This is a genomic window from Pseudomonas sp. BP01 (assembly GCF_022760795.1).
Lineage (GTDB): Bacteria > Pseudomonadota > Gammaproteobacteria > Pseudomonadales > Pseudomonadaceae > Aquipseudomonas > Aquipseudomonas putida_Q.
Window position 1 is genome coordinate 56891 of sequence record NZ_JAFBKA010000013.1, and the last position, 57387, is coordinate 114277.

General features: G+C 61.9%; 53 protein-coding genes (2 of these 53 only partly in view). 16 read left to right on the plus strand and 37 right to left on the minus strand.

The genetic code is table 11. The features are described from left to right. Positions 1 to 115, plus strand: partial view of a sodium:alanine symporter family protein gene (locus tag JOY50_RS13690; RefSeq protein ID WP_132845639.1) — the end only. 1340 nt of this gene lie to the left of the window's left edge; 115 of the gene's 1455 nt are visible here — the last part of the coding sequence; its start codon lies off the left edge, out of view; its stop codon occupies positions 113 to 115. A gap of 45 nt (positions 116 to 160) precedes the next feature. On the opposite strand, the gene JOY50_RS13695 is transcribed toward JOY50_RS13690, so the two are convergent. Further along, positions 161 to 1531, minus strand: coding sequence for an MFS family transporter (locus JOY50_RS13695; RefSeq protein WP_243055409.1), 1371 nt, complete (start codon positions 1529 to 1531; stop codon positions 161 to 163). A 276-nt stretch (positions 1532 to 1807) separates the two neighbouring features. Next, the gene (locus JOY50_RS13700; protein ID WP_138736408.1) at positions 1808 to 2731 is read right to left on the minus strand and encodes a LysR family transcriptional regulator; all 924 of its coding nucleotides are present in this window, start codon (positions 2729 to 2731) and stop codon (positions 1808 to 1810) included. A gap of 288 nt (positions 2732 to 3019) precedes the next feature. Between JOY50_RS13700 and JOY50_RS13705 the strand changes: the two genes are divergently transcribed. The 10 genes from JOY50_RS13705 (at position 3020) to JOY50_RS13750 (ending at position 11984) form a co-directional block, all read left to right on the plus strand. Then, positions 3020 to 3550, plus strand: coding sequence for a thiamine pyrophosphate-binding protein (locus tag JOY50_RS13705; RefSeq protein WP_019470870.1), 531 nt, complete (start codon positions 3020 to 3022; stop codon positions 3548 to 3550). After that, the gene (locus JOY50_RS13710) at positions 3538 to 4134 is read left to right on the plus strand and encodes a thiamine pyrophosphate-dependent enzyme (RefSeq protein WP_016499729.1); all 597 of its coding nucleotides are present in this window, start codon (positions 3538 to 3540) and stop codon (positions 4132 to 4134) included. Before JOY50_RS13705 ends, JOY50_RS13710 begins: the two co-directional genes overlap by 13 nt. Positions 4135 to 4209: 75 nt before the next feature. Continuing rightward, positions 4210 to 5370, plus strand: a complete 1161-nt coding sequence (locus tag JOY50_RS13715; RefSeq protein WP_169725183.1) for an acyl-CoA dehydrogenase family protein — start codon at positions 4210 to 4212, stop codon at positions 5368 to 5370. A gap of 56 nt (positions 5371 to 5426) precedes the next feature. Further along, entirely contained in the window at positions 5427 to 6623 is a 1197-nt protein-coding gene (locus JOY50_RS13720; protein WP_192902507.1) for a CaiB/BaiF CoA-transferase family protein, read from the plus strand. A gap of 52 nt (positions 6624 to 6675) precedes the next feature. Then, positions 6676 to 7425 carry an electron transfer flavoprotein subunit beta/FixA family protein gene (locus JOY50_RS13725; protein ID WP_132845647.1) on the plus strand — a complete coding sequence of 250 codons (750 nt, stop codon included), beginning with the start codon at positions 6676 to 6678 and terminating at the stop codon, positions 7423 to 7425. Next, positions 7425 to 8354, plus strand: coding sequence for an electron transfer flavoprotein subunit alpha/FixB family protein (locus JOY50_RS13730; RefSeq protein ID WP_243055410.1), 930 nt, complete (start codon positions 7425 to 7427; stop codon positions 8352 to 8354). The genes JOY50_RS13725 and JOY50_RS13730 overlap by 1 nt, the downstream gene beginning before the upstream one ends. Positions 8355 to 8367: 13 nt before the next feature. Then, the gene (locus tag JOY50_RS13735) at positions 8368 to 9210 is read left to right on the plus strand and encodes a MaoC family dehydratase N-terminal domain-containing protein (RefSeq protein ID WP_132845651.1); all 843 of its coding nucleotides are present in this window, start codon (positions 8368 to 8370) and stop codon (positions 9208 to 9210) included. After that, positions 9207 to 10025 carry a CoA ester lyase gene (locus JOY50_RS13740; RefSeq protein WP_138736410.1) on the plus strand — a complete coding sequence of 273 codons (819 nt, stop codon included), beginning with the start codon at positions 9207 to 9209 and terminating at the stop codon, positions 10023 to 10025. Before JOY50_RS13735 ends, JOY50_RS13740 begins: the two co-directional genes overlap by 4 nt. A 187-nt stretch (positions 10026 to 10212) precedes the next feature. Beyond that, on the plus strand, positions 10213 to 10818 hold the full coding sequence (locus tag JOY50_RS13745; RefSeq protein WP_243055411.1) for a TetR/AcrR family transcriptional regulator: 606 nt from the start codon (positions 10213 to 10215) through the stop codon (positions 10816 to 10818). A gap of 50 nt (positions 10819 to 10868) precedes the next feature. Beyond that, positions 10869 to 11984: an FUSC family protein gene (locus JOY50_RS13750; protein WP_243055412.1), complete on the plus strand. Its 1116-nt coding sequence runs from the start codon at positions 10869 to 10871 to the stop codon at positions 11982 to 11984. A gap of 2 nt (positions 11985 to 11986) precedes the next feature. Here JOY50_RS13750 and JOY50_RS13755 read toward each other — a convergent pair whose 3' ends face one another. From JOY50_RS13755 to JOY50_RS13765, 3 genes are all read right to left on the minus strand, one after another. Continuing rightward, a complete protein-coding gene (locus JOY50_RS13755) occupies positions 11987 to 13030 on the minus strand; it encodes a hydroxyacid dehydrogenase (protein WP_132845659.1) in 1044 nt (347 codons plus the stop codon). A gap of 12 nt (positions 13031 to 13042) precedes the next feature. Then, on the minus strand, positions 13043 to 14398 hold the full coding sequence (locus JOY50_RS13760; RefSeq protein ID WP_132845825.1) for an MFS family transporter: 1356 nt from the start codon (positions 14396 to 14398) through the stop codon (positions 13043 to 13045). A 235-nt stretch (positions 14399 to 14633) separates the two neighbouring features. Next, positions 14634 to 15053 (minus strand): hypothetical protein, encoded by a 420-nt coding sequence (locus JOY50_RS13765; RefSeq protein ID WP_132845661.1) that lies wholly within the window; start codon positions 15051 to 15053, stop codon positions 14634 to 14636. A 179-nt stretch (positions 15054 to 15232) separates the two neighbouring features. On the opposite strand from JOY50_RS13765, the gene JOY50_RS13770 reads away from it, so the two are divergent. Together JOY50_RS13770 and JOY50_RS13775 are read left to right on the plus strand one after the other, a co-directional pair. Then, positions 15233 to 15403: a hypothetical protein gene (locus tag JOY50_RS13770; RefSeq protein WP_019470887.1), complete on the plus strand. Its 171-nt coding sequence runs from the start codon at positions 15233 to 15235 to the stop codon at positions 15401 to 15403. A 90-nt stretch (positions 15404 to 15493) separates the two neighbouring features. Beyond that, positions 15494 to 17065, plus strand: coding sequence for a sensor domain-containing diguanylate cyclase (locus tag JOY50_RS13775; RefSeq protein ID WP_243055413.1), 1572 nt, complete (start codon positions 15494 to 15496; stop codon positions 17063 to 17065). 39 nt (positions 17066 to 17104) lie between these two features. Here JOY50_RS13775 and JOY50_RS13780 read toward each other — a convergent pair whose 3' ends face one another. From JOY50_RS13780 to JOY50_RS13930, 31 genes are all read right to left on the minus strand, one after another. Next, entirely contained in the window at positions 17105 to 19174 is a 2070-nt protein-coding gene (locus JOY50_RS13780; protein WP_132845665.1) for a PAS domain-containing sensor histidine kinase, read from the minus strand. Positions 19175 to 19299: 125 nt separating this feature from the next. Further along, entirely contained in the window at positions 19300 to 20121 is an 822-nt protein-coding gene (gene nfsA, locus JOY50_RS13785; RefSeq protein WP_243055414.1) for an oxygen-insensitive NADPH nitroreductase, read from the minus strand. 130 nt (positions 20122 to 20251) lie between these two features. After that, entirely contained in the window at positions 20252 to 21439 is a 1188-nt protein-coding gene (locus JOY50_RS13790) for an MFS transporter (protein WP_132845669.1), read from the minus strand. A 24-nt stretch (positions 21440 to 21463) separates the two neighbouring features. After that, entirely contained in the window at positions 21464 to 22501 is a 1038-nt protein-coding gene (locus tag JOY50_RS13795) for a Rieske 2Fe-2S domain-containing protein (protein ID WP_132845671.1), read from the minus strand. Between the two features lie 118 nt (positions 22502 to 22619). Further along, on the minus strand, positions 22620 to 23453 hold the full coding sequence (locus tag JOY50_RS13800) for an SDR family NAD(P)-dependent oxidoreductase (protein WP_132845673.1): 834 nt from the start codon (positions 23451 to 23453) through the stop codon (positions 22620 to 22622). A 23-nt stretch (positions 23454 to 23476) separates the two neighbouring features. Beyond that, a complete protein-coding gene (locus JOY50_RS13805; RefSeq protein ID WP_132845676.1) occupies positions 23477 to 24241 on the minus strand; it encodes an SDR family oxidoreductase in 765 nt (254 codons plus the stop codon). Positions 24242 to 24373: 132 nt separating this feature from the next. Continuing rightward, complete coding sequence (locus tag JOY50_RS13810) at positions 24374 to 25624, minus strand: helix-turn-helix transcriptional regulator (RefSeq protein WP_059394831.1); 1251 nt, start codon at positions 25622 to 25624, stop codon at positions 24374 to 24376. A 48-nt stretch (positions 25625 to 25672) separates the two neighbouring features. Beyond that, positions 25673 to 28063, minus strand: a complete 2391-nt coding sequence (locus tag JOY50_RS13815; RefSeq protein ID WP_132845678.1) for an RND family transporter — start codon at positions 28061 to 28063, stop codon at positions 25673 to 25675. Further along, positions 28050 to 29093, minus strand: a complete 1044-nt coding sequence (locus tag JOY50_RS13820; RefSeq protein ID WP_243055415.1) for a YCF48-related protein — start codon at positions 29091 to 29093, stop codon at positions 28050 to 28052. The genes JOY50_RS13815 and JOY50_RS13820 overlap by 14 nt, the downstream gene beginning before the upstream one ends. A gap of 142 nt (positions 29094 to 29235) precedes the next feature. Beyond that, a complete protein-coding gene (locus tag JOY50_RS13825; RefSeq protein ID WP_138736414.1) occupies positions 29236 to 30444 on the minus strand; it encodes an acetyl-CoA C-acyltransferase in 1209 nt (402 codons plus the stop codon). Between the two features lie 8 nt (positions 30445 to 30452). Next, positions 30453 to 30923, minus strand: a complete 471-nt coding sequence (locus JOY50_RS13830; RefSeq protein WP_028612889.1) for a MaoC family dehydratase — start codon at positions 30921 to 30923, stop codon at positions 30453 to 30455. Between the two features lie 9 nt (positions 30924 to 30932). After that, positions 30933 to 31718: an SDR family oxidoreductase gene (locus JOY50_RS13835; protein ID WP_132845685.1), complete on the minus strand. Its 786-nt coding sequence runs from the start codon at positions 31716 to 31718 to the stop codon at positions 30933 to 30935. Positions 31719 to 31864: 146 nt separating this feature from the next. Beyond that, positions 31865 to 32743, minus strand: a complete 879-nt coding sequence (locus tag JOY50_RS13840) for an SDR family oxidoreductase (RefSeq protein WP_132845687.1) — start codon at positions 32741 to 32743, stop codon at positions 31865 to 31867. A gap of 33 nt (positions 32744 to 32776) precedes the next feature. Then, positions 32777 to 33928, minus strand: a complete 1152-nt coding sequence (locus JOY50_RS13845; protein WP_243055416.1) for an acetyl-CoA C-acetyltransferase — start codon at positions 33926 to 33928, stop codon at positions 32777 to 32779. Positions 33929 to 33931: 3 nt separating this feature from the next. Next, positions 33932 to 34990 carry an acyl-CoA dehydrogenase family protein gene (locus JOY50_RS13850; RefSeq protein WP_243055417.1) on the minus strand — a complete coding sequence of 353 codons (1059 nt, stop codon included), beginning with the start codon at positions 34988 to 34990 and terminating at the stop codon, positions 33932 to 33934. 9 nt (positions 34991 to 34999) lie between these two features. Continuing rightward, positions 35000 to 36160 (minus strand): acyl-CoA dehydrogenase family protein, encoded by a 1161-nt coding sequence (locus JOY50_RS13855; protein ID WP_016486852.1) that lies wholly within the window; start codon positions 36158 to 36160, stop codon positions 35000 to 35002. A gap of 9 nt (positions 36161 to 36169) precedes the next feature. Beyond that, complete coding sequence (locus JOY50_RS13860) at positions 36170 to 36922, minus strand: enoyl-CoA hydratase family protein (protein ID WP_016499760.1); 753 nt, start codon at positions 36920 to 36922, stop codon at positions 36170 to 36172. Then, complete coding sequence (locus JOY50_RS13865; protein WP_243055418.1) at positions 36919 to 38025, minus strand: nitronate monooxygenase family protein; 1107 nt, start codon at positions 38023 to 38025, stop codon at positions 36919 to 36921. Before JOY50_RS13865 ends, JOY50_RS13860 begins: the two co-directional genes overlap by 4 nt. Next, positions 38022 to 38933, minus strand: a complete 912-nt coding sequence (locus tag JOY50_RS13870; RefSeq protein ID WP_132845697.1) for an enoyl-CoA hydratase — start codon at positions 38931 to 38933, stop codon at positions 38022 to 38024. Before JOY50_RS13870 ends, JOY50_RS13865 begins: the two co-directional genes overlap by 4 nt. A 16-nt stretch (positions 38934 to 38949) precedes the next feature. After that, on the minus strand, positions 38950 to 39747 hold the full coding sequence (locus JOY50_RS13875) for a CoA-transferase subunit beta (RefSeq protein WP_132845699.1): 798 nt from the start codon (positions 39745 to 39747) through the stop codon (positions 38950 to 38952). An 11-nt stretch (positions 39748 to 39758) separates the two neighbouring features. Continuing rightward, positions 39759 to 40634, minus strand: a complete 876-nt coding sequence (locus JOY50_RS13880; protein WP_132845701.1) for a CoA transferase subunit A — start codon at positions 40632 to 40634, stop codon at positions 39759 to 39761. Then, complete coding sequence (locus JOY50_RS13885) at positions 40631 to 41536, minus strand: VOC family protein (RefSeq protein WP_028612898.1); 906 nt, start codon at positions 41534 to 41536, stop codon at positions 40631 to 40633. The genes JOY50_RS13880 and JOY50_RS13885 overlap by 4 nt, the downstream gene beginning before the upstream one ends. A gap of 194 nt (positions 41537 to 41730) precedes the next feature. Beyond that, positions 41731 to 42678, minus strand: coding sequence for an OB-fold domain-containing protein (locus JOY50_RS13890; protein WP_243055419.1), 948 nt, complete (start codon positions 42676 to 42678; stop codon positions 41731 to 41733). 5 nt (positions 42679 to 42683) lie between these two features. After that, on the minus strand, positions 42684 to 43895 hold the full coding sequence (locus JOY50_RS13895; protein WP_132845706.1) for a thiolase family protein: 1212 nt from the start codon (positions 43893 to 43895) through the stop codon (positions 42684 to 42686). Between the two features lie 139 nt (positions 43896 to 44034). Further along, positions 44035 to 45711: a DUF1302 domain-containing protein gene (locus JOY50_RS13900; RefSeq protein WP_132845708.1), complete on the minus strand. Its 1677-nt coding sequence runs from the start codon at positions 45709 to 45711 to the stop codon at positions 44035 to 44037. A 71-nt stretch (positions 45712 to 45782) separates the two neighbouring features. Then, positions 45783 to 46871 (minus strand): MBL fold metallo-hydrolase, encoded by a 1089-nt coding sequence (locus JOY50_RS13905; RefSeq protein ID WP_243055420.1) that lies wholly within the window; start codon positions 46869 to 46871, stop codon positions 45783 to 45785. Then, a complete protein-coding gene (locus tag JOY50_RS13910; protein ID WP_132845712.1) occupies positions 46864 to 48729 on the minus strand; it encodes a long-chain-acyl-CoA synthetase in 1866 nt (621 codons plus the stop codon). The genes JOY50_RS13905 and JOY50_RS13910 overlap by 8 nt, the downstream gene beginning before the upstream one ends. Before the next feature lie 25 nt (positions 48730 to 48754). Beyond that, positions 48755 to 49828: an alkene reductase gene (locus JOY50_RS13915; RefSeq protein ID WP_243055421.1), complete on the minus strand. Its 1074-nt coding sequence runs from the start codon at positions 49826 to 49828 to the stop codon at positions 48755 to 48757. A 9-nt stretch (positions 49829 to 49837) separates the two neighbouring features. Continuing rightward, positions 49838 to 50467, minus strand: a complete 630-nt coding sequence (locus tag JOY50_RS13920; RefSeq protein WP_028612905.1) for a nuclear transport factor 2 family protein — start codon at positions 50465 to 50467, stop codon at positions 49838 to 49840. 5 nt (positions 50468 to 50472) lie between these two features. Next, positions 50473 to 51246: an SDR family NAD(P)-dependent oxidoreductase gene (locus tag JOY50_RS13925; protein WP_138736418.1), complete on the minus strand. Its 774-nt coding sequence runs from the start codon at positions 51244 to 51246 to the stop codon at positions 50473 to 50475. 14 nt (positions 51247 to 51260) lie between these two features. Further along, positions 51261 to 51995: an SDR family NAD(P)-dependent oxidoreductase gene (locus JOY50_RS13930; RefSeq protein WP_028612907.1), complete on the minus strand. Its 735-nt coding sequence runs from the start codon at positions 51993 to 51995 to the stop codon at positions 51261 to 51263. A gap of 227 nt (positions 51996 to 52222) precedes the next feature. Between JOY50_RS13930 and JOY50_RS13935 the strand changes: the two genes are divergently transcribed. The 3 genes from JOY50_RS13935 to JOY50_RS13945 all read left to right on the plus strand — a co-directional run bounded on the left by JOY50_RS13935 (position 52223) and on the right by JOY50_RS13945 (position 56617). Then, a complete protein-coding gene (locus tag JOY50_RS13935; protein WP_132845721.1) occupies positions 52223 to 53557 on the plus strand; it encodes an MFS transporter in 1335 nt (444 codons plus the stop codon). A gap of 17 nt (positions 53558 to 53574) precedes the next feature. Then, a complete protein-coding gene (locus tag JOY50_RS13940) occupies positions 53575 to 54405 on the plus strand; it encodes an alpha/beta fold hydrolase (RefSeq protein ID WP_016486835.1) in 831 nt (276 codons plus the stop codon). 82 nt (positions 54406 to 54487) lie between these two features. After that, positions 54488 to 56617, plus strand: a complete 2130-nt coding sequence (locus tag JOY50_RS13945) for an FAD-dependent oxidoreductase (protein ID WP_243055422.1) — start codon at positions 54488 to 54490, stop codon at positions 56615 to 56617. A 48-nt stretch (positions 56618 to 56665) separates the two neighbouring features. On the opposite strand, the gene JOY50_RS13950 is transcribed toward JOY50_RS13945, so the two are convergent. Continuing rightward, positions 56666 to 57387, minus strand: partial view of a DUF1329 domain-containing protein gene (locus JOY50_RS13950; protein ID WP_243055423.1) — the 3' portion only. It continues 661 nt past the right edge of the window; only the last 722 of its 1383 coding nucleotides appear in the window; its start codon lies beyond the right edge, outside the window — the gene reads right to left on this strand; it ends in the stop codon at positions 56666 to 56668.

Here is a 57387-nt window from a genome sequence, read left to right on the forward strand (position 1 = left end):
CAGTGCCTTCCACGACCTCAACATAGACAGGACCATCTGGAGCAATGCTCCAGAGCAGGTCGAAAAAGATAAGGACCTGGGTGTACTCGAACCTGAGCCACCAAAAATATCTTGATGAGCAGGATTCCCAGGCAACCGTAGTGGTTGCCTGGGCTTGGTTTCAGCTTCGTGCATTCGAATAATGAGCCCCAGGACGCAAGCCGGTGTTTTCTTCCACAGCCCCCGTGCCGTCGAGGTAACCGTGCTTGCGTAGATCGGGCATGAGCACTGCGGCAATCAGGGTGATGACGCTCATCGCCGCCACGTAGTAGTAGAAGTACGACTCCACGCCCGCGCCACGCAAGGACAGCGCCACGTACTCGGCAGTACCGCCACACAGCGCGTTGCCCAAGGCATAGGGCAGCCCTACGCCCAGCGCACGGACCGTGGCGGGGTACAGGTCTGCCTTCAGCACGCCGGTGACCGGCGTATAGAACGCTGCAATCAGGAGGCCCAGCATGACCAGCGCGAAGGCTTCGTACGGGTTGTTGACGCTCTTGAGCCCCGTGAGCAACGGTACGATCAACAGGCTCGACAGCAGGCCGAAGGCAATCATGCTGTTTCGCGAACCAATCCTGTCAGCCATCATCCCGAACACTGGCTGAAGGCACATGAACACCACCAGCGCGGCTGTCATGATGAAGCTCACGGTCGACGGATCGAAGCCCGCCGAAACCACCAGGTATTTCTGCATGTAGGTGGAGAATGTATAGAAGTGCAGCGAGCAACCCGCAGTGATGGCAATCGTCAGCAGCAGGGCTTTCTTGTGCTTCATCAGCGCTTTTATCGAGCCCGCTTCCTTGTGTTTGGCACCTTGGTGGCTTGCCGTTTCAAGCATCGAGCGGCGAAGGTAGACCACTACCAGCGCACTCACTGCACCAATGAAGAATGGAATTCTCCAGCCCCAGGCTTTGAGTTCTTCGATGGGCAGCACGTTCTGCAGCACAACCACAGTCAGCAATGCCAGCAGTTGCCCGGCAATGATCGTGAAGTACTGGAACGAGCCAAAGAAGCAGCGCTTGCCCGTACTGGAAATCTCGCTGATGTAGGTAGCACCGGTACCGTATTCAGCCCCTACCGAAAGGCCCTGCATCAAGCGGGCAATCAGCAAAAGAACCGGCGCCGCCATGCCAATGGTTTCGTAGGTGGGCAATAGCGCGATCATCAGCGAGCCCCCACACATCAGAAAGACGGAGATGATCATGGAAAACTTGCGGCCACGCGTGTCAGCGAGGTAACCGAAAATCCACCCGCCCAGGGGGCGCATGAAGAAGCCGACAGCAAAAATGCCGGCCGTTGCCAAAAGTTGTGTGGTCTGGTCGCCCTGAGGGAAAAAAAGCGCGGCGAAGTAGATTGAGGTGTAGGCGTAGATGAAGAAGTCGTACCACTCCACCAGGTTTCCGGAACAGGCGCCGAGAATGGCGCGGATCCGTTGGCGATTGGTCAGGTTACGGATATCAGGCGCAGCAGGATTGTGATTGTTGGCGTGCATGGGGAACTCCAGATCTGAGGCAAACGCGGGGCAAGAACAACAGCGTTGGTCTGCGTCGATCTACTGGCTTGGAGTCATCACAGGAAAAGCAGGCGGCAGTACGCGGGGCGATGGAACGCACATCATTGGGGGCACCTTCTGGGATCTATTATTTTACAAGCCAGCGAAAGCGCACTGACTTTTATCCCGGGCAAAGCTACGCCCTCACCTGAGTAGCGGCCAGACCCGCTGCCCTCTAGCAGCTATGCCGCGATTGAATAGCTTGGCGCAGCCGTTTCAGAGCATGTGCCCCGCCCAGATGCCTTGGGCCACCAGCTCGCTGGCAATGTCCACAAAGGTCTGGCCGACGTAGCGCGTTGCAGGGCTTACTTGCCGATCGGCGGGCAGCACGAGCACCAGCTTGCGCATTGGCGTCGGGTCAACCAGCGGCGCGGCGCATAGCGTGCCGTCATTCAGGCGGGAGTAGATGGAGGCCAGTGGCAATGCCGTATAGCCAAAACCATTGCGCACCAGGTCGATCATCGCGCCAAAGGAGTCCGCCTCGACACTGGTGGTGATCTTGAAGCCTCGCTCAAGGGCGCACTGGTCCATGATCTTGCGCAGCCCATGGCGGGGGCTGGGCAGCACCATCTGTTCATTGGCCAATTCTGCGAACGACACGGCCGTGTCCAGGTTCAACCTGGCCTCGGGAGGGCCAACCAGGACCAGGTTCTCCATCATTACCGGTTCGATTCGCAACGTGTGCAGTGGCTGCGGATCGTATGAGATGGCCAGCTCCAGCTCGCCCCGCTGCAACCAGTCCAGCAAATAGCCGCTGAACGCCGATGAAAAGCGGATCGAGAGGTCCGGGTGAGTGTCGCGGATGCGCTGCACCAACGGCACAGTGACAATCTCGGCGATGGTCGGCGTGGTACCGATGGCGACCATGCCGCGAAATGCGGCACGCCCGCCGGCTACCGAGGTACGGATGGACTCGAGTTCGTCCATGATCCGGGTGGCCCGTTCAAGAACCTCGAGGCCGGCAGCGGTGATTTCCATACCGCGGCCATGCCGCTCGAACAGGTAGACGCCCAGTTCCTTTTCCAACTGCCGAATCTGCCGGCTCAATGCAGGTTGCGCCACATGGAGCCGGTCCGAAGCCTTGCTCAGGCTGCCAAGCTCGGCCACATGGATCAGGGTTTTCAGTTGCACTACGTCCATCGGTCAACCACTGGCAGGGGGAATGGGCGCCTCTGAACGGCGTTTGGACAGTCTAAAGACAGCCTCGGGCAGCAGCTATAGCATTTGGGCATAGCAGCTAGAACCAAAAGCATACGCCACAGCACGATTGGGCTATGGGCGTCTTCCTGATGATCGGGTTGCCTACCGCGTGCTATGGGCTCACCTATGCCGCCCCGGCATATCTCAAAGAAAAAAACGGTAGTCGTCCTGCGCTGCATCTCGTCGCATGATGAGGAAAAACAAAAGCAGCACTGCCGGGAGATACCCATGTCATCGCAAGAAGCTGAACAGAACTGGCAAGAGGACGTGTTCCGTGTTCTCAAGGCCCACGACGTCAAGCATGTCGTGTTCGTACCGGACGCTGGCCACTCGGCGTCCATTCGCATGTCCTATGCAGACCCCGACATCAAGGCCGTTGTGCTCACCACGGAAGAAGAAGGCATTGGCTACCTGGCCGGCGCCTGGCTGGGTGGTGAACGTGGCGCCCTACTGATGCAGTCGAGCGGTGTCGGCAACTGCATCAACACCCTCGCCTTGCAGAACTGCGCTGGTTTCCCCCTTCTGATGGTAGTGACCATGCGGGGGGACTGGGCTGAATTCAACGCCTGGCAAAACCCGATGGGTCAGGCCACTGAAGCCTCCCTGAACCTGATGAAAGTGATGACCTGGCGCGCTGACAAGCCTGAGGATGTGGCCCCCCTGCTACATGGCGCCGCCACCATGGCCTTCAACGGCGATGCCGCCACCGCCCTGCTGCTTGGTCAGCGCCTGATCGGAGAAAAGAAATGGGTCAAGTAAGCGCCAACCACGTGCTTTGCCGCCGGGAGGTCGTCCGTACCTTGCTCGCCGATCGCAATGATGTGCTCGTCGTCACCGGCCTGGGCTCTGCCTCCTATGATGTGATGGCCGCGGGTGACCACGACAACAACTACTACCTTTGGGCGGCCATGGGCAGTGCCATTACCGTGGGCTTGGGCCTCGCCAATGCGCAGCCGGACAAAAGCGTGGTGGTTGTCACCGGGGATGGTGAGCTGCTGATGGGGTTCGGCGCACTGGCCACTGTTGCACTGCAGCAGCCGAAAAACCTGACCATCGTGGTGCTGGATAACGGCCACTTCGGTGAAACCGGTATGCAAGTCAGCCACGCCGGCTTCGGCATCCAGTTGGACCGGGTCGCTGAAACCTGTGGCTTTGCCTGGACCCAGGAAATCCGTGAAATGGACGGGGTCCATGCCCTGCGTGAGCGTTTCGCCAATCGGGACGGGGTCAAGCTGGCCACGGTGAAGATCAAAGCCGAAAACCCGCCACGTGTACTGCCGCCGCGTGATGGCCAATACATCAAGAACCGTTTCCGCGCCGCCCTTGGCTTCCAGCCTATCTGACCGTGTTATAGGGTCGGGCCGGCGGCCGAACCACGATGACGCTGCCGGCCTGCCCCACCCTGGAGAATGATGATGATCGACAACAATCAAGAAGAACTCAACGCCATTCGTGAGGGTGTACGTGCCCTGTGTGGCGATTTCCCGGCCGAATACTGGCGCAAGGTCGACGAAGAAAAAGGCTTCCCTGAAGCCTTCGTCAAAGCCATGACTGAGGCCGGCTGGCTGTCGGCGATGATACCCGAGGAGTTTGGCGGCTCCGGCCTGGGTCTGGCCGAGGCCTCGGTTATTCTTGAAGAAGTCAACGCCTGCGGCGGCAACTCGGGCACCATCCATGGCCAGATGTACAACATGTTCACCTTGCTGCGTAACGGCAGCGAAGAACAAAAGCGCTACTACCTGCCCAAACTGGCCAGTGGCGAGCTGCGCCTGCAGTCGATGGGCGTAACAGAGCCGACCACCGGCACCGATACCACCAAGATCAAGACCACGGCGGTTCGCAAAGGCGACAAGTACGTGATTAATGGCCAGAAAGTGTGGATCTCTCGCGTCCAGCATTCTGACTTGATGATCCTCCTGGCGCGTACCACCCCGCTCGCCGAGGTCACCAAGAAGGTAGATGGCATGTCGATTTTCCTGGTCGACCTGCGTGAAGCCATCGGTAACGGCCTGACCGTACAGCCCATTGCCAACCTGGTGAACCACGAAACCAACGAGCTGTTCTTCGACAACCTGGAAATCCCTGCCAGCAGCCTGATTGGCGAAGAAGGCAAGGGTTTTCGCTACATCCTCGACGGGCTCAATGCCGAGCGTACCTTGATCGCCGCCGAATGCATCGGCGATGGCCGCTGGTTTATCGAGAAATCCAGCCAGTACGCCCGTGATCGCGTGGTATTCGGCCGCCCGATCGGCCAGAACCAGGGCGTGCAGTTCCCCATCGCTGAAGCCTACATCGAAATCGAAGCCGCGGACCTGATGCGCTGGCGTGCTTGCGCTGAGTACGACAGCGGTCGCAACGCTGGCGCCGCCGCGAACATGGCCAAGTACCTGGCGGCCAAAGCCAGTTGGGAGGCCGCCAACGCATGCTTGCAGACCCACGGCGGCTTCGGCTTTGCCAATGAATATGACGTCGAGCGCAAGTTCCGCGAAACCCGCCTTTATCAGGTCGCGCCCATTTCAACCAACCTGATCTTGTCCTACGTGGCCGAACATCTGCTGGAACTGCCACGTTCGTTCTGACCCGGGTCCCCCTCGCCAACCGTGAGGGGCCTGCCATAACAAGAGAGACATCAATCATGAGTCAGCCCATTCGCCCACTTGACGGCATTACCGTCATCAGCCTCGAACATGCGATCGCCGCGCCCTTCTGTACCCGTCAGCTGGCTGACCTGGGCGCCCGGGTGATCAAGGTCGAACGCCCGGGCAGTGGCGACTTCGCCCGTGGTTACGATCAGCGGGTCAACGGCCTGGCCTCGCATTTCGTCTGGACCAACCGCTCGAAAGAAAGCCTGGCCCTTGACCTCAAGCAGGATATCGCCGGGGACATCCTTGACCAGCTACTGGAGCAAGCCGATGTGCTGGTGCAGAACCTGGCGCCAGGCGCGGCCGCCCGCCTTGGGTTGAGCTTCGAGCAATTGCACGAGCGCTTCCCGCGGCTCATCGTCTGCGACATCTCCGGCTATGGCGCTGGGGGCCCCTACGAGCAGAAAAAAGCCTATGACCTGCTGATCCAGAGCGAAGGCGGTTTTCTTTCGGTCACCGGTGGGCCCGGCGAAGACGGGATGGCCAAGGCGGGCAACTCGATAGCTGATATCGCTGCCGGTATGTATGCCTATACGGGCGTCCTCTCGGCCGTACTGTTGCGGGAAAAAACCGGCATCGGCAGCCACGTTGAAGTTTCGATGTTGGAGAGCCTGGTGGAGTGGATGAATTACCCGCTCTATTACGCCTACGAGGGTGCCCCGCCACCGCCTCGCGCTGGTGCAGCGCACGCCACGATCTATCCATACGGCCCATTCCCTATTGGCGATGGCAGCACCGTGATGCTCGGCCTGCAGAACGAACGGGAGTGGCAGCTGTTCTGCGAGCATGTGCTGATCCGGCCAGAGCTTGCGGATGATGATCGGTTTTCTGCCAACTTCAAACGCGTGGCCAACCGTGACGCCCTGCGAGCGTTGATCATCGAGGCTTTCGCCCCATTGAGCTTCGATACCGTTATTCAGCGGCTGGACCAGGCCAGCATTGCCAACGCCAAGGTTAACGATATGCAGGGTGTCTGGGAGCACCCACAACTAAAAGCCCGAGACCGCTGGCGGCGCATCGACACGGCCGCAGGCAGCGTTCCCAGCCTGCTCCCGCCCGCCACCAGCAATGCCTTTGCACCCCGCATGGGCCCGGTCCCCGCGCTTGGCGAGCACAGCGAAAACATCCTTGCCGAACTTGGCCTGACTCATGAACGAATTCAACAGCTGCGCGCTTCAGGGGTCATCTGACCCCTCTTTTTACCGCCTGTTGTGAGAGCTCAAGAACAGAGTATTACTGCTTATGAAAGTGCTGGTCGCTATCAAACGTGTGGTCGATTACAACGTCAAAGTCCGCGTCAAGGCGGACAACGCCGGCGTCGACCTTGCAAACGTCAAGATGTCCATGAACCCCTTCTGCGAAATCGCCGTGGAAGAAGCCGTACGCCTGAAGGAAAAAGGCGTGGCGACCGAGATCGTCGTCGTTTCCGTCGGCCCGACCACTGCCCAGGAGCAACTGCGTACCGCCCTGGCCCTGGGTGCCGACCGTGCCATCCTGGTAGAGGCCGCTGACGAGCTGAACTCCCTGGCGGTGGCCAAGGCGCTGAAAGCCGTTGTCGACAAAGAGCAGCCGCAGCTGGTCATCCTTGGCAAGCAGGCCATCGACAGCGACAACAACCAGACCGGCCAGATGCTGGCTGCGCTGACCGGCTACGCCCAGGGCACCTTCGCCTCCAAGGTCATCGTTGCTGGCGACAAGCTGAACGTCACTCGTGAAATCGATGGCGGCTTGCAGACCGTGTCGCTGAACCTGCCAGCCATCGTCACCACCGACCTGCGCCTGAACGAGCCACGCTATGCGTCGCTGCCGAACATCATGAAGGCCAAGAAGAAGCCGCTGGAGACCGTCAAGCCTGACGATCTGGGCGTTTCCCTCGCCTCCACCAACACGACCCTGAAAGTCGAAGCGCCAGCTGCGCGCAGCGCGGGCATCAAGGTCAAATCGGTGGCCGAACTGGTCGAGAAGCTGAAGAACGAAGCGAAGGTAATCTGATGTCTATCCTGGTAGTAGCTGAACACGACAATCACACACTCGCCGCGCCGACCTTGAATACTCTGGCTGCAGCCCGCCAGATCGGAGGGGAAGTGGTGGTCCTGGTCGCGGGGCTGGACGTTTCCGGTGTCGCTTTCGCGGCGGCGCAGATCGCTGGAGTGAGTAAGGTGCTAATGGCAGACGACGCTGCCTACGCGCGCCAGCTCCCGGAAAATGTTGCGCCATTGGTGGCCAACCTGGGTCGCGACTTCAGCCATGTACTCGCCCCTGCCACCAGCAACGGCAAAAACATCCTGCCACGGGTGGCAGCGTTGCTGGATGTCGATCAGATCTCCGAAATCATTTCGGTCGAGTCTGCCGATACCTTCAAGCGCCCGATCTATGCGGGCAACGCCATCGCCACCGTGCAGTCGAACGCCGCAGTCAAAGTCATCACCGTTCGATCCACCGGCTTTGAGGCCCTGCCGGCAGTAGGCGGTAGTGCTCCGATCGTGGCATTGGCTGGCGCCTGCGATACAGGCATATCGGCGTTCGTCGGCGAAGAACTGGCCACGTCCGATCGCCCCGAGCTGACCGCGGCAGACATTGTTGTTTCCGGTGGCCGCGGCATGGGCACCGGTGACAACTTCAGCCACCTGTACCGCCTGGCCGACAAGCTCGGCGCGGCAGTTGGGGCATCACGCGCGGCAGTAGACGCAGGCTTTGTTCCCAACGACATGCAGGTCGGCCAGACCGGCAAGATCGTGGCCCCGCAGCTGTACATCGCGGTCGGTATCTCCGGCGCGATCCAGCATTTGGCCGGCATGAAGGAATCCAAGGTGATTGTCGCGATCAACAAGGATGAAGAAGCGCCGATCTTCCAGGTGGCCGATTACGGACTGGTCGGCGACTTGTTCGATATCGTGCCAGCACTCACCTCCACGCTGTAACAGGACAAAAACAATGACCCCATCAGCACCTGAAACCTGGATCGGTCGCAGTCAGACCGTGCACGATTGCATCAGCCATAACCTGGTAAAACGTATTGCCGCAACCCTGAGTGAGCCAGCGCCAGCTCCGGGTGCCCCCCTGCCCGAACTCTGGCACTGGGCATTCTTCCAGGACGCCGTCGAGCACTCCGGGCTAGGCGGGGACGGCCATCCCGCGCGAGGCGGCTTCTTGCCCCCGGCGGATAACCGCAACCGCATGTGGGCGGGTGGTCGCCTGGAGTTCATCCACCCGCTGCGCGTGGATGCCCAGGTATCTCGCCGTTCGACCATCCTCAACGTTCAGGAAAAGCATGGGCGTACGGGGTCCTTGCTGTTTGTCACGGTACAACATGAGTACGTGCAAGACGGCCAGCGGGCGCTCATCGAGGAACAGGACATCGTTTATCGTGAGCCATCGCCACCCAAACTGGGCGGAACCGAGCCGATGCCGCAGGGAGACTGGCATCTTCACGTTCAGCCAAGCCCGACGTTGCTGTTCCGCTATTCGGCGGTGACGTTCAACGGCCACCGCATTCATTATGATTGGCCGTATGTGACCGAAACCGAGGGTTACCCTGGCCTGGTGGTGCACGGCCCCCTGATCGCAACGCTGAACGTGCAAGCATTCGTACGGGCGAACCCGCAATTGACAGTGCGTCGATTCAGCTTCCGTGGTGTTCGTCCCTTGATCTGCCCTGACGCATTCGAGGTCGGTGGCCGATTGATCGGTGAGGGTAAAGCCCAGGTCTGGGCTGGCAATCAGGCAGGTCAGGCCCAGGTCGGCGAGATCGAATTCGTCCAGGAGGCACGCCAATGACACAACAACCCGTAGTCCGTAGCGCGCTTTTCGTTCCCGCGACTCGCCCAGAACGCATTCCGAAAGCATTGGCCAGTGGTGCGGACCGGGTCATTGTCGACCTTGAGGACGCTGTGGAAGAGACGCTGAAGGAGCAGGCGCGCAACAATCTCGACCAGTTCCTCGACGATCATCCGCAGGCCAAGGTGCTGGTACGGGTGAATGCGCCTGGTCATTGGGCCCACGAGGCTGACCTGTCGCTTTGCCGGCGTCATGCCGGGGTCATCGGCATTCTGCTGCCGAAGGCTGAAAGCGTTGACCAGATCGATCGCGCCCATGCCACTGGCAAAGCGGTGTGGCCAATCATCGAAAGTGCCAAGGGCCTGGCTGCCCTAGCATCCCTGGCGGCAGCGGCTGGCGTAGACAGGTTGTCATTTGGCAGCCTGGACCTGGGCCTGGACCTTGGCCTCAGCACGGGTAGCGCAGCAGCCGAGCACGTGCTGGGGCATGCCCGTTACGCAGTGCTGCTACATAGCCGTGTCGCGGAATTGGCCGCGCCCTTGGACGGCGTGTTCCCCGCCATCCAGGATATCGACGGCTTGCAGCGTCAAGTCCGGTTTGCACGGGACATGGGCTTTGGCGGCGCCTTGTGCATCCACCCAAGCCAGGTCAAGGTGATCCACGATGCCCTGAAACCCTCGCATGACGAACTGGATTGGGCTCGACGGGTGGTCGAGCAGGCCGAAGCTGGCGCCGGCGTATTCACCCTTGATGGCCAGATGGTCGACGCTCCGGTGATCCTGCGTGCCCGGGCAATCTTGCTGCAGGCGGGTTGAAGGGTTCAGTGCATGCTCCCGTTACAGCACGCGACCACTGTTCTGACGCGCAGGGGTAATCTGTATCGGGGGCACCCGTCGAAGAGGTGCCGTATGTGGTTGATGAATGGCACAGCCCTGCCACCGCGCAAGTGCTGCAAGCGCTTGATCTGCCGGCTGCTGCGTGCCCTATCCAGGTTGCCGGCGTATGGTTGACGCCGCCCGTACATGCCCTCCACCTGTCATGCAGGCCGCGTCAGAGCTGATGGTTGAAATAGGCTATACCGCCATGACCATGCGAAAACTGGCGCAACGTGTCGGAATACTCCCAGGCAGCCTTTACCATCACGTCGACTGCAAACAGGATCTCCTGCTCAATGTGGTCCTGGACATCGTCGAAAAACGTCTTCAGGCGTGGCATGCGAGCGTATGCCCACGCGACCTGAAGGGATATGTGTGTTTCTCACTCGAGCGGCAAGTCACCGTCCCACAGGAAGATTTGATCCTGCGACACGAGGTCAGGCACCTTGAAGCCAGCCACCGGCGCTGGCTGGATCGGGCGAGTGCACGGCTGGCCCAGCCTGTGGAATGCATCATTCAGAAAGGTTGTGCGACAGGCCAGTACCGCGTGGATGACCCCTCCAAAGCCTCGGTGGCGATCGTTGCGATTATCGAAAGCGCCAACAGCCTGCGGCTCAGCAAGGCGCCTTTCGATGAAACCTGGATCCAGGAGCACATCCTGCAGGCGTGCACTGCATTGCTGCGACCTCATCAACGCGCGCTCTGGTGCTCAGGCCACCGCAATCATCCTTGACCTATCCTGTCTGCAAGCACGCCCGGACGGAACGGATCAGGACCTAGATCATGTCATTCAGATTCACGCTGTGGTCGAGCCTCGCGCAGTTCACCCAGGGGATCCGTAAAGAGTTCTCCAACCCGGACCGCCTCCCCCAACGCTTGCTGGACGAAGCCGAGACGCTGCTGTCCATGTTGTTGGCTATCGGCATGGCGCATTATCTGGCGGTAGATAATGTTGGCTGGGCTGCTTTCAGTGGCTACATGGTGATGCGTTCAAGTCTGCACGACTGCGTTTACCGTGGCGGGCTCCGGATCATCGGCACTGCCGCAGGCGGCTTGGCCGCAGCAGCGCTACTGACTCAAATGCAAATAAGCGTGCATTGGCTTGGTCCCGTCATAGGGCTGGTCGGCGCATGCACGCTGTGGTGCGCCATCCGCCATGAGCATGGTTACGCCTGGCTGTTTGCCGGACTGACATTCGCCATGGTGGCTATCTCCGGATTTGACGCGACGGGTGGCCCATCCGTGATCGAGATAGCCAGAACCCGCCTGGAGGAAGTGGCATGCGGCACCCTTGCCTGCTGGTTCGTAGCCATGCTCTCCGGGCGGACTGTACGCAAGATGTTTCCAGATGGTGCGTTATCTTCCCGATCTGGCGCGCGTGTGAACGAACCGGACCTTGACCGTTGCCTGCTACGTCATGTGCTGCAGGCAGGGCTGGCGTTGGCGTTGATCCCTTCCTTGGGTATCTGGCTGGAAGTGGGGGGATTGAGCCAGGCAGCTATCACCGTCATGGCCGTGATGATGGTGCCACCTGGGGCGCTTTTGCCAGGTAGCCGCGCAGTCACGCTGCGCAATGTTCATCGCCTGGCAGGCTGCTGCGCGGGCGCTGCCTGTGCGGGGCTGGCTTTATGGCTGGTAGGCTCGAACTGGATCGCCATGACCCTGGCAATGTGCATCGGCGTGATGGTCGGGCGGCACATCGAGAACAGTAACCGCTCATACACTTACGCCGGCACCCAATTTTCCCTCGTGTATCTGGTAGTGATGGTGCCTGATACTTACGTCAACGTCAGCCCTGCGCCCGGGTTCATCCGCCTGGAGGGGGTGCTGGCAGGTTTCGTCCTGATCGGCGTAATACGCCTGGCGAATCAGCTGATCCGCCAGAGCGCCTCCCAATGAAACTAGGCTGACGAATGATTGCTGGCCTGGAGCCGTTGTCGATAGGCTGCAAACACTTGCGGGTTGACCATACGTGGCCCCTCCTCCCCGCGCAGCACCTGCAGAATTTGCTCCGCTGCCCATAGCCCCATGCGCAGACGGGCCTCGCGGGTTACACCTGCGGTGTGATAAAGGCCTACCACGTTATCAAGCCCAAGCAATGGATGATCGAGGGCTGGCGGCTCTTCGTCCCAGACGTCGATACCCGCCCCCCCAAGGTGGTCACAGGCCAGCGCCGCATAAAGTGCGGCCTCGTCATGCAGGCCGCCACGCGCCGTATTGATGAAAATGGCGCCCTTGCGCATCGACGCAAACGTTGTTGCGTTCATCATGTTCAGCGTCGAAGCCAGGCGGGGGCAATGTAACGACACGACATCACTCTGCTGCAACAGCGTCTTGAGGTCGCAGCCGGTTGCGCCCCGTTGATCGATCTGCTCGCTTGTCAGTAACGGATCATGGGCGATGACCCGCATGCCCAGGGCGTGGGCGATACGTGCTACCCGTGTACCTATCTCACCGATACCGACCAGACCCAGCGTTTTTCCTGAAAGCTCGAAGCCCATCAAATCTTCGCGAGAGAAACCTCGATCCCTGCGCAACCGCCGATCCGATTCGCTGATGCGCCGCGCACTGTCGAGCATCAGCCCGATGGTTGCCTCTGCTACCGATTGAGCATTGGCACCGGACTGGTTCACTACCAGAACGCCGGCACGGGTGCAGGCATCGACGTCGACGGTGTCATAACCGGCCCCATTGGTTGAGACACACAGCAGGTTTGGCAGTTGGTTGAGTAAACGTTCCGTCACACGCCATTCAGGTGGCAGCTCATCGCGTGCGGATGGCACCTGGTACACCTGGCAACTGCGCAGCGCTTGCATGATCAGCGCGGGCGCCTGGTCACGAGGTACGGTTTGCAACACCACATTGGCTGAAGCTTCGAGCGTCTGGGCCATCATCGGGTGGTACCAGACGTCGAAGCGTACGATTTTCTTCACTTCGCTATTCATGCTCGCCTCACCTCAATGGCTGATGTGGGATGGCGTTGATTTGCGTCCCATGAACTTGCGCACCCCAATGTTCTCCTCGACCTTGCCATCGCCATCCAGGTAGCCATGTCTGGAGAGGTCTGGCATCAACAGGGAGGAAACAAGGGTGATGGCAGCGATAGCCGCGACATACAGATAGAAGTACTCCTCCATGCCCAGCGAGCGGAAGCTCAGTGCTACGTATTCAGCGGAACCCCCGAACATTGCAGCACCTACCGCATAAGGCAGCCCTACACCAAGGGCCCGAACGGTTGGCGGGTAGAAGTCTGCTTTCAGCACGCCAGTAACCGGCGTATAGAAGGCTGCAATGAGCAACCCGGCGACCACCAGCGCGAATGCGCTCAGCGGGTCCTGAACAGACTTGATCGCTGACAACAGGGGTATGACCAGGAACGTGGACAGCAGACCGAAAATTATCATGTTGCGGCGTACGCCGATCTTGTCCGCAAGCATGCCGAAAACCGGCTGGGCAAACATGAAGATCACCAGCGCCGAAGCCATGATGATGCTCACTGTCGGTGCCGGAATACCGACGCTGACCACCAGGAATTTCTGCATGTAGGCCGTGAAAGTATAGAAGTACAGAGAACAGCCGATGGTAATGGTGAAAGTCAGCAGTACAGCGCGCTTGTGTTGCATGAGGCCCCTGAGCGAACCCGCCTCCTTGCTCTTCATCCCTTGCGCAGTGGCTGTTTCGCGCATGGTCCGGCGCAGGTACACCACCACGATCGAGGCCAGCGCGCCGATCAGGAACGGCACTCGCCAACCCCAGGCTTTCAGGTCCTGTTCAGACAGCACCAGTTGCAGCACTGCCACCGTCAACAGCGCCAGCAGTTGCCCTGCGATAATGGTCATGTACTGGAACGAGCCATAGAACGAGCGGCGCCCAGCGCGTGAGACCTCACTGATGTAGGTCGCGCCGGTGCCGTACTCTGCACCGACCGATAGCCCTTGCATCAAGCGGGCGACTACCAACAGGACCGGCGCCGCGACACCGACAGTGGCGTAAGTTGGCATGACAGCGATCATCAATGACCCACCGCACATCATGAACACGGAGATGATCATCGATATCTTGCGACCACGCGTATCGGCGATGTAACCGAATATCCAGCCACCCAGCGGGCGCATGAAGAAACCGACCGCAAAAATACCAGCGGTGGCTAATAGCTGGCTGGTCTGATCGCCCGCCGGAAAGAACAGTGAGGCGAAATAGATTGATGTGTAGGCATAGATGAAGAAGTCGTACCACTCCACCAGGTTGCCGGAACAGACACCTACAATTGCAGTTGTACGCTCTTTGCGAGTCAACGGACGTGCCGTGCCCATATCTGCATTCATGATCGCTACCCTTGTTGTTATTGTTTTGCCAACTCGGGTACAGCTTTGCACAGCGATGGTGGGACGGAAGACCTGCCTAAGATCTAACAGCTATGCCTTGCGGGCATGGCCGTTTACTTCAAACAAACTAAGCCGGGCTGATATCAGGGCAAGCTTGTGCTTGCCACTAAGCACACAGCCGAACGCCTGCTCGCTCTACCACGTGTGCAGGAAGCCCTGCCCCTTACAGGCAATAGAACTCGCTGACCTCTGCAACCACCTCCCCCTTGGCATTGTACAACCGCGCCTCAGGCGTCAGCGCCATCGACCGCCCCTCCAGCACATAGCGTTGGCCTGCCTGGAAGTTGGCGTAAGGGACCGTCAGGTAGCATTCGCGCACAGTAGTGCCGCCCATCAGGCTCAGCCCCCCGCCACCGCCCACTTCATAATCGAACCTGACGATCAGCTCATGGCTGCCCGGGCTCACTTGAAAGAAGCGCCCGTCGCTCAACCGTTGCTTATCCAGCCGTTCGGCCATCAGTAACCTGTCATTGGGAAATGGCACCGAGAAATCGACCCAGGCCATCTGCGGATTGGCGCTTGGCAGCGGCGATTGGCAACCTGTAACTGCCGTGATTGCCAATAAAAGCATCATTGTGCGCATGATCGGTGCACCTGGGGCTGGGGCTTTCAGGATACCGCCAACCAGCATTCCATACCGTACGAAATAGGTCCGTTCTGCCATTTCACAGGTAAACACGGCCGCAGGCGCGCAAGTGGGCTGCACAATTTCGGCTGCGCCGGTATGGTCAGGGTTCTTATCGAACTGCATCGGAGGCAGTCATGACAACCCTCTTTCGCATCAGTGTGCTGGTGTTGGTCGCAGGCATGTTGCTGGGCGATATCCTGCTTGCCAGTGTCGGCCTGGCATGCGTGTGCGGGGTTGCCGTGTACAGCAACATCCAGCAGGACAAGCAGCCGGCTTGCCCTGCTGATTCGGAGTTTCTGGCCTGACCGGTCACTCCTTGCGCAGGTGCACCTTTGCTGCCATAGCCGTCTAAGCTTGTGCCGAACTTTCCAGCTATCGAGGGACGAGGCGTACTCATGAGCAAGGTGCTGTCATCGCGTATCGGCCTGCGTGGCCTGGTTCTTGGCTTTGTCCTGCTCGCCGTGCTGAGTACCCTCTGCAACAGCCTGATCACGGCCTACAGTGTGCAACGCGATGCGCTGGTGCATTCGGCACTGGAGGCCAACCGTGCCTATGCCTTCAAGGTCGCCTCGAGCATCGATCAGTTTCTGTACTCGGTCAATGAACGCCTGAAGTACAGCAGCCAACGCCTGGGCAGCGACTTTGCCAATCGAGCGTTGCTCGAGGAAGAAGCACGCCGCCTGCAGGCCCAGGACTCGGAGTTGAACACCGTGCTGATCACCGACCCTGCGGGCAAGGTATTGCAGGCTTACCCGCCTGCGGTGCCGATCGGTTCGACGGTCAGCTCCGACGAACTGCACCAAGCGCTCAAGGTGCGTCGGCCCATGGTCAGCCAGGCTTTTACCTCAACCAGCGACAAGCTGATCGTCTTCGTCTCCCAGCCTGTCTTCAGCCCCACAGGCGAGTATCTCGGGCTGGTCGGCGGCTCCGTGTTCTTGCAACAGCGTGGCGTGATGCATTCGTTGATTGGTGAACACCACCTCGATGGTGCCTTCGCCTTCGTCGCCGATGGCAACCGCCGATTGCTCTACCACCCCGATCAGCAGCGAATCGGTGAAGTGCTCGGCTGGAGCGAGACGGTGGACAAGGCCCTGCTCGGTGACAGCGGCACGCTGGAGACGGTCAACTACCATAAGGTGCCGATGCTCGCCGGGTTCGCACACGTGCAGGGCTCCAACTGGGCCGTGGTCGTCCAACAACCCCGGGAACAAGCACTGGCGCCACTGGGCAAGCTGATGCGCGACATGCTGGTCAGGATCATCCCGGCTGGGGTAATCGGTCTGGCCATGATACTGCTGGGCGTCATGCTGATCACTCGCCCCCTGCGCGCGCTGGCCGGCCATGCCATCGACCTTTCGACGCCGAATGCCACCGCTGAACTGTCCGCGATCAACGCCTGGTACGCCGAGGCAGCGGCGATCCGCCAGGCGCTGGTAGTGCAGTCGCAGCAACTGCAACAGAAGATCGGCAGCTTGAACGCCGCGGCCGACACCGACCCGTTGACCGGCCTGGCCAACCGGCGTGCGATGAACGCGGCACTCCTGGCACTCGACGCAACTCAACAGACGTATTCGGCACTGGCGTTGGACGTCGACCACTTCAAGCGGGTGAACGACAACTTTGGTCACGATGTGGGTGACCTGGCGTTGCAAAGGGTCGCGCAAGTGATCCGCGACTGCACGCGGGCCGGGGACCTGCCGTGCCGGGCCGGTGGCGAAGAGTTCTGCCTGCTGCTGCCGAACACCGCGCTGAGCACGGCCTGCGAGGTCGCCGAGCGGATCCGCGCCACGCTCTGCGCTACAGCCGTGGCGCAGATCGGCACCTTGACCATCTCCATCGGTGTGGCCTGTCGGGACGCAGACACCCCCAGTGCCCCGGCCATACTCAAGCGCGCCGACGAGCGCTTGTACCTGGCCAAACAGAATGGACGTAACCGTATAGTGGCCGGAGATCGGGTAACGCTCTGATGCCCTTGGGGACACGGTGCTTGCGTGTCTTATGCATCATCAATGCTTAAGTAACGCATTTACGTTCAACGTCAACGCTTCGAGTGTGAAGGGTTTCGTCAGCACAGCCGTGTTGGGCTGCAGCTGGGCGTTGTCCAATACATTGGGTTGCGCATACCCGGTCATGAACAAGACCGGAAGACCAGGCCTGATGCTGCGGCCAGTATCGGCCATCTGCCTGCCGTCGGTTCCCCCTGGCAGACCGATATCTGTGACAAGCAGATCGATGCGGGTATCCGAGCGGAGTAACTGCAGGCCGGCAAGGCTATCGGTCGCCTCAATCACGATGTATCCGCAGCTGCCCAGCGACTCACTCACAAACATGCGGACGGAGGGTTCATCATCGACGACCAACACCGTTTCGCCTGAGGAGGTCGGTTCTGACTCAGGCAATGGCTCGGTACGACCTGCAGCATCGACCTCAACCTTATGGCTGGGCAGCTGCAGATATACGCGGGCGCCTTGGCCCACTTCTGACTCGATCCGAACCTGCCCGCCAGACTGCTTGGCGAAACCATAGATCATGGACAGGCCGAGCCCGGTACCCGCCCCCACAGGCTTGGTGGTGAAGAAAGGCTCGAATGCACGCGCTAACGTCTCAGCGCTCATGCCTACCCCGTCATCGGCAACACAGATCGTGAAGTACGTGCCGGGTGCCAGTTCTGGGTCGAGATTTGCCCCTGGTACCAGCTGCTCGTTGTACGTCCTGATGGAGATCGATCCTCCACCTTCCAATGCATCGCGAGCGTTGATACACAGGTTTAGCAGTGAGTTCTCTACTTGAGCCGGATCCACCAGGCAAGTACTTGAGGCTGCATGGAGCTCGACCTTGAGTTGGACTGCTGGCCCTACCGTCCGACGTATCAGCTCCTCCATGTCGCTGATCAGGGTGTTCACATCGGTATGAACAGGCATCAGCGTCTGGCGACGAGAGAACGCCAGGAGTCGGTGGGTCAGCGATGCCGCCCTTTGTGCTGCACCCTGTGCCACCGTCAGGTAACGTTCTACGTCAGTGGTGCGCCCCTGCTTCAAGCGAAGCTTGATCAGCTCAAGGCTTCCGGTGATGCCCGCGAGCAGGTTGTTGAAATCGTGAGCGATACCTCCGGTCAGCTGACCGACCGCCTCCATTTTTTGCGATTGGCGTAGCGCTGCCTGCGCCGCTTCCCGCTCGGCCACGGCTTGTTCAATCTTCGCTTCCAGGGTGCGGTTAAGCTCAAGCAACTCCGCCTCGGCATTTCTTCGCGCGGTGACATCGATGGACGAGCCGATCAGCCCGATGACCTCGCCGGCTTCGTCGCACAGGGGTGCCTTGACAGAAAGCCAGTAGGTAGCCGTGCCATCCGGCATGTCGACACGCTCTTCGATCTGCAGCGCGCCTTTCCCGCCATGCATGATATGACGATCGGTTTCCATGATCTGGCGTGCCTGGGCCTTGTCTTCCAGAAACTCCAGGTCGGTTTTGCCCAGATACAGCTCTGGTGGTTTACCAACCAGTCGGGTGACACCGTCATTTGCAACAATCAGCCGCCCCTCGAGATCCTTTGCGTAGACAACCCCCGGAACGGCAGCCGTGAAGGTACGCAGCAACGCTGACATCCTGTCGCGTTCAGCCTCTGCTGAACGGCGTGACTCAATGTCCATGAGAATGCCAGGGAACCGGACAGCCTCGCCTTGCTCGTCTAGCTCAGCTCTGCCATTGGCCTCAATCCAGCGGTAGCTGCCATCATCTTGCCTCACGCGGTATTCACACCGGTAGGCGCCGCCACGGCTCATTGCCTCCTGGATATCGGCAGAGACACGATCACGGTCGTCAGGGTGAATCGACGCAAAAGCTTCCTCGATCGGAATACCCGCCAGGCATTTATCTGCAGCAAGCCCGAATGATCGCGAGAACCGCTCATCCGCGGTCACCTGGTTGTGCCGAATATCCCACACCCACGTTCCAATGATCGCGCCAGCATCGAGCGCCAACTGCAGACGCTCCAAAGCGCTCGTCGGAAACGCGGACTCCTGACTGGGTAATGCGGGAGCATCCAGCTCTCCTGAAAAGCCGGCGCCTTCGCGATCCATATATTGCCTCTTTCCTTACGCACATGAACGACAAGCCATGGATGAGATTCTAGAGCGTGATGCCAAGTTATGGCGAGCACAGCACTTCAACTGATCTGATGCACCCTGTGCGTTCGTCTGTCGCTTTAGCGCAGGCCAAAGCCCATCCGGCTCAATTCTCCCAGCAGCTCCTCGCGCCCATGCAGGCTAGAAACGTTCCGCAGCCTGCTAACCACTTGCTCCGACCAGCCTGAAGGCTTCATGCCCTCGCGTTGATAGAAAGCACCCAGGCGCTTGTCGTATTCTGCTAGAACGCCCTGCTCGTCGGCAGCCGAGTACGTTTCGTGATGAAGCACTGCTGCCTGTGGAAGCCTCGGCTTCACCTTGGCTGGCCGATCCGGCGACGGATAGCCAACGCATAGGCCGAACACCGGATAGACCTGAGGCGGCAGTTGCAGTTCCTTGGCAACGGCTTCGATGTCGTTACGGATACCGCCGATGTACACGCTTCCGAGCCCAAGCGACTCCAACGCAACGACCGCATTCTGGGCCGCAAGCGCCGCGTCGATGGTGCCGAGCAACAGGCTTTCCAGGTAGGGCAAGGCCTCCAGCGCTACCCCATGCTGGTCTGCGATGCGCGAGACGCGGGACAAATCGGCAAGCCAGACCAGGAACAGTGGCGCTTGATGGATGTAGGGTTGGTTGCCGGCCAGCGCCGAGAGGCGGCCTTTTCGCTCCCCCTCTTGCACCGCCACCACACTCCAGACCTGGAGGTTGGATGATGTGGACGCGGACTGCGCGGCAGCAATCAAAGTCTCGAGCGTACCCTCGGGCAGAGGTTGATCAGTGAACGCCCTGACGCTGCGGTGTTCAAGCAGTTGGTCGATGGTGTCATTCCATTGTTGCAGCGCAGAAATGTTCGGTGCGCCATAGCGTGCAGCGAGTTTTGCCTGAGCGTTGGGTGTCATGAGAAGCCTCCAAAATGATAGGAGGCTATCAAAATTCGGCGTTTACCACACAGCTACCCCGAAATTTTTCATTATCCGCCCCTGCCGCCTGCGTCTCGACCAGCCTCACCACTTCGCTGCGTGTCAGCCATCACGCCTGCACACCCACTGCACAGCCAGTGCCCGCGCCCTGTAAACGTTGCGCCAGCAGCCAGGTAAACGCCAGCACCGGGATCAGCGCACAGCCAGCCGCCAGCCACAGCAGCATGCCGAAGCCCTCACCGACCAGTTGCCCGGCCAAGGCCGGACCTGCCATGGAGCTCAGGGCAAAGGCCCCTGGAATCAGCATGATCGAGCGGCCGCTGCGGTCCAGCCGCGCAATCGCTGCGGTCTGGTAGACGCAGCCCCAGGTAAAGCCGACTTCCCAGATCCAGGCGCCGGCGGCATACATCAAAAAGCCTTCGGCGTTGCCCAGTAACAACAGCCCGGTACCCAGCACCGCGAGCACGATAAGATGGGGCACGCGTACGCCCAGACGGTCACCCACCACCGCCAAGGCCAGCGCCGCTGCGCCGCCGAGCAGTTTCAGCACGGCGAAGACGACACCCAGTTCCGCTGGCTGCAACGCCAGGCCATGGCCCAAGCGCTCAAGGAACGCCCAAAGGCCAATCTGCCCGGCGCCGAATAGAAAGAAGAATGCCAACGCTGCATAAGCCGCCGGCGGGAACCTGAAGCGTGCTAGCAACGAGTCGGTTGGCGCCTGCTGCGCTTCGTGAAGGAAGTCCTGACGCCTGGGCAATGCCAGCGCGCTGAGGCTCAACAGCAGAATGATCGCAGCCAGCATCAAGGCCGCGCCGGTGTAATGGAAATAGGCAATCACCAGCGACGGCAGGGCGAACAGCACCGCGGCCACCACCCCCAGTTCAATGCCCAGCCGCATGCCCAGGGCGCGTTCCTTGTTGGCCATTTCACCCATGATGCGCATGCCCAGGCAGGTCATGAGCGCAGCAAAAAAACCGATCACCGCCCACAGCGGCAGCTGGGCCGTGGCCGGCAGCCAGGACGACATCCCATACGCCGCCGCAGCGCCAAGCGCACAACCCAGGGTCAACCAGCGCCAGTTCATGCGGTCGATCAGCACCACTGCCAGCAGCGTGCCGAGCAGGTAGCCGGCAAAACACACCGAGCCCAGCAGGCCGATCTGTTCGACAGTAAAGCCTAGGCTGTCGACCATCGACCCGAGCAGGATAGGCAAGGTATTGAACGGCAAGCCGCCAATCGTCGAAGCGAAGCTGGCGGCCAGCATGATCGCCAGGGTATTACGGCCACTCATGTTCATTGCTCTCTCCTGCTCGGGTGGCTTTCAGCGCTGGCCGACGGTAATGACTTCGCGGCGCTCAGCCATGGCGTCCGGCACGCTGGCTTCGTCCATGAAAAACTGCTCGTACCACTCGCGCAGTTGATAGACCGGGCCATCGCCTTCGGCCAGGACCGGGTTGTTCACCCGAATCTTGTGCGCCCAGATATCCACGTCCTGGTAAAAGGATTCGCGGTTGCGCATCACATAGTCCTTGGCCATCTCCCGGTTCTGTTCTTCGCTCCATCCCGGCACCTTCTTCACCATGCAGCCAAAACGCAGCTCAAAACTGTTGGCGGTGATCGGCACATGGCAGTTGAGCAGGATCGAGTGGATTTCCATGCCCTCGAACACCGCGCGCATGCGGGTAAAGTGCGTGGCTGGCCCGTAGTACGCCGACTCGGCCACCAGATCACCGCCCAGGCGCTCGGAGTCGCCATGGAAAATCTGCTGGGCAATGTGCCCTTCGAAGACGTTGGCGAAATACTTGGTTGGCGTGCCATGAACCGGCCCGAAGTGCTGGGCATCTGCCAGGTTATCGACCAGTTCGCGTGGGTTGGTTTCGATAATCAGCTTGTCCATGTGCCAGTCGTGCAGCCATTCGTCACTGTCCTGTTCCGGCAGATGAGGAATCACCACGCCGTCTGCCGGCGCCTTGCCTTCCGGGTTGTTCCAGACAAACAGCAGGTTGTTTTCTTCACAGGTCAGCCAGCTACGGGTCTTGGCCTTCGGAGGGATACGCTTGCAGTACGGGATCTCCACGCACTTGCCGCTGGCGTCGTACTGCCAGTGATGAAAGGGGCATACCACCCGGTCATTTTCCAGGGTGCCGCGCGAGAGGTCGGCGCCCATGTGCGGGCAATGCGCATCAATGACGCTGATCTGGCCGCTGGAAGTCGCAAATGCCAGCAAGCGCGTGCCGAAGATATTCAGGGTGTGCAGCTGGCCATCACGGTAGTCGGCCGCTTCACCCAGGCAGTGCCAGCCTCGGCCGAAGCGCGGGGCCAGAGCAGTTTCGACATTGATTGCTGCGAGCTTGGTCATTGTTATTGTTCCTCGTGTGGAAATCCCCGGTAACTTGCCCGGTCAATCTTCACCGAGCAGCCGCCGGTGCTCATCCTCCGCATGGACTAGATGAGCACCACGAGTACTTCTTCAGTGGTCATCGCCAGTTGGCGACGATGCCGTGCTCCAGCGCAAACGCCTGCGCGGCGATGGTGCGCCGTTGAAAGCGAGCGGCCTGATCGTGGGTGGCCAGCCACACCATCACCTCTGCCGGCACCTGGGGAGGCGCAGTGCCGATGCGCAGGGCCAGCAGGCCGTTTTCGCCGATGGTAGCCTTCAGCGCGTCGGTGGTGACCACCCCCGGGTTAAGCGTAAAGGCGCGAATCCCCTGCTCGCCCAGCTCAGCTGCAAGCACCCCCGAAACCCTGGAGACTGCAGCCTTGCCCGCACCGTAGGCGTAGCCCCAGCCACCGTCGACGGCAGCCACCGGGGGGTCGCCTTCACCGGCACCGGAGGTGACGTTGATCACCACCCCGTCGCCCCGTTCGAGCATGCCGGGCAACACGGTCTGAGTCAGCAACAGCGGCGCCAGCACATAACCCTGGAATACCCGCTGCATGGTCTGCGGCTGCAGCGACATGAATGCGCTGTTGAGATCGCGGCCCTGGTAGATGGCGTTGTTGATCAGCACATCGATGCGCCCGAGCGCCGCCAGTACTGCCTGGCCGGCGGCCAGTACCGAGGCGCTGTCGAGCAGATCCATAGGCACCACCAACGCCTTGCGCCCCATGGCGCGGATCGCGGCTGCCGTACTGTTGAGGCTGCCCGCCAGGGGCACGCCCTGGGCGTCGCACAGCCGATGCGCGGTGCTTTCGCCCTCCTCTACAGTGCGGGCACTGATCGCCACGTCGAACCCGGCCCGGGCAAAGGCCAATGCCGTCTCGCGCCCGATACCGCGGCTTGCCCCGGTAATGAAGGCCACTTTGGTCATTGTTGTTCTCACGTGGACATAGGCTAGAAACGTGCCGGACGAACCATGGCATCCATACCGCCATCTACAAACATCACAGTGCCGTGGACAAAACTGGCTTGAGTCGACTGCAAGAATGCCACGACCTGGGCGATCTCCTCAGGGTTGCCGGCGCGCCCCAGCGGTGCGACAAACTCACGGACCGCCTTGGCAAAGCGTGGATCGTTCAGCGACGCCTGGTGCAGCGGCGTCTCGACTGCCCCAGGCGCCACCACATTCAGGCGTATGCCTTGTTTTGCCCAGGCAACCGCCTTGCTACGGGCATTGCAGGTCACGGCGTATTTGGAGCTGGCATAGGCCACATGGGACTGCCCCAAGGTATTGGCGTGTTCCAGTGCCAGCGCTTCGTTGCCGGCGAGCATGGCCGCAATCATCGGCTGCTGATCGGGGCTGACGTGGGTGGCCGCAATCGATCCGATCACTACAGCGGCTGGCCGCTCGCCCTTGGCCAACGCATCGGCCAGGCCGTCCAGCAGCTCACAGACGCCAAAGTAGTTGACCGACACGATGGTATCGGACACCGCGCTGGAGCCTACCCCGGCGCAGCACACCAGGCCGTCGAGCACCCCGCCGCTGTGCTCGAGCACCGCACTGATGGCGGCCTGGCGCCCGCTTGCGCTGGAAAGGTCGGCAATCACCTCGGCATTTTCCCGGTCGATGCCGATGATGCGGTGCCCGGCGGCACGTAGCGCCTGGCAGACTGCCGCGCCGATACCGGATGCAGAACCGCTGACCGCTGTAACTGGCATAACGTTGCTCCTTGTTGAATGGTGGTGCTGGCTAGTATTGGTGCCGCGCAAACCCCACAACATCGTCCGCACGGACTAAAACGCCCCGGCCTTGCAAGCAGGACCGGGGCGTTCGGGTAAGCCGGGCGAATTTCAGGCGCTATTGCGCGCCGGGGTGGCCAGCTTCAACACCGGTTTTTCCGGCTTATCGTTTGGCAGTGCTGCCAGTTTGGGCTTTCCCAAGGCAACCACACTGTTGAGAATGATGCGCACCAACTCCGTCTGGCGGCGCACACCCGTCTTTGAAAAGATCGAGCGCAAATGCGCCCGTGCGGTGTTGCGGCGCACATTTAATACTTCGGCGGCCTCTTCAAGCGACAGGCCGTTAGCCAGCTCCATGGCCAGTGCGGTTTCCGCCCGGGTCAGGTTGAACAGTTGCTTGGTTACCGTTTCGCTAGCCATGGAGCGGCCAACCGCGTCGCGGATGTATACCACCACCGCAGGTTTGCTCTTGCCCTCGGCCCAGTCCTGGGTGGGAATGGCCTCGATCACTACCCCAAGGTTGACCTGGCCCGATGGCCTGGCCACCGACATCGCTTCGGCCGCCGTGCTGACCTTTTCGCTGTTGACGTCACGCGCGAAGGCATTGCGTACCAGGCGTTGCAGTTCGCGGTTGTCGCTGGGATAGGTGGCTTCCAGGCGCCCACCCACCAGTTTCAGGCCGTCCGCCTGTTCCAGCAGTTCGCTGGCCACCGGGTTGAGGCGCAGCACGCTGCCATTCTGGTCAAGCACGATGGTGGCCACTGACAAGCGGCTGATGGCCTGGGCATACAGTTCGCTGATCGACTCGCTGCGGTCGAGCAGGTTGTGCACGTGCATCGCACGGCGCAAATGCGGCAGGATCATTTCACACAGGGTGCGCTCGGAGGCGGTGAATTTCGGCGCGGCTTTGGGCCGGGTAATGCGAAAGCGCAGCTTGCCGCCATCGGGTGTGGAAACGTCGGCACCCATGATGTGGTAAGTGTCGTGCACGGTACCGTAGGTCTTGTAGTAGACCGAATTGGCCCACTCCGCTTCGGTCATCAGGTCTTCGACGGTGAACACCTGGTCCATCGGCGGGTTGCTGAAGGGGGTGACAGCTTGTGGGTAGGCCCAGTAACTCACCTCCCCCTCGCCTTCGATGTCACCGACGACAATCATCAGGCCCAGGTCCGGTTGCTCTGGCACTCTCAAGATCAAGGTGACGTAATTGGCCTGGTACAGGCTGCGTACGTGGCGCAGGGTCTTGGCCATCAGCTTGTGGTTCAGCGACCCGTCATAGAACTCGCCGATGAGCGTGTCATATTCCGCCAGCTCCATACCCATTTCTGCCAGCGCTTCAAACCCCACGGTGGAATTTCCCATCGCCCGTCTCCTCGCGGGGCACAGCCCAGGCCGTGCCCGCTTTTATTGTTATGATTCAAACACGTGTGCGCGCGCTGCACGGTTGGCTTTGACCGCAACCAAGGGTTTGCCGAGGTTGAACCAGGCGGCCAAAGCCGGCAGCAGGAAAATTGCCCCAAGTACATTGACCAGAAACATGAACGATAGCAAGACCCCCATATCGGCCTGGAACTTCAGCGGTGCAAAGGCCCAGGTGCACACCCCGATCGACATCGTCAAAGCAGTGAAAACGGCCGCTGTTCCGCGTTGGCACATGGCCTGGTAGAACGCGTGGCGCAGGTTGGCGCCCTCGGCCATTTCGTGCTGGATCCGCTCATACAGGTAAATGCCGTAGTCAACCCCGACGCCAACCCCAAGCGCCATCACCGGCAGGGTCGCCACCTTCAACCCGATGCCAAGCATGGCCATCAGTGCATTGCACAGTACCGCCACGATGGCCAGCGGCACCAGGATGCACAACACCGCGCGCAACGACTTGAAGGTCAACCAGCAGAACAACAGCACCGAGCCAAACAATGCCACCAGCATCAGCACCTCGGCGCGCTTGACCGCGTCGTTGGATGCCGCCATTACCCCGACGTTGCCACCGCCGAGGAAAAACCTGATTTCCGGCACCTGGACCTGGGCAATGATCCGCTTGGCCTCCTGGACCACATGCGAGACCGTGGCGCCATCGTGGTCGGTGAGAAACACCAGAATCTGCATCTGCTGGCAGCCATCGGTCACCAGGCCGTCCTCGGGCATGTAGGCACGGGCACCTTGACTCAAGCCTCGGGCCGACCCGGGAATGGCCGCCCAACGTGGGTTGCCTTCGTTGTTGCCGGCAATCACCGTCTTGCCAAAACCGGCCACCGACTGCACCGACTGCACGCCGGTGACGCTGCGCATCTGGAAGTCGAAGGCTTCCACCGCACGCATCACCGACGGTGACAGGCATGCCTCTTCCAGGCCCTGGGCCTGGACGAACACCGCCAGCACATCCAGGCCGATGGAGTAGCTGCTGACAATTTTGCTGTTGTCCTGGTTGTAACGTGACTCGGCGCGCAGTTCCGGTGCGCCAGCACCGATGTCACCGACTTCCAGCTGCCGGGCCTTGAGCACCGCCAGGCTCAGCAGCATCACGCTGAGCACCAGCACCGCCAGGGCCGGCCGCGGTTCGGCCAGCGCCGACAAGCGCCACCACAGCGGGTGCCTGCCCTGCTGCTGGACGCGTTCCTTGCTCAGCACACTACGCTCCAGGCGCAGGTAGGAAATAATGATCGGCAACATCAGCTTGTTGGTGATGATCATCAGCATCACGCCGATACAGGCCGTCACCCCCAGTTCATGCACGATAGGAATGTCGATCAGCATGATCACGCCAAAGCCCAAGGCATTCATCAGCAACGCCAGGGAGCCAGGAATGAAGATCTTGCAAAAGGCCAGGTGCGCCGCCTGTAGCGAATCCTTGCCGGCCAGCACTTCCTGTTTCCAGGCATTGGTCATCTGCACAGCGTGCGAAACGCCAATGGAAAAAATCAGGAACGGCACCAGGATCGACATCGGGTCGATACCCAGGCCCATCAGCGGCAACAAGCCCAACAGCCATACCACCGGCAGCAACGCCACCAGCAGCGCGACTACGGTCAGGCGCAACGAGCGTGAATACAGCCACAGCAACAGGCCGGTGATCAGGAAGGCGACGACAAAAAAACCGATCACGGTCATCAGCCCTTCGACAACATCACCCACCAGTTTGGCGAAACCGACGATGTTGATCTCGATCTGATCGCTGCTGTATTTGTCGCGAATGTCCTCCAGACGCTTGGCGACTTCAACGTAACTGACCGATTTGCCTGTTTGTGGGTCAACGTCCTGCAAGTCGGCCCGGACCATGGCCGACTTCAGGTCATTGGCCACCAGCCGCCCGACCTGCCCCGAGCGCGCGGCGTTACTGCGCACCTGGGCCAGGTCTTCGGCGCTGGCGGTAAAGCGTGGCGGTACCACCACATCACCAAAAAAGCCTTCTTCGGTGATCTCGATGTAACGCACGTTGGCGGTGAACAGCGAGGTTACGCTGGCACGGCTGACCCCGTTGATAAAGAACACATCGTCAGTCACCTTGCGCAGCGTGTCGAGGAACTCGGGGTTGTAGATGTCACCCTCGCCCTTCCACCTGACGCTGACCAGAAAGCGGTTGGCACCGGTGAAGTACTGGCTGAATTCGAGGAAGTTGAGCATGTACTCATGTCGCACCGGGATCTGCTTGTTGAAGCCAGGGTCGAGCTGGGTATGCGTGGCACTGTAGCCCAGGCCCAGGGTCAGCAGCAGGAACACCGTCAACAGCAGTTTGCGTCGTGCCAACAGCAGGTCGGCGCAACGCTCGACCAGGCGCCCGGCTCGGGCTTTAGCGTACTTCATGCACTTGCTCTCCTTTGCCCAGAGCGGCAACGCTGTTACCGTTCCCCTGGAAAACGCCCCGTTCACCGGCTACCAGCAACTGATCGGTGCCCACCACAATGGCTGAGGTCAAGGTGCCCAACCCCGGTTGGCGGGTGGTGCCGATCAAGCGGCCTTCTGCGTCCAGGCGCACCATCGAGCTGCCGCCGCCGACAATCAGTACGCCGCTGTGGTCCGGCAGCACAACATGGCCATAAAGCGGCTGGGTATTGCCAACCTTGATCGCCTGCCACTGCTCACCGAAGTTGTCGGTGACAAACACATGGCCGCGCATGCCATAGGTCACCCAACGCTGGGCGCTCAGGCGAACCACGCCAAACAGTGAGCCGTTGTAGAACGCCGGCAACTGTTGCCAATGCTGCCCGTTATCGGCGCTGCGCATGACCAGGCCCTGTTCGCCGACCAGCATGCGCCGGCCATCGCTGCCGCCATCCAGCGCATTGAGATGGGCACGGTCGACCTCCAGCGCCACCGCGCGCCAGCTGCGCCCGGCATCGTCGGACTGGTAGAACTTGCCGTAGCTGCCGAACACGACAACCTGCTTGCCACCGGCCGCCCAGGCACCGAGCAATGGCTCGCCTGCTGCGGGATCAAAATGAACCTCTTGCCAGGTGCTGCCAGCGTCATTGGAGCGCAGAATCAGGCTGTCCTGGCCAACGGCTACCAACTGCTCGGGGTTCAACGCGGTCAAAGCCGTGAGGGAAATCTGACGTTGCGGCTCGACCGTGGCTTGCTGCCACCTGCGGCCGCGGTCGTCGCTGATCAGGATGGTGCCGCGCTCACCCACCGCCACCTGACGAGTGCCCAGATTGAGCAGGCCGTTTATCTGCATGCGCTCGGTATTCAGCGTGGTCTGGGCGATGTTCAGCGCGCCGCGTGGGGTAAATGCCAGCGCAACGATTGCGGCAACCGTAATGCACACGAAATAGGCAATAAGCTTGGCGCATGGGCGACTGCGTGTAGCGACATCCAGGCGCTCGACAATAGACATACGGTCCACCCTCTTGTTCTTGTAGTCGTGAATCACCGCGCCACCAGGGCGCGGTGTCTGAGGTGTGTAGATAGTCCGTCTGCTCGACCTGCGGGACATCGTCCAAATGGCCTACCCCGGTGCCGATAGACAGAACCGCGGGTCAGTCCAGCTCGAACAGGCCCGCCGCGCCCATGCCACCCCCAATGCACATGGCCACGACCACATAGCGCACGCCGCGGCGGCGCCCTTCCAGCAGGCCATGCCCGACCATACGCGCACCCGACATGCCAAACGGGTGACCAATCGCAATAGCCCCGCCGTTGACGTTCAGGCGCTCCGCAGGGATGCCCAGGGCGTCGCGGCAATGCAGGACCTGGCAGGCAAAGGCTTCGTTGATTTCCCATAACCCGATGTCAGCCACGCTCAAACCGAAGCGTTTGAGCAGTTTGGGCACCGCCAGCACCGGGCCGATGCCCATCTCTTCCGGCGCGCAGCCGGCCACGGCGATGCCGCGATACGTCCCCAGGGGCTTCAGGCCACGCCGGGCGGCCTCGGCGCGGCTCATCAGCAGGCTGGCCGAGGCGCCGTCGGAGAACTGGGAGGCGTTGCCGGCGGTAATGAACTCGCCCTGCTCGACCCATTGGCCGTTCTTCCACACGGGTTTCAACGCCGCCAGGTCTTCGAAGCGGGTCGAAGGACGGTTGCACTCGTCGCGCTCGGCCACCACCTGTTCATGGCCATCGGGCTGGCCTTCCTTGTCAAAGCGCAGCTTGCGCACTTGCAGCGGTACGATTTCTTCGTCGAACAGGCCATCGCGCTGGGCAGCCGCCGTGCGCTGCTGGCTTTGCAGTGAGTAGTCGTCCTGGGCCGCGCGGCTGATGTCATAGCGCCGGGCAACGATCTCGGCGGTTTCGATCATCGGGATATAGGCACTTGGCATGCACGCCAGCACCGCCTCCGACTGGTTGCGGTAGGTGTTCTTGTGCTTGTTCTGGGTCAGCGACAGCGACTCGACCCCCCCGCCAATGACAATGCTCATTTCACCGGCCAGAATGTTCTTCGCCGCCGTGCCGATACTGATCAGGCCGGAAGCGCACATACGGTCCAGGGCCATGCCCGGCACGCTGTCGGGCAAACCGCCGGTGTAGGCACACAGCCTGCCAATGTTGTAGCCCTGGGTGCCCTGCTGTACCGCCGCGCCCATGATCACGTCATCCACCGCGCCAGGCTCGATACCGGCACGCTCGACCACCGCGCGCACCACATGGCCGCCCAGCACGGGGGCTTCGGTGTCGTTGAAAGAGCCGCGAAAAGATTTGCTCAGCGCGGTACGGGCAGTCGCTACGATTACAACGTCTTGCTTGTCCATGAACAGGCTCACTCGGTGATGGGGTTGAAGGTGTAACGGCTGATGGTGTCGACCACGCAACCAGGGCGTTCGGCGCCCTCGATCTCGACGCTGATGCGCACCACCAGCTGTACCGCGCTGCCGATCAGCTCGGCACTGACAACCTGGCCTCTGCCGCGTACCCGCGCGCCGACTTTCACCACGGCGGGGAAACGCACGCGGTCGGTGCCGTAGTTCACACCCATGGCCATGTTGTCGATGCTCATCAGCTGCGGCATGAACAGGTTGGCCAGCGCCAGGGTCAGGTAGCCATGGGCGATGCACGCCCCAAACGGGCCATTGGCGGCGCGCTCGGGGTCGACATGTATCCACTGCTGATCGCCAGTGGCTTCGGCAAACAGATTGACCCGCGCCTGGGTCAGCTGCAGCCAGTCGGTGACGCCCAGGTCCAGGCCCTGGGCCTTGAGCATTTGCTCGGCGCTACTGAATCGGGTGCTCATGGGGTGCCCTCAAGCTTGTTGTGAACTGACCGACAGCACTTCGCCAACCATGTAGGAGGCGTAATCGCTGGCCAGGAAGATCATGACGTTGGCGACTTCCCACACTTCAGCGGCGCGGCCAAAGGCTTCACGGTCGGCCAGTTTGGCCAGCAGTTCTTCGCTGCTGGCCTTCTTGAGAAATTCGTGCAAGGCAATCGACGGTGACACGGCGTTGATGCGCACCCCGCTTTCGGCGGCTTCCAGCGCACTGCAGCGGGTCAGCGCCATGACCCCGGCCTTGGCGGCGGCGTAGTGCGCCTGCTCTTTTTGCGCACGCCAGCCGAGTACTGAAGCGTTGTTGACGATCGCCCCGCTCCCTCGGCGCTCCATATGCGGCAGCATCGCGCGGGTCATGCGGAAGGTGCCGGTAAGGGTCACATCAATGACCCGCAGCCACTCCTCGTCGCACATCTCGGTAACCCGCCTGGAACCACCAAGGCCTGCGTTGTTGATCAGTACATCGACGCCGCCAAGGGCCTGTTCGGCGGCGGCGACCAGAGCTTGCACCTCGGTCTCGACGGTGACGTTGCACAGCTGGCCGTACACGGCCTGCAAGCCGGTGTCGGCCTTGAGCTGTTCCACCGCCTGCTCCAGGCGCCGGGGATGAACATCGGAAATCATCAGGGCGCGGCAACCTTCTTCGGCGCAGCGCCTGGCCGCGGCATAACCGATGCCAGCGCCAGCGGCGGCAGTGATAAGCACGGATTTGCCAGCCAGCAACTGGTGGCCTGGCACATAAGGAGGGGCTTGTTTCACGCGGTATACCTCTGACAGAAAACAGGTTGTCGACAGGTATAAAGGCCGCAGGGGGCAGGCACATCGTCAAAACGGACGGGGTCGGTTGTGGCAAGGCAACTAGAGGCAGGCGCCGGCAACGCCGACGCCTATGCATCAAGCCGCGCTCACGTGCCCCAGACCCTTTGCGCCTTGGGTGCTTCGCTGAGGATCGCATCGACCGCCGCCCCTACTTCAGCGACCTGCCAGCGCGCGCCCTTGTCGCGGGTGACGCCGGTACGCCAGCCATCACCGAGGGAGATCCGGCCACCCTGGCTCTCGAACAGCTGGCCGCTGACATGCCCGGACGCCTCACTGCCCAGCCACACCACCAAAGGCGCGACGTTCTCTGCCGCCCAGGCGTCGAAGCTGTCGTCATCGGGCTTTTTGACCATGTCCGGCATTGCGCTTTCGGTCATCGCCGTGCGCGCCGCCGGGGCCAGGGCGTTGGCGGTGACGCCATAGCGGGCCAGTTCCGCCGCCTGCACCAGGGTCAGGGAAGCAATACCGCCTTTGGCCGCCGCGTAGTTGGACTGCCCGATCGAGCCCTGCAAGCCGGCGCCGGAACTGGTATTGATGATGCGCGCCGCCACCGGCGTACCGGCCTTGGCCTGATCGCGCCAGCGCCGGCCGAGGATATTGGCCAGGCAGTAGTGCCCTTTCAGGTGCACGCGCATCACCATGTCCCAGTCCTCTTCTGACAGGCTGATGAACATGCGATCACGCAAGACCCCGGCGTTGTTGACCAAAACATGCACTTCGTCGAACGCCGCCAATGCAGCCTCGACGATGCCTTGAGCGCTGCTCAGGGTGGTGATGTCGCCATCGTTGGCGATTGCTCGGCCACCACTGGAACAAATCTCGTCGACCACCGCCTCGGCGGCCTCACGACGAATGTCATTGACCACCACATTGGCGCCTTCAGCGGCAAATGCCAACGCATACGCGCGGCCCAGCCCGCCACCGGCACCGGTGATGATCGCGGTACGACCTGCACAGATTCCCATAGGATGTTTTCCTGTTGTTGAGTGTGGGTGGCTTCAAAGCCGTTCGATGATGCTGACGTTGGCCTGGCCGCCGCCTTCGCACATGGTTTGCAGGCCATAACGCCCGCCGGTGCGTTCAAGCGAATGCAGCAAGGTGGTCATCAAACGCGCACCGGTAGCGCCCAGTGGGTGGCCAAGGGCGATGGCGCCGCCATTGACGTTGGTGCGTGCCGGGTCGTAATCGAGCTCCTTGGCCCAGGCCATGACCACCGAGGCAAACGCTTCGTTGATTTCCACAAGGTCGATATCAGCCATGCGCAGGCCTGCCTTCTTGAGCGCCGCGCGGGTGGCTGCAATCGGTGCGGTGAGGTGCCAGATCGGGTCGTCGCCGAGCACCGACAGGTGATGAATACGCGCCCTGGGGGTCAGGTTGTAGCGCTTGAGCGCCGCCTCCGAAACCACCAGTAACGCCGCCGAGGCATCGCAGGTCTGGCTCGATACAGCGGCCGTGATCGACGGGAACTCAGCGCTCACAGGCTCCAGGCTGGCCATTTTCTCCAGGCTGCTGACCCGTGGCGTTTCATCAAAGGCCAGGCCTTCGCAGGCAACGATCTCGCGGGCGAAATACCCGGCGTCTGCGGCCGCCAAGGCACGACGATGGCTTTCCAGGGCAAACACTTCCATGTCTTCGCGGCTGATCTGCCAGTGATCGGCGATGCGCTGGGCGGCGTAAAACTGATTGACCGGCTGCTGCCCAAAGCGCGCCTGCCAGCCTTTGCTGCCGGAAAACGGGTCGCTGAAGCCCAGCGGTTGGCCAGCGAGCATCGCCGACGAGATCGGGATCTGGGTCATGGTCTGCACACCACCGACAGCCACCACCTCCTGCATGCCACTCATCACCGCTTGTGCGGCAAAATGCAGCGCCTGTTGCGACGAACCGCACTGCCGGTCGACCGTGGTGCCCGGTACGTTCAGCGGCAAGCCGGCAGCCAGCCAACTGGTGCGGGCGATGTCACCCGCCTGCGAGCCGATGGCGTCGACACATCCGAAAATCACGTCGTCATACGCGTGGGCAGGAATGGCATTGCGTTCGATCAGCGCTTTCAACACATGCGCGCCCAGGTCAATGGCATGCACATGGGCCAGGCTGCCTTTGCGTTTGCCCGTGGGGCTGCGCAGGGCATCGACGATATACGCTTGGGGCATGGCTCAGTCCTCGAAGGTAGCGCCCGGCCCAAGCCGGGCTTCATCGCTGAGCACATAGGCGGCGACGCGGGTTTTATGGGTGGCACGGTCGCCCCAGGACGGGTCCAGCGACCACACGCGCTTCATGAACATCTGCAGGTCGACTTCCCAGGTGTAACCCATCGCACCGTGCACCTGGATGCCATGGCGCGCCGCCAGCCAGCTGGCGTCGCAACAGGCCAGCCTGGCCTGCGATACATAGACATCGGCGCGGCGATCACCCTGCGCCAGGGCATAGGCCGCGCGATACAGCACAGGTTTGGCGAATTCGATCTTGCTGGCGATATCGGCCAGGTGATGCTTAACCGCCTGAAAGCTGCCGATAGGCTTGCCAAATTGCTTGCGCTGGGCCACGTAGTCCACCGACAGGTCGAGGATTCGCTGGGCCAGCCCGAGCAGCTGCCCACCAACCGACAAGGCGCCGCGGTTCAAGGTATCGGCCCACAAGGCCCGCCCCTGTTCGCCGCCGATCAGCAGGGTGTCGCGAGTTGGCTGCCAGCTCACCAGGCCCAGGCGCCTGGAGGCATCGATACTGGCGTTGGCCTGCACATCGACCTGCGCGCGCGGCACCGCATGCACTTCATCGCCGTGGGCAAGGATCAGCCACTCTGCCAGCGGTGCGTCAGGCACCAACGGGTTGATCGGGTGGCCGATCGCCAGGCGCACGCTGCCATCGGCGATGCGCGGCAACAGCCGGGCTATGACCGGGTTGTCGTCTGGCAGGCCATTCAGCAGCCCGGTGACAACATAAGCCGTGTCGGCCAGCGAGTCCGGGATGGCGTAGTAGCCCAACTCCTGGGTCATCAGTGCCCAGGCCACATCGTCCATGCCCAGGCCGCCGAACTGTTCGGGCACCGACAATGCCGTCAGGCCCTGTTCAGCTATCTTGTTGCGCAAGTCAGCGGAGCGGCCTGTATCGGTTTCCCAGATCTCGCGCAGCATTTCGGGCGCCGCCTCGGTCATCAGGAAACGGCTGATGGCTTCGCGAAACGTGAGCTGATCATCGGTAAAGGTAAAGTCCATGGCCGGCTCCTATTTCGGCAGGCCGAGCATGCGCTCGGCGATGATGTTGCGCTGGATTTCGTTGGTGCCGGCGTAGATCGGCCCGGCCTGAGCGAACAGGAAGCCATCAAGCCAGCCGCCTTCGACCGCTTGCGCAGCGCTGCTCAACAGCTCGCCGTGCGCACCCAGGATGCGCATGGCGGTTTCGTGCATCTTCAAGTCAAGCTCCGACCAGATGATCTTGTTGATGCTCGACTCGGCGCCGATCTGCGCGCCACGGCTCAAGCGCCCGACGGTGTGATAGGACGACAGCGCGTAGCCTTCAGCGCCCAGCCAGGCCTCGACAACCGCTTCGCGGATGCTCGGGTCGCGGTCGGCGCTCTGGCGGTTGGCGTTGTACAGTTGTATCAACTTGCGCGCCGTGGCCTGGAAACGTGCCGGCGAACGCAGCAGCAAACCTCGCTCAAAACCCGCGGTGGCCATCGCCACATGCCAGCCCTGGCCTTCGGCACCAATGCAGTTTTCAACCGGCACGCGCACATCGTCGAAAAACACTTCGGCGAAGGTGTTCTTGCCGTTCAGCGCCTTAATCGGCCGGATGGTCACGCCTGGGGCATCGAGCGGCACCATCACGAACGACAAGCCGTTGTGCCGGGTCGAGGCCGGGTCGCTGCGGAACAGGCCAAACAGCCAGTCGGCGAACAGTGCGCGGCTGGACCAGGTTTTCTGCCCGTTGAGCACATAGTGATCGCCATCGCGAATGGCCTTGCTGGTGATCGCGGCCATGTCGGAGCCGGCATTGGGCTCGGACCAGCCCTGGGCCCACATGTCGACACTGGAGGCCATGCGCGGCAGGAAGCGCTGCTTCTGCGCCTCGGTACCGAACTCCATCAACGTTGGGCCGAGCAGCAGCTGACCGTTCTGGTTGATACGCATCGGTGCGTCGGCGCCGTAGTACTCTTCCTCGAAAATCAGCCACTCGATCAGGTCGCAACCGCGCCCGCCGTAAGCCTTGGGCCACATGACCATCGACAGGCGTTGCTCGAACAGCTTCGCCTCCCAGGCCCGGTGCTGCTCGAACCCTTCCCGGGTGTCATAGTTGGCCAGGGGCGTAGTCGGCTGATTGGCCGCCAGCCATTCGCGCACTTCCTCACGGAAGGCCTTCTGCTTGGGGGTATAAGCTAGTTCCATGGCACTCTCTCAGAACTTGGCGTCGCGTTTTTCGACGAAGGCGCGGCGGGTTTGCGCAGAATCCGGACTGGTGTAGGCCTGCAGGGTCAGCCCCTGCTCCCAGCGGTACTTGTCTTCCAGGTTGCCGTCCTCGATGCCGTTGAGGGCTTCCTTGGCGATACGGATCATCACCGGGCTCTTGGCGGCGATCTTGGCGGCAATCTCCAGCGCGGTTTCGCGCAGCTGCTCTTTGGGCACCACGCGCTCGATGAAGCCATACTGCGCTGCCTCTGCGGCGCCGATCTTGTCGCCGGTGAAGAACAGATAACGAACCTTCTGCACCGGGAACAAACGCTGCAGGTGCGCGCCGCCGCCCATGGCCCCACGGTCTACTTCAGGCAAGGCAAAGGTGGCGCACTCGGAGGCCACGACAATGTCGGCTGCACCGGTAATGCCGACGCCGCCACCGAGGACGAAACCGTGCACGGCGACGATGACCGGCACAGGGTTGCGATGTACCGCCTTGAATGCCGCATAATTACCGGCGTTGACCGCTACGATGCGTTCGGGGTGGGCGTCCAGTTCCTTGATGTCGACACCGGCGCAGAAGCCGCGGCCTTCGGCACGGATGACGATCACCCGGACGTCGGGGTTGGCGCCCAAGGCTTCGACCTGATGGGCCAGGTCCATCCACTCCTGGCTGCCCAGGGCATTGACCGGCGGTTTGGCCAGCACCAGCTCAGCAATGCCCGCCTCGATCTGTGTGGTAAATGCTTGACTCATGAGGGTGTTCTCCAAAGTTCGGCAGGCTGATGCTCGCTACGGCAAGCCAACAGGGCTTCCAGGCAGCATTCGGCTTCCTGGGCAATTTCTTCGATCACTTGCTGGCAACTCTTGAGTTCGCCAATGGCGGCGGCTACCTGGCCGCTGGGCAGAATGCCTTCGTCCGGAACACCGTCGATCATCGAACGCTGCAGCAGTACCGGCTGGTTGGCGGCCATCACCGTTTGCGAAAGCGCGCCGGGGTCTTCCTTGAGTGCCTGGCGCAGCACACCGAACAGATGGCTCAGGCTCATTCCGGTTTGCTGCTTCCATTTCCAGGCGCTGCGCAACGCGATGCGCAGGCGCCCAAAAGACCCGGCCTGCTCCAGGCGGTTGATAAACGGGTTCTCGATCATGCGGTGGCGCATGCCATCTACCGCAGTGGTCACCCGCACCCGTTGCGGGTCGTTGACCTCGAGGTAATGCACCAAGGTACTCGACGGCGTAGGCGACTCCCGGGTCATCAAAAAGCGCGTGCCCATGGCAATACCCACGGCGCCGGCCGCCAGCGCGCCGGCAAGGCCTCTGCCGGTGGAGTAACCACCTGCGGCGATTACCGGCACCGACACCGCAGCGAGCACCTGGGGCAAGAGGATCGAACTGGGCACACCACCGGTATGCCCGCCGCCCTCGCCGCCCTGGATAGTGATCATGTCCGCGCCCAGCGCCACCGCCTTCAGGGCGTGTTTGAGTGCGCCCACCGTCGGGATACACAACACCCCGGCAGCCTTGAAACGGGCGATGGTCTGTTTGTCCGGGCCACGTCCGTAACTGACCGCCCGCAAGCGGTAGCGAATCGCCAGGTCAACGCATTGGGCCGCGTTCTCCTGGAACATATGAAAGTTCAGGCCGAAATTGCTGCCACCGGTGGCGGCAATTACCTTGTTGATCTCGCCTTCCAGGGCATCGGCCGCAATCGTGGCCCCGGCCAGAAAACCGAAACCACCGGCGCGGGTTGTGGCAATCACCAGGTTGGCGTCTGCAACCCAACCCATGGCGGTCTGCACGATCGGATAGCGGCAGCCCAAGGCTTGGGTCAGTGGCGTACACAACCAGCGGCTCATGCCTGCTCTCCACTGGCGGCAGCCTTGTTGGCCAGGGCCATGGCCTTGGCATCGAAGCCGCCCAGCTTGTCACCCGACAGCAGTTCGTTGTGGGCATGGGCGAAGTGGTGCCAGGCAAAGGCGGCGTCCATCGCCGTGCGTTTACCCTGCAGATCCTCGACGTGGTTAATGGCCTGCTTGGTCAGCGCAAGGCCCATTCGCGGCTGCCGGGCAATACCGGCCGCCAGCGCATAGGTGCCCTGCTCCAGTTCCTCACGTGGCACTACCCTGTTGACCATGCCCATCTGGTAGGCACGCTCGGCACTCATGCGATCGCCGGTGAACAGAAACTCCTTGGCGATGCGCGGGTTCAGCTCATACGGGTGGGCAAAATACTCCACCCCGGGAATGCCCATACGTACCACGGGGTCCTGGAAAAACGCATCATCGCTGGCCACGATCAGGTCGCACACCCAGGCCAGCATCAGCCCACCGGCCACACACGCACCCTGGACCATGGCAATGGTCGGCTTGGGCACCTCACGCCAGCGCCGGCACATGCCCAGGTACACCTCTTGCTCACGGGCATACAGCTGCTCGCCGCCGGGCTTGTTGGTGTGATCCCACCAGAGGTGTGCACGCTCGAACGGTTTGTTGATATCGCGCCCGGGCGTGCCAATGTCATGGCCGGCCGAAAAATGCCTGCCCGCCCCGCGCAGTACAATGACCTTGACCGCGTCATCGTTGACAGCCTGGCGCAGCGCCGCATCCAGCGCATACGTCATCTGCGAGTTCTGCGCATTGTTGAAGCCTGGCCGGTTCATGGTCAGCGTGGCGATACCCTCTGCCACGCTGTACAACACCGGTTCCTGCGTTTCGTAGACCGAGTGGTCTGCACGCTCGACGAATTCACTGTCAGGGCTGTTCATGCTCATGTCCCTCGCCTTACGCCACGCGAATGCCAGCCGGGTTGCCCTTGATCGCCGAACTGCGCAGATCATGGGGGTCGAGCCGACGGATCAGCGCCAGTTGCTCAGGCGTCGGGTGTACGGTTTCTTTTAGCGACGCTGAATTGAGCAACGGGAAACCGGTGTTTTCCTGCACCTGCTCAAAGCTCACCCCCGGGTGCAGGCTGCGCACCTGGACCGCGCGGTCCGGGCCGTCGAAATCCATCACACACAAGTCGGTGACGATCAGGCGGATGTCCATCAGGTCGCGGCGTACCCCTTTTGGCCAGCGGTCGGCCTTGAAACCGACACCGGAGACCATGTCCACTTCGCCGCTGACGAACACGCGGGTGTTATGGCTGGGTACAAAGAACGAGTTGATGTGATTGATGCTGTTGCCGGGCAAGCCGCGCACACCGAGCATTGCGGCCTTGGGCTTGTGGTAATCGCCCACGCAGGAGAGGTTGCTCTGGCCCCAGCGGTCGATCTGCGTCGGGCCGATCATGGCGTGACGGCGGCCACCCCAGACGCACTCGAACACCCGCTCGAAGTTGAGCGAACCCGAATATTTCGGCACATGATCGCCACGCGGCCCTAGCGGGATCGGCTCTTCGACCAGGTACGCCTCGCTGTCGGTCATCAGCAGTTGCGGACTGTGGCTGAGTTTGGCCAGGCTGGCGCCCAGGCGCGGAATCACGCCCAGGCCCGACGCGATCAGCTCGCCGTTGTCACGCCAGGCTTCGCTGGCCGCGACAATCATCAGTTCCGCGAGGGTAAATTCACAGGTAGTCGACATTTTCATCCTCCTCAGAACACTGGCAGGGCCAGGGAGCCCATGCGTTCGGCACCGCCGTTCTGCTCTTGATAAGCCCGCTCACCGGCCGCCACGTACTGCGCCACATAGGCTTGCCAGCCGCCCTCTTCACCGGCACTGGCGGCATAGCGTTTGAGGTGGTTCAGGTCCCAGCCATATTCGGGCTGGCAGGCGGTGGGGTGGGCGCCGAACGGTGCATGGATCACGCCACTGACCAGGTACCGCTCAAAAGTGTTGTAGCGCGCCTGTTCGGTGGTCAGTTCCAGTCGTTCGTGCAATTGCTCGCAAGACACGAAGCACTGCTGGGCCGCGCGAGCGAACAGGTGGTCGAAATATGGGTCTGGGCCGGTCACCAGGGTGTTGCCCAGGCGGTCGGCGACGTTGACGTGGACAAACGCCACGTCCAGGTTCAGGGCGGGCATAGCGAGCAGCACTTCGCCGTCGTCATACGGCGACTGGATGGTCTTAAGTTCAGGGTTCAACCGTGTGACATCGGTGGCCAGGCCGCAGCGGGTCGGTAGAAACGGCAAACGCATGGCCGCCGCACGCAGGCCCCACTGGAACATGCCTTCATCCACCTCTAGCAACTCCAGCCCACCGGCCTCGCGGGCTTTGCGGTAATAGGGTTCCAGCGGAATGGCGTCGAGGGTGGCAAAGCCGAATACTAACTTCTTGACCTTGCCCGCCGCACACAGCATGCCCACTTCAGGGCCACCGTAGGCGACCACAGTCAGGTCTTTGACGGGGGAACGCAGAATCTCGCGCACAACCGCCATCGGCTTGCGCCGTGGCCCCCAGCCGCCGAAGCCGATGGTCATGCCATCGCGCAGGTGCGCAACGGCATCGGCCGCCGTCATTTGCTTGTTCATTGCACATCTCCTTGCTGTTGGCCGACGGAAAAGTCATGCCCCCACAGGCTTACCCGGGTAAATTCGAAGGCCGAGTGCTCAGCCCAGTCCACTTGCAGGCCGCCGTAGCCGTACTCCAGGTCGAAGCCGGACGGGGTCTTCATGTAAAACGAGGTCATCCGGTCATTGAGGTGCTGCCCGAGGGTCGCCGACAGCGGCACCTGATGGGCCAGGCGCCGGTCATGGGCGCGGCCTACTTCAGTCATCGAGCCCACTTCAACCATCACGTGCACGCAGCCTGAAGGCACCGCGTACTCCGCCAGCGCCAGCGAGTGATGGCGGCTGTTGCGGCAATGCAGGAAGTGAATGCGGATTGGCGGTGCTGCCGGGTCGGGGCGAAAGTTGAAGATGTCCGACAGCTCGAAGCCCAGCACGTCCTTGACGAAGGCCAGGGTCGCGTCAAAGTCCGGGGCAGGCAGCACGGTGTGGCCCAGGCCCATGTCGCCGGTGACAAAGCCCGGCACGCCTTGCGGCGAAACGAAGGGCAGGCAGTCGGAACGGTGCCCCCAGCTCAACTCGTGGCGGTTGCCGGAGGGGTCCAGGACACTGACCAGTGCCTGTACGCCACGCTGCTCGATCTCGGCGGCAGTGCCTGCTTGCCAGCGCACACCGTTTTGCTCCAGTGCCTGCAATGCGGCGTTGAATGCCCGCTCGCTGGCCAGTTCCCAGCCAGAGGCCAGGTACCCTGCCTCGGCGCCTTCGACGATGAGCATGCGAAACGGCCGCTCGTCCATCTTCACGTACAGTCCGCCACCGGGCGCGGGTACCACCATCATGCCCAGCACGTCTTCGGCATAACGTTGCCACTGACTGAGGTTTTCGATTTGAGCGACGAAGTAGCTCAGCCCCCGGATATCCATCATGCCCTGCTCCTCAATGACCGGACCTTTGTTGGTCTTCATTGTGCTGAGGGCAGGCCTGTTGCTCATCGTCCGTTGAGACTAAGCAGTTGATCTATCGGGAATACTGAAATGCAGGCGGTGGAAACAGGCTTGCCCCGCGATAGTGATGCGCCAGGCACATCGCATCGCAGGGCAATCTCGCGCCATCGGAGGGGTTACATGTACAGGATCACCAGGTCATTGATGACCGAGGGGCGATCACTGCCGACGACGTGGGTATTCACCTCCAGGGTCAACTGGGTGCCGCGCTTGACCCGCGCCACCTGCTTGACCCTGGCCCGCGCATGAACCCGCGAGCCGGCCGGCACCGGCGCCGGGAAGCGCAGGCGGTCGGAGCCGTAGTTCACCATGGTGCTGAAACCGGTGATTTCATAACCCAGCGCCAGCTTGAGCCGGGACTGCAACACCTGTACCAGCGCGCCGTGGGCAATGGTGCCGCCAAACGGGCTGTCTTTACGTGCACGCTGCGGATCGGTGTGAATCCAGTAGTCATCACCCGACAGCGCGGCGAAGGCATCGATCAGGGCTTGATCGATGACAATCTGGTTGCTCCAGGGGCTGAAGGTTTCACTGACCAGGCTCTGCAGCGCCACCTCATCATCCATGGCGACCAAGCGTACAGCTGCGGCTTCACTCTGCTCCGGCGCTTGCGCCTGAGGCGCGCCGTTGTAGCGCTGTAGCGCCGTGCTGTCCTGGTCCGGACCGGTAAAGCGCAGTAAACGCGTACCCTTGGCGTCGACTTCGGCAAAAACCGGTTTGAGCCGCATGCCGATGCGGATCTGATCCTCTTCAAGCCCCACCAGGGTGGTGTTGATTCGCACGCCTTCGTCCAGCTCGATGACGGCCAGCTTTTGTGGCATCTCATCGGCAAAATCCGGCAATGTGGCAATGCGTGCCACGGTGAAACTGTACAGGGTGGCGCCGCCATTGACTTCGCGCCAGCTCAGGTCATGGGCCAGGCACCGCGGGCAGTGCCTGCGCGGGTAGAACACCCAATGTTCACAGGCGTTGCACTGCTGGATCAACAGGCGCTGTGCCTTCAGGCCTTCCCAGAACGGCGCAGAAATTTCAGTCGGCACCGGCATTGGCTTATTGTTCGACATGCGGGTCATGCTCCCTGAAGTATCAACGCGGCCTGCTCACTCATCACGCCACCGGTGCCGGACACGTAGACAGCGTCGCAGCGTTCAAGCTGGCGCTCCCCCGCCTCACCGCTGATCTGCGTGACAGCCTCGATCACCTGTGACATGCCCCCGGCAGCGCCGGCCTGGCCGAAACTGAGCTGGCCACCGTGGGTGTTCATGGGGAAATCGCCGCGCCAGGTCAGGTCATGCTCGCGAACAAACTGCATGCCCTCACCCTTGGCACAGAAGCCGGCGTCCTCCAGGGTCAGCAACGCGGTAATGGTGTAACAGTCATAGATCTGCGCCGCATCGACATCGCCAGGTTTGAGCCTGGCCATCTCGAAGGCACGGCGCGAAGCAGGCCCAATCGGGGTGTTGAGCATGTCCTGGGCATACGAAGGCGACTTGAACGCCAGGTGCTCACCGAAGCCTGTGATGAATGCCGGGCGCTTGCGTGTACGTGCGGCCACTTCTTTGGAGGCAATGATCAATGCCGCGCCACCGGCCACCGGCATGACAATCTCGAGTACGTGCAAAGGATCAGCCACGCGCTTGCTCGCCAGCACCTGCTCGATCGTCAACGGCTGGCCATGGAACATCGCCTGGGGGTTGGCCAAGGCATTGGTACGTTGATCAACGGCAATCTTGGCCATCGCCGCCGGGTCGTAACCGTACTGCGCGGCGTAGCGCTGGGCGATCATGGCGTAGCCGGTGTTCTGGCCCATGTGGCCGTAAGGCAGATCGAACTCCGCCTCTGGCGCACCAAAGGCGGTACTGTGACCGCCGTAACGCATGGCGCGGGCCATTGCCCCGGGATCTTCGTCGGGGCCCATTGGCGCCAGGCGCGCCGGCATCACACACAGCACCGCCTGGCACAGGCCCAGCTCGATCGCCGCAGCCGCGCGCCAGACCATACCCACTGCGGTACAACCACCAAGGTCGACCACTTCGGCGAAATTAACAGACAAACCCAGGTATTCGGCGGCCATGGCCGGCACGAACACCGAAGCTTCGTGGAAGTGCGGGCCATTGATCACCAGACCGTCCAGGTCTTCGGCACGCAAGCCGGCGTCGCGCAGCGCCTGCGCTGCCAGGTCGGCCACTTGCTCAAGATGGAACATTCGCGGCGCTGTGGCGTACTTCTCGGGTTTGTATTGCGCGGCGCCGACAATCGCCGCATGACCTTTAAGACCCATGTATCCCCCACTCGAAGGCTGTGTGCTTGAGGTTTTTGTCTTGCGACCATGCCACAGGTGCCGTGGCGAGTGATCGTCCATTTTGACTAGAACACCGGCCGGCGCCAGGGCTGACTCAACCCTGACGCCGTCGCGCCAGTCAGAAGCTGTATTTGACCGAGAATGTCCCGTAGTCGCGGTCTGCCAGCAAGCGCTTGACCGGGTCAGCGTCGCCCAGGTAACCGGTAACCCGCAGGGCGACTTCCAGGTTGCCCAGGTACTTGAAGGTGGCGCCCAGGCTCAACCGGCGATCACCCTGCAACCCGGAAATGGTCCCGGCCATCGGCGTGGCACCACTGAACACGTTGGAGAAGTTCACCGGCACTTCCAGGTCCCAGCCTTCGAACACGCCCGGGTAGCTGAAGGACGCACCCAAGGTGTAGGCACTGGCGGTCTTGCTGCGCCAGCCAGTCGAGGTCTTGTAGGTGTAGTCGTCGGACGGTTGCACCAGCGGGCGCATGGACGGAATCAGGCTGTTGCCCAGGCCCAACAGGTTCGGCGCGGCCGAGGCTTCGTCAACACTGTCGACACGCACATGCACGATCTCGGCGGTGAGCGAGGTCTGGCTCGCCCAAGGCCGGTCACCCAGAATACGGATGGCCGACAACTGCATTTGCTGGCCCTTGCCACGCGCAGGCGTGGGGCCAAGGCCGGTGTTGACCATCACCGGAGCACCGTCGCGATACGACCACTCGCCACCGATCTGGGTCTCGCCGATTTTGGTCGAGGCACTGATCCCGGTCAGCTTGATGTCTTCAAAGTAGGTAATGCGGTAGCCATCCGGCGTGCCGAAGAACACGCCTGGCCCGGCCGGGACGGCCCGGTAACCCACCAGGGCAGTGGCTGGGTTCTTGTCATGATAATTGACATGAAACAGTGACAGTTCCAGGGCGGGCACGGGTCGAAAGCGTACCTGTGCCCCCCACTGACCGCTATCACGCGGCTCATCGGTACCCTGGTAGTTGATCCGCGACCCATTGGCGCCGATGAGAAATTCCCGCCCTGGCCCGACCACATCGCTGGTGGACAGGTAGCTGCCCACCGGCGGCAGCTCCGTGCCCATCCATTCGTATTGCACGTAAGCGCCCAAGGTCCACTGCGGGTTCAGGCGATACGACGCCGACACCTGCCCGACCGGCAACAGCACTTCCTTGACCTCGACCCCTGGCTGCGCAGCCTTGACCGCATCGGATGGGTTCTGTACACCACTGACACCGGGGTAGAACAAGCTTTCACCCCAGGACTCGATATGCCGCCCGGCCTTTACGTCGAGCATCGAACCATTGTCAAAGCGCCAGCCGCTGAACACATAAGCATCGAGGAACTTGCTGCGCCCGCCGCTGTAATACTTGGTGTCGCTGCTGAACTCGTTATGGTCGCCAGCCTTGTTGACCGTGCCCGGTGAGTCGTTGTCGTTGGAACGATGGTAAACATCATCGTAGAAGGTACTGGCGCGCAGCACCCCGCCGTAGTTGTCCTTGCGCACGATCATCTCGGCCAGGGCGCCGATGCGGTTGGTCACCAGGCTGCCCTTGTCGAAGTTGCGGTCGCCATCATCGGCGTTGGGTGTCAACAGTTTGCTTGACGGGTTCGACAGGCGAACCCCCAGGCCGTAGCTGGTGGTCACCGTCCAGTCGATCGTCGTGCCGTTGTCGAACTCGATGGTTTCACCGGACCATGCGGGTGTGCAAACCAGTGCGGTTGCCACCACCAGACCCGATAATTCGAAACCCGATACAGCTGGGCCAGCACCATATTTGTTGTTTTTATTAGTCACACTGCCTCTCCGATTAACGACCTGACGGTCGCGCAAAAGTGCAAGAACACCACTCGTTAGCCTCAGCCCGCTCACAGCTGCCCTAGCACCGACTGAACGTTGACACCCTCGGGCGTGCGCCCGTAACGGAACACGCCGGCTGTTTCTTCACGCACCAGTAGCCCTTGCGCAATCAGGTAATTGACATGCGCCAGGGTCTCGCCAATTGCCATCAATTCATCGAAGCGCCCCTTCACCTTCGGAAACAGCTCGGCCATCAGCTCCACGGCACTGCGCGGCGCGGTGCAGGTGGCCAACAGTTGCTGCAAGTGCCTCTGGTGGTGTGCGCGCAGTTGATCAAGGCGCAGATGCAGGTTGTAAAACGGCCGTTCATGCGCCGGCAGCACCAGCACGCTGTCGGGAACCTCCCGCAAGCGCTCCACCGAATCCAGCCAGTCGCGCAATGGGTCGGCATCGGGCTCGGTGACCTGCACGCAGACACTGGAGGTGATGCGCGGCAGCACCTGGTCACCGGAAATCAACAGGCCGTCCTCGGCGCAGTACAGGCAGGCATGTTCCGGCGAATGGCCGCGGCCGATCAGGACCTGCCAACGGCGCCCGCCAATCATCAGTTGGGTGCCTTCACTCAGGCGCCGGAAGCTGGTGGGTACCTCTGGCCGAAAGTGCGCGGAGCCCAGCAACGGGAACAATGCTGCGGTCTGCTCCTGGTTGAAGCCTGCGCGCTGGTAATGCTGGTAGAACGCCCAGCTAGTGCCGGTGTCACCTGGCGCGCGCAGCTGGTGCAGCGCCTGATATTCACTGGCGCTCATGAACACCGGGCAGCGGAAGCGCTCGGTCAACCAGCCGAGCACCCCGACATGGTCCGAGTGAAAGTGTGTGCAGATCACCGCCACCAGCGGCAAACCACCCAATACCGTGGCAAACAGCACTTCCCAGATGTCGCGGGTCTGCGTGTTGTTGAGCCCGGTATCGACCGCCACCCAGCCCTCGCCGTGGCGCAGCAGGTACAGGTTGATGTGGTCAAGCCCGAACGGCAGCGGCATGCGCAGCCACAACAGCCCTTCGGCGACCTGCTGAACCTCGCCATTGGCCGGTGGCTGCGGCCAGGGGAAGCGCAGGCCTGCACGCCATTCGTGCCCCTGGGCATCCAGGCTACTCACTGACGTCACCCGCAAAAGCGGCCAGGCCAATGCGCCCCAGCACGTGGGTGCTGTACGGCACATAGCTGCGGCTGCTTTCGTCACGGATGAACAGCGGGTCGCTGAACGCCTTCGGCGCGTAGCCCTGGCGCTGCAGGTCGACCTTGCGCAGTTTGAAGGTGCTGGTCAGGTCGGCCGCCGCCGACACCCGCACGAATACAGGCGCCGCATAGCGTGGCAAACGCGCCTCGGTCAGCGCGTAGAACGCTTCAGGGTCAAAAGGCTCCCCTGGCTGCATCAGTACCGCCGCCATGCCGGCGCGGCCCTCTTGTCCGGGCACCTGCACGCCGTAGATGTTGATCAGCTCGAGCCCGGCAAAATCGCCCAGCGCAGCTGCCACCTCCAGGGTAGAGACGTTCTCGCTTTTCCAGCGGAAGGTGTCACCGATGCGGTCGATGAAGTACAGGTAGCCGTCTTCGTCATAACGCAGCAGGTCGCCCGAACTCCAATAGGCATCCCCTGGGCGCAAGACATTGCGGCGGATCTTGCTGTTGGTTGCCTCGGCCGAGGTGTAACCCTCGAAGCGGCCGCCGCCGATCTGCGGGTGGTCGATGATCAAGCCCAGGGCTTCACCCACTTCACCCACTTCGCAAAGCTGGTAAAAGCCCTGCTCGTCGCGTGGGTGGCTGTCGGTTTCAACGTCATAGCGCACCAGGCGCAGGTTGCTCTTGTCCCAGAACGGCACACGACCGCAGGCGCCCACATAGTTGTCGACGTTGACCACATTGGTATTGGACTCGGTGGAGCCCCAGCCCTCGAACACCTGGATAGGCCCAAAACGCTGCACCCAGTTCTGCCAGGTTTCACGCGTCAACCCGGCGCCGAGCATGCAGCGCAGGCCATGGTCGCGTTCGCCGGCCGCCTCGGGCTGGTTGAGCAGGTAGCGGCAGATCTCGCCGATGTACTGGAACACGCTGATGCGGTGCTCACGCACGTCTTTCCAGAATTCGCGGACACTGAACTTGCGCCGGACCACGATCGCCGCGCCTGTTTTCAGCGCGGTTGACGTCACTGAAGTGGCCGCGGCACCGTGGTACAGCGGCAGGCAGCAATAAAACACGTCGCCGGGCGTGGTCTGCAGGGTGACTTCCATGATGTCCCCCGTCGACATCCAGCGCATGTGGCTGTAACGCGCGGCTTTCGGCAAACCGGTGGTGCCCGAGGTAAAGATCAGCAGGCTCGGCGACTCGGCGCGCAGGTCGGCACGCAGGTCACGCGGGAATGGCGTGCACGGGGCATCGGCCAATGCTTCGGCCAGGCCGGTGTCAACCTGTGCAGGCATTGTCCCGGCCCACCTTTGCTCGGCATCTTCGACCAGCCACAGCGGCAGCGGCGGCAGGCCTTCGGTTGCCATAACATGGCCCAGCACCTCTTCGCCGACGAGCATCGCCTTGGCCTCGATGGCCTCCAGCGCGTGCACCAGCGGCCGGCCACTGACCTGGGTATTGACGAAGCCCACCACGACACCGAGCTTGACCAGGCCAAACCAGCAGCAGAAAAACGCCGGGCGGTTCTCCATGGCCAGCGCGCAGACATCACCGGGGCGCAGGCCTCGGGCATGGAAAACGTGGGCCAGCTGGTCGGCCCGCGCGTTGACCTGGGCGTAGCTCAAGCGCTGATCGCCATAAATCACGAAAGGCCGCTCGCCGTGGCGTTGCGCCTGTTCTTCGAGGCGATCAGCCAGGGTATAGCGATCCGCAGGTTTGATCCGCGCGGCGGCTTCGGCCCGGCGATCAAGGATGGCCTGGGTTTGTTCGCGTGGCACAACCCCGCGATCAACACTGGACAGCAGGCTTGCGTTGTTATTGAAATTGTTCATCCCTACCTCCGATAAAACCGGCTGTTCATGCAGTCGCCTGGGCGTGGGTCGGATAGTCCGAATAGCCAGACGAGCCTTTCGTATAAAGTGTCTTGCGGTCGAAGCCGGCCAGCGGCAGGCCGGCGCGCAGGCGTTCGACCAGGTCCGGGTTGCCGATAAAGTGGCGGGCAAACGACACTGCGGCGCCCTGCCCGGCTTCTATTGCCGCTGCGGCCGAAGGCCCGTCGAAACCGTCATTGAGGATCAACCCGCTGCTGCTATGGCTGCGGGCCAAGGCAAAGGCATCCAGTGCGGCCAGCGGCGAACGCATGATGTGCAGGTAAGCCAGGCCAAGCGGCTCGACCTGCTCACACAAGGCTTGTGCAGTGGCGGCCGGGTCGGCATCGCTGATGTCGTTGTAAGGGTTACCCGGGCACAGGCGGAAACCCACACGCCCCGAGCCGATTGCAGCTGCCATCGCGGCCAGCACCTGGGCCGGAAACCGCACGCGGTTGGCTACCGCGCCGCCATAGCCATCACTGCGCTGGTTGCTGCCGGACGCCATGAACTGCATCGGCAGGTAACCACTGGTGCAATGCAGCTCGACCCCTTCGAAGCCGGCTTCGCGGGCGTTCAGGGCCGCGCGCCGGTATTGCTCGATCACGCGGTCAATGTCCTCCAGGCTCAACGCCTGAGGCTCATCGGTATCGACCAGGCCAGCCCCGTCGCAGAACACCTGGGTGCGGGCACGTATCGCCGAGGGGGCGACGGTCCGTGCCCCCACCGGTTTGTTTTGCCAACTGGCGGCGCGGCCCACGTGCATCAACTGCAACACCATGCGCCCGCCGGCATTCCTCACCGCCCGCGTGATCTGGCGCCAACCCTCGATCTGCGCGCTGTCGTAAATGGCCGGCGTGCGGCAATAGCCCAGTCCGTCGGCGGACGGCGCGGTGCCTTCGGCAATGATCAGCCCGGCACTGGCGCGCTGGCGGTAGTAGTCGACCATTTCAGCCGTCGGCACCGCCTGCGCGGTGGCGCGGCTGCGGGTCATCGGCGCCATGACAATGCGGTTACTCAGCTCCAGCTCGCCCAGGCGCAGGGGCTCAAACAAAATGCTCATCGCGATTCCTCAGCGCACACGAATCTTCGGTGCCGCAGCACCGCGTCGCAGGGTGGCTAGAAAGTGTTCCAGGGGCGCGGCCGGGGCGACATCGGGCAGTTGGTCCTTGTCCGGGCGCTGCGCCCAGAACTCGGCCCACGACGGGAACAGGTCGTGGAAGCTGCCGGCATAGGGTTCACGCCCTGGCCAGCGCATCTTTCGCTCGCCGATCGGCGGCTTGTTGAGGTCGCTGGCGTACCAGTAGCACGGCAGGCGGCGACGGAAGTACCAACGGCCATCGATGCGCTGGTAGTCATCCCAATAAAGCATTTGCATGGTCACCCACTCGGGGCCGGTCTCATGCTCGTTCTTGGAATACACCACGCCAACGGCATTGTCGGCGTCAAGCAGTTCGATGATGTGCTGGCCCAGGTGATGCGAGGTGCCGCTGAACTGATCGCGCAAGGTGGCATCGACCCATGCTTTCAGGTGCGCGCGGCCGGTCTTTTCGCGGCCAACCCGGATGTCTTCGGCAAACAGATTGACGTGGGCATCGAGGTCGCGCATGTCCAGCGACAGCGAGTACTTGGCCGCCAATTGACGAATTTCCTCAATCGACTCAAGCCGGTCGATGCGTGCCAACAACATGTTCGGTTCCATGCTCATCACTCCAGCACCGTGTAGAGTTCCGAGCTGCGCCCGCCATCCACCGGCACACACGCGCCGGTGATATAGGACGCTTCGTCGCTGGCCAGGAACAAAATCGCGTTGGCTACCTCCTGCGCCTGGCCGATACGGCGCAGCGGGATCAGTTTCTCGGTGTTGCCACGGGCCTTGGCGTCGGCCAGCATGCCCGCGGTTGCCGGGGTTTCGATGACGCCCGGGACCACCACGTTGCAGCGGATCCTGTTGGCCGCCCCTTCGCTGGCTGCAGCGCGGCTGAAGTTGATCACCGCGGCCTTGGCTGCCGAGTAGCCGGCCATCCAGGGCGTACCGAACAACCCGCAGATCGAGGCGATGTTGACGATGGCCCCGCCGCCTTGGGCTTTCATCAGCGCCATGGCCGTGCGCGTGCCCCAGAACGTGCCGTCCACGGTGGTGCGGAAGTTGGCGTGCCAGTCGCCCGTGCTGGTGCTGTCGATGGCACCCCAGGTGTAGGCCATGGCGTTGTTGACCAGGATGTCCAGGCGGCCATGCTGCTGCGCTGCGGCCTCGATTGCGCGGACGAAGGCTTGCTCGTCGCTGACATCGGCGACCTGCCAATGGGCCTTGCCACCTGCTTCGCGAATGGTGCTGGCGACAGCTTCCAATGGCGCCTGATTACGCCCGCAGAGCACCACGGTGGCGCCCTCCTGGGCAAAGCGTCGGGCGGTGGCGGCACCAATCCCGGAGCTGGCGCCGGTAATGAAGGCGATCTTGCCTTGAAGTCGTGTGCTCATTGCCTGCTCCCGGTTCAAATGAAGGCCATGCCGCCGTTGACGGCGAGGTTCTGACCGGTGATGAAGCTGGCGTCGGAACTGGCCAGAAACACGGCGGCGCGGGCGATCTCATCGACCTCGCCCATACGGCCCAGGGGGATTGCCTTGAGCATGCCCTGCAGCCACTCATCGGGGATGTCGGCCATCATCGGGGTGTTGGTCGGGCCGGGCACCAAGGTGTTGACGCGGATGCCGCTGGCGGCCAGCTCCCGCGCCATGCTGCGGGTCAGCCCCATGACGCCGGCTTTGGCTGCGCAGTAATGGCTTGGGCCTTCGCCAGTCATCGCAGCGGTGCTGGAAATATTGATTACCACGCCCTGAATGGCGTGCTTTTGCATCAGCCGCACCGCTTCACGGCTGCACAGGAAGGTGCCGGTGAGGTTGACCCCAATGACCCGCTGCCAATGCGCGTCCGGGGTGTCGACAAAGCTGTCGACTGAACCGACACCGGCGTTATTCACCAGGATGTCGAGGGCGCCGAAACGGGCTTCCAGCCTGTGCATCGCCGCCGCCACCGAGTCGCTGTCGGCGACGTTGCACGCCAGCGCCAGGGCGTGCTCACCGAGCCCTTCGATCGTCTGCTCGGCAGCCTGCAGGTTGATGTCGGCCGCCACCACTCGTGCGCCGGCCTCGGCAAAGCGCTGGGCAATCGCCCGCCCCATGCCTTGCCCGGCGCCCGTGATCAGGGCCACTTTGTTCGCTAACTTCATCGTTGATCTCCCGCAAGCCTTGGCTTCCCCGATCAGCTGCACAACGCGCTGGATGATCGAGCACGGGACAAATCATTAACCCTGTACAAAACCGCAACATCGTCCGATAAGACTACGCAGCCGCGCTTGCCCGCTGTGCCGCAAGCAAGTGGTCTGAATGGACGATGTGCCCGAGCGTGATCGGCGCCACGCTCCTGCTCACTAGAACAAAACCGGGAGCACCCGTCGTGAACTCTTCCAACCGCGTTACCTGGCGTAGCCACTACGCACTGTTCGTGCTGGCCGTGATTTACATCTTCAACTACATCGACCGGCAGTTGATGGCGATCCTGATCGAGCCGGTCAAGGCGGAGTTCGGCATTTCCGACACGGGCATCGGTCTGCTTTCGGGGGTGACATTTGCGGTGTTCTATACCCTGTTCGGCTTCCCCCTGGGCCGGCTTTCCGACCGTATCGGGCCGAAACCGGTTATTGCCGCCTGCTGCATTGCCTGGAGTGTGATGACCATGGCCTGTGGCCTGGCCACCAGCTTCTGGCTGCTGGTGTTGGCGCGGATCGGCGTAGCCGTTGGTGAAGCGGGCGGCACGGCGCCTTCGGTGGCGATGATTTCGCAGCTTTACCCAGCAAAAAATCGCTCCACTGCGCTGTCCATCCTGATGCTTGGCTCAAGCTTCGGTGCAATATTCGGCCTCGGTTTTGGTGGCTGGATCGCCCAGCATTACGGCTGGCGCTCGGCGTTCCTGATCATTGGCGTACCGGGCATCCTGCTGGGGCTGCTGCTGTGGCTTACGGTCCGTGCGCCGAAAATTGCCAGCGAAGTGCAGACCAAGGTCCAGGTCGTCCAGGAAGGCTGGGCAAAGACCGTGGCCAAGCTGATGGAGACCCCATCGTTCCTTTGGCTGGTGCTGACCGGCGCGTCCAGCGCCATCGCCGGCTATGCGATTGGCACCTGGAGCCCGAGTTTCCTGATCCGCTCCCACGGTTTGAACCTGCAGGATGCAGGCTTTCTGGTCGGCGTGGTGGGCGGCAGCGGTGCCACCTTCGGCACCTTGGCCTGCGGCATCATTTCCGACCGCATGGCCCGCCGTGATGCCGGCTGGCAGATCGGCGTACCGCTGCTTGCCACGCTGGTCAGTATCCCGTTCGCGTTGGCGTACTTCCTCTGGCCAACCGGCATTCTGTTCCACCTGGGTAGCACCCCGGTACCGACCGCGTTTCTCTTCTATGCAGGTTTTGCCTTCTTTGGTACCTGGTGGGCGACCCCTTGCCTGGGTGCCGTCACGCATTTGTTCCCGGCTGCGCGCCTGGCCCAGGCAACTTCAATCTTCGTCATGGCCATGACCCTGCTGGGTGTCGGCGTTGGCCCGCTGCTGATCGGGGTACTCAGCGATCTGTTCACCCCGGCCCTCGGCACCGAGGCACTGCGCTATGCGCTGGCCGCCTCCATTTCGATGCTGATGCTCTCGACCGTATTCCTGGGCATGGCCCTGCCCCGCTACCGCGCCCAATTGCAGCGATCGGCTGCACCGACTGCCACCCCTGAAAATGCCGTAACTGCCTGATCAATGGAGATTCGAAGATGTCAGAACAAGACCTACCGTTGCCTATCGGCCACTTCGTCACCCTCGACAACGGCCTGCGCCTGCATTACCTCGACGAAGGCAGCGGCCCCGTCGTGGTGTGGTTGCATGGCAGTGGCCCGGGCGCCAGTGGCTACAGCAACTTCAAGGGCAACTACCCCGACTTCGTTGCGGCCGGCTTTCGTAACCTGGTGATCGACCTGCCCGGCTTCGGCCGTTCGGACAAGCCCGACAACGTCCAGTACAACCTGGATTTCTTCGTCAACGCCGTGTCCGGCTTGCTCAAGGCCCTTGAAGTACAACGTTGCACGCTACTCGGCAACTCCCTGGGTGGCGCCATCGCCATTGGCCTGGGGCTGGCCGAACCGCAATTGCTTGACAAGCTGATCCTCATGGCCCCGGGCGGTGTCGAAGAGCGCGAAACCTACTTCAAGAAGATCGGTATTCAGCGCATGGTCGAGCTGTTCAATGCAGGCCCGCTCGACATCGACAAAATGCGCCAGATCATGAGCCTGCAGCTGTTCGATGCCTCGCAACTGCCCGACAGCCTGCTGGCCGAACGCGTTGCCGTGGCCAAATACCAGCCGCACTGCCTGTTCTCGACCATGATGGTGCCGAACATGACCGAGCGCCTGGAGGAGCTGCGCGTACCGATTCTGGGGTTCTGGGGCACCAACGACAACTTCAACCCGGTCGGTGGCGCGATGAAAGTGCTCGACAACGCCCCTGACGCCCGCTTTATTCTGCTCAATCGCTGTGGACATTGGGTTCAGGTGGAGCACCGTGAGTTGTTCAACCGTTCCTGCCTCGAGTTCCTGCGCCAAGCCTAGTCGTCGTACGCAACGTACCTTGCGACAGCAGCAACCTGGCCGCTGTCGTATCGACTGGCTTCTACCAAGGGCTGACATAACAATGACAAAACTCTCCCACTTGCTTGCGCCTGGCCGCATCGGCCCCCTTCAACTGCGTAATCGCATCATCATGGCGCCCATGGGCTCCAACTTCGCCGAAGCCGACGGGCACTGTGGCGAACGTATCCAGGCCTACTACGAAGCACGTGCCGAAGGCGGTGCCGGGCTGTTGATCATGGGCGTGTGCGCCGTCGCCTTCCCCGCCGGTACCGCCGAGCCGTACCAGGTCGGTGTCTCTTCTGATGAGTTCATCGCGGGCCTTGCGCAACTGGCTGAACGCGTGCACAGGCACGGCGCAAAGATCGCCATGCAGTTGCAGCACGCCGGCAAGAACGCCATACGGGACATGGCTGCGGGCCGGCCGCTGTGGGTGCCGTCGTTGCCCCCGGCAAGTACCTCCGACATGATGCAGGCCTTGATCCCGGAAGAGCTCGCCTCCTTTGTCAGCGCCGTACGCGGTCGCAAAGGCGGGGTTGAGATGCGGGTGATGGACCAGGACGACATCGCACAGATGGTCGAGTGGTTCGCAGCCGCTGCCGAGCGTGCACAGCGCGCCGGGTTCGACGGTGTGGAAATCCATGCCGCGCACAACTACATCATCGCCGGCTTTTTATCGCCGTATTACAACCGCCGTGAAGACGCATACGGTGGCACAGTGGAAAACCGTGCGCGCTTGCTGCTTGAGGTCCTGGCCGCCATACGCGCGCGGGTTGGCACCGGCTTTGGCGTCTGGCTGCGGCTGGATGCAGAAGAACTGCTCACCCCCGGTGGCATCACCCTCGACGATGCCAAGGCGGTTGCTCGCCTGGCTGAGGGCGCCGGCGCCGATGCAGTCAGTGTCTCGGCCTACGCCATGACCAGTAGCGGCGTGGCCTTTACCGAAGCGCCGCTGGTGCAAAAGCCCGGGGCTTTTCTCGAATGGACAGCGGCCATCAAGCAATGCGTAAGCATTCCGGTGATTGCCGTCGGGCGTATCGAACCAGAAACCGGCGACGCCGCGATTGCCGCCGGCCAGTGTGATTTCATCGCCATGGGCCGCAAGTTGCTGGCCGACCCACAATTGCCCAACAAGCTGCAGGCTGGTGAGCTGCAGGCGATTCGACCGTGCATTTACTGCTATGTATGTGTCAGCCAGATCTTTATCAACGAGCGGGTCAAATGCGCGGTCAACCCGCAAACCGGCCATGAAAGCGAGCGCATCATCGCGCCGGTTGCAGCCGCGCAACATGTGGCGGTGATCGGCGGTGGCCCGGCGGGCCTGGAAGCCGCGCGCGTGGCGGCATTGCGCGGCCATCGCGTGACGCTGCTCGAGCGCAGTGACCGCCTGGGCGGCACCCTGTTCTTTGCTGCCCTCGCCTACCCCGAAAACGGACGCCTGCTCGACAACCTGCTGTACCAGGTGCGGCAACTGCCCATCGATGTACGCATGGGCAGTACGGTGGATGCAGCCTTGCTGCGCGACCTGGGCGTCGATCAAGTGATTGTTGCCACCGGCGCACAGCGCGCCGCACCGGGCATCCCAGGTGCCGAGCAGGATCATGTCTGGAGTGGTGATGAACTGCGCCGGCTGATGACCGGCGACCGTGCCGAAGAGATCGCCCGGCGCAAGCTGTCGCTGACGCAACGCACCCTGATGAAGGCCGGCAACCTGATCGGCGTCACCGACAGCACCGAAGCCATGCAAAAGCTGTCACGCGTGTGGATGCCCCTGGGCAAACGCGTGATCATTGTCGGCGGTGGGCTGGTGGGGCTGGAGCTGGCAGAGTTCCTGATTGCACGTGGTCGTCAGGTGTGTGTGCTGGAAAGCAGCGGCCACCTGGGCCGGGAATTGGCGATTGTACGGCGTTGGCGGGTGCTGCATGGCATCCGTGTGCACGGTGGGCAGCTGCTGACCGGGGTGAGCGTTACCGCCATCGACGGTAACCGCGTGCGCTATCAGACAGCCGAAGGTGAAGCTGCCGAGGTGCGCGGTGATTCAGTGGTGCTGGCCAGTGGTGCGACGCCTGATACCCGCCTGAGCGATGCACTGAGCAGTGCCGGGTTGAAGGTCGTCAGCATTGGTGACTGTCAGAGCCTGGGTTACATCGAAGGCGCCATCGCCGCCGGCAATCGCGCTGGGCGAGAAGCCTGAAGCCAAAAAAAACCCCAGGTTCTACCTGGGGTTTTTTTGGCTTTGTCGTTACCGCCCCATCGCCCTCGCCGCATCGGCGGTGTACATGTCCGGGGTGAATTTGGCTTCGTTGAGAATCGGTCCTTTCTTCGATTCGTTGGTCATGGCGTAGCCGGTGTACTGGCCCGAGTTCAGGTCCATGAAGAACTGCGAACCGGCCTGCCAGGCGCTCATGTCCGGGTGGTAGTAGTAGTTGATCATCGCGTGCTTCCACAACGCACCACGGCTGTCATAGTTGTCCGAAACCACCGCGTTCCAGGTGTCTTCGTCAATAAACAGCACACGCTTGCCGTATACATGGCGGTAGCCTTCTTTCAGCTTGGCCTCAAGCACCCACACACGGCGCAGCTCGTAGCGCATGTAATCGGGGTTGGGGTGGTTGGGGGTAAGCATGTCGGCGTACTTGATGTCACCGGTATTGGGTTTGAAGGCGTTGGCCGGCACGTAGACTTCGCGCTTGCCGACCAGCGTCCAGTTGAAGCGCTCGGGCGAACCGTTGTAAAGACGGTCTTCGTCAACCGTCATGGTGCCGTTGGTGCCGATCATCGGCTGATCGTACCCGTAGCCCGGCAGTTGCCGCACACGCCGGGTGGACGGGCTGTAGCTCCAGGCCTGGCGAGGGTTGGCGAGGAAGTTATAGGGCTCTTGCGAAATACTCACCACACCGTTGTCGCGCACTGGCTTCAAGGTGGTGTTCCAGCTCATGGCCTGTATCTGGCCTTCGGTTTTTG

Excerpts from the sequence above, each read along its gene's own strand:
- JOY50_RS13695 (WP_243055409.1), bottom strand. The coding sequence starts at position 1,531 with ATGCACGCCAACAATCACAATCCTGCTGCGCCTGATATCCGTAACCTG.
- JOY50_RS13700 (WP_138736408.1), bottom strand. The coding sequence starts at position 2,731 with ATGGACGTAGTGCAACTGAAAACCCTGATCCATGTGGCCGAGCTTGGC.
- JOY50_RS13705 (WP_019470870.1), top strand. The coding sequence starts at position 3,020 with ATGTCATCGCAAGAAGCTGAACAGAACTGGCAAGAGGACGTGTTCCGT.
- JOY50_RS13710 (WP_016499729.1), top strand. The coding sequence starts at position 3,538 with ATGGGTCAAGTAAGCGCCAACCACGTGCTTTGCCGCCGGGAGGTCGTC.
- JOY50_RS13720 (WP_192902507.1), top strand. The coding sequence starts at position 5,427 with ATGAGTCAGCCCATTCGCCCACTTGACGGCATTACCGTCATCAGCCTC.
- JOY50_RS13725 (WP_132845647.1), top strand. The coding sequence starts at position 6,676 with ATGAAAGTGCTGGTCGCTATCAAACGTGTGGTCGATTACAACGTCAAA.
- JOY50_RS13730 (WP_243055410.1), top strand. The coding sequence starts at position 7,425 with ATGTCTATCCTGGTAGTAGCTGAACACGACAATCACACACTCGCCGCG.
- JOY50_RS13735 (WP_132845651.1), top strand. The coding sequence starts at position 8,368 with ATGACCCCATCAGCACCTGAAACCTGGATCGGTCGCAGTCAGACCGTG.
- JOY50_RS13740 (WP_138736410.1), top strand. The coding sequence starts at position 9,207 with ATGACACAACAACCCGTAGTCCGTAGCGCGCTTTTCGTTCCCGCGACT.
- JOY50_RS13745 (WP_243055411.1), top strand. The coding sequence starts at position 10,213 with ATGGTTGACGCCGCCCGTACATGCCCTCCACCTGTCATGCAGGCCGCG.
- JOY50_RS13750 (WP_243055412.1), top strand. The coding sequence starts at position 10,869 with ATGTCATTCAGATTCACGCTGTGGTCGAGCCTCGCGCAGTTCACCCAG.
- JOY50_RS13755 (WP_132845659.1), bottom strand. The coding sequence starts at position 13,030 with ATGAATAGCGAAGTGAAGAAAATCGTACGCTTCGACGTCTGGTACCAC.
- JOY50_RS13760 (WP_132845825.1), bottom strand. The coding sequence starts at position 14,398 with ATGGGCACGGCACGTCCGTTGACTCGCAAAGAGCGTACAACTGCAATT.
- JOY50_RS13765 (WP_132845661.1), bottom strand. The coding sequence starts at position 15,053 with ATGCGCACAATGATGCTTTTATTGGCAATCACGGCAGTTACAGGTTGC.
- JOY50_RS13770 (WP_019470887.1), top strand. The coding sequence starts at position 15,233 with ATGACAACCCTCTTTCGCATCAGTGTGCTGGTGTTGGTCGCAGGCATG.
- JOY50_RS13775 (WP_243055413.1), top strand. The coding sequence starts at position 15,494 with ATGAGCAAGGTGCTGTCATCGCGTATCGGCCTGCGTGGCCTGGTTCTT.
- JOY50_RS13780 (WP_132845665.1), bottom strand. The coding sequence starts at position 19,174 with ATGGATCGCGAAGGCGCCGGCTTTTCAGGAGAGCTGGATGCTCCCGCA.
- nfsA (WP_243055414.1), bottom strand. The coding sequence starts at position 20,121 with ATGACACCCAACGCTCAGGCAAAACTCGCTGCACGCTATGGCGCACCG.
- JOY50_RS13790 (WP_132845669.1), bottom strand. The coding sequence starts at position 21,439 with ATGAACATGAGTGGCCGTAATACCCTGGCGATCATGCTGGCCGCCAGC.
- JOY50_RS13795 (WP_132845671.1), bottom strand. The coding sequence starts at position 22,501 with ATGACCAAGCTCGCAGCAATCAATGTCGAAACTGCTCTGGCCCCGCGC.
- JOY50_RS13800 (WP_132845673.1), bottom strand. The coding sequence starts at position 23,453 with ATGACCAAAGTGGCCTTCATTACCGGGGCAAGCCGCGGTATCGGGCGC.
- JOY50_RS13805 (WP_132845676.1), bottom strand. The coding sequence starts at position 24,241 with ATGCCAGTTACAGCGGTCAGCGGTTCTGCATCCGGTATCGGCGCGGCA.
- JOY50_RS13810 (WP_059394831.1), bottom strand. The coding sequence starts at position 25,624 with ATGGGAAATTCCACCGTGGGGTTTGAAGCGCTGGCAGAAATGGGTATG.
- JOY50_RS13815 (WP_132845678.1), bottom strand. The coding sequence starts at position 28,063 with ATGAAGTACGCTAAAGCCCGAGCCGGGCGCCTGGTCGAGCGTTGCGCC.
- JOY50_RS13820 (WP_243055415.1), bottom strand. The coding sequence starts at position 29,093 with ATGTCTATTGTCGAGCGCCTGGATGTCGCTACACGCAGTCGCCCATGC.
- JOY50_RS13825 (WP_138736414.1), bottom strand. The coding sequence starts at position 30,444 with ATGGACAAGCAAGACGTTGTAATCGTAGCGACTGCCCGTACCGCGCTG.
- JOY50_RS13830 (WP_028612889.1), bottom strand. The coding sequence starts at position 30,923 with ATGAGCACCCGATTCAGTAGCGCCGAGCAAATGCTCAAGGCCCAGGGC.
- JOY50_RS13840 (WP_132845687.1), bottom strand. The coding sequence starts at position 32,743 with ATGGGAATCTGTGCAGGTCGTACCGCGATCATCACCGGTGCCGGTGGC.
- JOY50_RS13845 (WP_243055416.1), bottom strand. The coding sequence starts at position 33,928 with ATGCCCCAAGCGTATATCGTCGATGCCCTGCGCAGCCCCACGGGCAAA.
- JOY50_RS13850 (WP_243055417.1), bottom strand. The coding sequence starts at position 34,990 with ATGGACTTTACCTTTACCGATGATCAGCTCACGTTTCGCGAAGCCATC.
- JOY50_RS13855 (WP_016486852.1), bottom strand. The coding sequence starts at position 36,160 with ATGGAACTAGCTTATACCCCCAAGCAGAAGGCCTTCCGTGAGGAAGTG.
- JOY50_RS13860 (WP_016499760.1), bottom strand. The coding sequence starts at position 36,922 with ATGAGTCAAGCATTTACCACACAGATCGAGGCGGGCATTGCTGAGCTG.
- JOY50_RS13865 (WP_243055418.1), bottom strand. The coding sequence starts at position 38,025 with ATGAGCCGCTGGTTGTGTACGCCACTGACCCAAGCCTTGGGCTGCCGC.
- JOY50_RS13870 (WP_132845697.1), bottom strand. The coding sequence starts at position 38,933 with ATGAACAGCCCTGACAGTGAATTCGTCGAGCGTGCAGACCACTCGGTC.
- JOY50_RS13875 (WP_132845699.1), bottom strand. The coding sequence starts at position 39,747 with ATGTCGACTACCTGTGAATTTACCCTCGCGGAACTGATGATTGTCGCG.
- JOY50_RS13880 (WP_132845701.1), bottom strand. The coding sequence starts at position 40,634 with ATGAACAAGCAAATGACGGCGGCCGATGCCGTTGCGCACCTGCGCGAT.
- JOY50_RS13885 (WP_028612898.1), bottom strand. The coding sequence starts at position 41,536 with ATGATGGATATCCGGGGGCTGAGCTACTTCGTCGCTCAAATCGAAAAC.
- JOY50_RS13890 (WP_243055419.1), bottom strand. The coding sequence starts at position 42,678 with ATGTCGAACAATAAGCCAATGCCGGTGCCGACTGAAATTTCTGCGCCG.
- JOY50_RS13895 (WP_132845706.1), bottom strand. The coding sequence starts at position 43,895 with ATGGGTCTTAAAGGTCATGCGGCGATTGTCGGCGCCGCGCAATACAAA.
- JOY50_RS13910 (WP_132845712.1), bottom strand. The coding sequence starts at position 48,729 with ATGAACAATTTCAATAACAACGCAAGCCTGCTGTCCAGTGTTGATCGC.
- JOY50_RS13915 (WP_243055421.1), bottom strand. The coding sequence starts at position 49,828 with ATGAGCATTTTGTTTGAGCCCCTGCGCCTGGGCGAGCTGGAGCTGAGT.
- JOY50_RS13920 (WP_028612905.1), bottom strand. The coding sequence starts at position 50,467 with ATGGAACCGAACATGTTGTTGGCACGCATCGACCGGCTTGAGTCGATT.
- JOY50_RS13925 (WP_138736418.1), bottom strand. The coding sequence starts at position 51,246 with ATGAGCACACGACTTCAAGGCAAGATCGCCTTCATTACCGGCGCCAGC.
- JOY50_RS13930 (WP_028612907.1), bottom strand. The coding sequence starts at position 51,995 with ATGAAGTTAGCGAACAAAGTGGCCCTGATCACGGGCGCCGGGCAAGGC.
- JOY50_RS13940 (WP_016486835.1), top strand. The coding sequence starts at position 53,575 with ATGTCAGAACAAGACCTACCGTTGCCTATCGGCCACTTCGTCACCCTC.
- JOY50_RS13945 (WP_243055422.1), top strand. The coding sequence starts at position 54,488 with ATGACAAAACTCTCCCACTTGCTTGCGCCTGGCCGCATCGGCCCCCTT.